The organism is Gymnodinialimonas sp. JB5-7 (assembly GCF_055693405.1).
Genome location: NZ_JBVFUX010000012.1, coordinates 2799975 through 2857645 on the forward strand (window position 1 = coordinate 2799975; position 57671 = coordinate 2857645).

Below are 57671 nucleotides of genomic sequence, written 5' to 3' on the forward strand. Positions count from 1 at the left end.
GCACCTGACCTTCTCTGCCTGCTATCCGTTCTTCGAGCATCCGGGCAACAATCCCGAGTGTGAGGCCTGGACGATGGAGGCCCTTGAAACCCTTCGGAACACGCCGGAAATCGAAACGGTTTTTCTGGCTTACCGGGTCCATTCGCACATGTACGGCGACCATCCCGGCGCTTACCCGGACATCCTGCGGGACAATGCAGCGCGCCCGGCTGAGCAGGTCGCGGCGGATTTAGGCGCGATTGCCGAGGATTTGATCGCTGCAGGCAAGCGCGTTGTGATCGTGGCCTCAGCCCCTGATCTGCCGCGCCATATCGAGGATCTGGTCTTTGTGCAGGGCGCCGTGGGCGATGGCATAACGGGTGCCACGCGCGCCTGGTGGGACCAGCGCCGCGAGGGCGGGTTCGCCGATGCAGTGGCGGCTGGAGCAGAGCTATTCGACACCACGCCCCTGTTTTGTGACGACGTGGACTGTTATGCAGGCCGGGATGGGGTTTCCTTTTATTTTGACGACGATCATCCGTCAGTTGCCGGGGCGCAAATGATCGCAGACGCGATGATGGACGCGATCGCCAGATGACGACGCCCCAATCCAACCTTCCACCGAGCGAGACCCGCTATCTGTCGCGCACCCAATTGGCGCAGACAGCCGGGCAGGGGCTGCTGGCCATCTCCATCGCGCACAACGAAGGGCATATCCTGCCCGGCTATCTTGAGCATTACCGGGACAGAGGGGTGGCGCACTTTATTCTGATCGATGATCATTCCACGGATGCCACGGCCTCTGTCCTGGAAGGGCAGCCGGATGTCACGATCTACAAACCCAAGCCGGGGTCAACGTTCGGCGTCCATAAATCACCCTGGCGGTGCGATGTGCTGGATGCGTTTTGCGATGGCGCATGGGCGATGTTGCCGGATGTGGACGAGCATATCGTCTATCCGTCGATGGAAGAGCGCCCCCTGAGTGATCTGGTCGCGCATATCGAAGCCGAAGGCGCCGAGGTTATGATCGCCATCATGGTTGACATGTTTCGCGAAGCCCCGCTGGGCGAGCAGCCCTATGACGGCGGGAGCCTCATCGAGGCCTATCCCTTGTTCGACGACCCCACCGACCCGGTCGACGGCTACCGTTTGCTGCCCGCGGCGACGCGCTTTCAGCGGAAATACCCCACGCCTCCGATCTGTGCCTATGGCGGGGTCCGCGAACGCATGTTTTACCGCAGCGGTCGCAAACTGGCGCGGTGGCAGCGCACGTTGCTTGAGAAATATGCCCATATCGGCAGGCCGCTGGACCCCAAGGGCTGGGATTGGTGGACGTACCGCATAACGCGGCGTGCTGTGAAACGATGGCTGGGCACAGACCCCTTCCAGATGACCAAGATCGCGCTGGTAAAGTGGCGCACGGGGATGCGTGTGCCCGGCGGGCCGCACGCGCTGACGCAATCGCTGAAACTCAGTGAAACCTCGGCGGCTTACCTTCATTTCAAGTTTGTGGGTGGGGCCGACCGCTTCCAATACAATTCCGATCGGGGCCAACATGCGGCTGGCGGTGCCTACTATCAGCAGATAATGGATGCAGAGCAGGCTTTGAGCGAATTGCCGACGCGCGACAGCACGCGCCGCTATTCATCCTCGCGCGATTTCGAGGATCTTGGCCTGATCCGCCGCGGGACATGGCGATGATATGAAAGGACGAGGGGCATGAAGGCAGTTATCCTTGCCGGGGGTTTGGGAACCCGGCTTAGCGAGGAAACCACCGTCCGACCAAAGCCGCTTGTCGAAGTCGGAGGTCATCCAATCCTTTGGCATATCATGAAGGTTTACGGCCATTACGGCGTGACCGAATTCACGATCTGCTGCGGGTACAAAGGATATATGATCAAGGAATACTTCGCGAACTACGCGCTGCACCGTTCCGACATCACCATTGATCTCCAAAGCGATGCCATCACCGTGCATCGCAAGAATATCGAACCGTGGAAAGTGACGCTGATTGATACCGGGGATCACACCATGACAGGCGGGCGTCTGTTGCGCCTGAAAGAGCACCTGAAAGACGAAGAGGCGTTCCATTTCACCTATGGCGACGGGGTCGCGAATATCGACGTCGGCGCGTTGGAGGCCTTTCACAAGGCCCATGGAGGGGCCGCCACCGTCACGGCCGTGCAGCCGCCAGGGCGCTTTGGATCATTGAGTTTTGCGGAAACACGGGTGACGGGCTTCAAGGAGAAACCGGACGGCGATGGGGGCTGGGTGAACGGCGGCTTCTTCGTGCTCAGCCCGCAAGTGTTCGAGCATATCGACGGCGACAGCTCGGTCTGGGAAGCGGAGCCGCTGGAGGCACTGGCGCGCGGCAATCAGCTCCACGCCTATTTCCATGATGGGTTCTGGAAGCCGATGGATACCCTGCGCGACCGGACCGAATTGCAGCGGCTGTGGGAAACCGACACCGCCCCGTGGCGCGTCTGGAGGTGATCATGCCGTTTTGGCAGGGCAAGCGGGTTTTGATCACCGGCCATACCGGCTTTAAGGGCGCATGGCTGTCCCATGTTCTGCTAAGCCTTGGTGCGGATGTGCATGGGATGGCACTGGCGCCAGAAGACGCGCTGGGCATCTATCAGCAGACCGATCTGGACGCCTTGTTGTCGAGTTCCTCACTCACCGACATTCGGGACCGCGACGCAACAACCCGACGCGTTGCCGATGTCAAACCGGACATTCTGTTTCACCTGGCCGCGCAGGCGCTTGTGCCGGACTCCTACAACGACCCGTCCACCTGCATCGAGACAAACGTCGCAGGCACTGCCCATGTCCTCGACGCAGCGCGGACCTGTGGGGCGGACCGGATCGCCGTTATCAACGTCACGTCCGACAAGTGCTATCTGAACCTGGAAAAGGGCGTGCCCTTTCGTGAGGGTGATCCACTTGGCGGGCATGACCCGTATTCCGCCTCAAAAGCCAGCGCCGACATCATCGGGTCGTCGTTCCGATCCAGTTTTGGTCGAACCTTTCAGTATGACGTCGCAAACGCCCGCGCGGGCAACGTGATCGGTGGCGGCGATTGGGCTGCCCGCAGGCTCGTGCCGGATCTTGTGCGCGCGCATATGCAAAGCGAACAGACGGTCTTGCGTCGTCCCAATGCCGTGCGGCCCTGGCAACATGTCCTGGAACCGGTCTGGGGCTATATCGCGCTGGCCGAAGAGCTTTGGCAAAACCCGTCCGATGCGGCATCGGATTGGAATTTCGGACCCGATGCAGATGATACCCGAACGGTTGAAGGGGTCGCGGGCCTTTTGCTGTCACGGCTGGGAAGTACCCAAGGCGCGCGCGTCGAGGCCGAAAGTTTCGGAGAAGCCGAACATCTCAGCCTTGATGTCTCCAAAGCGAAGGCAAAGCTGAATTGGCGCCCGGTCTGGTCCATCGAGACCGCCCTTGAGGTGACGGCCGACTGGTACGCAGAGGTTTTGCGCGGCGCAGATATGACGGCGGTCACCCAGGCGCAAATCCAGCGATACCTGTCCGCGGCGCAAGCCAAAGGCCTTCGAATTGACCCCTAACATGGCAGGTTATATCAGGCACTAACCTGTCTTGACCTGAATGGTGCCCGCTTGTCCCAGACGCTCAAAGAAATCTCGGATTGCGAGGTCTGCGGAAGCACGGACCTTGTACCTGTGCTCGACCTTGGTGCCCATGCGCTGTGCGACGATCTGGTATCGGTCAATAGCGACCGGACCTGTACGGAATACGCGATCGAGATCCTGTATTGTGAGACCTGTCGGACGGCCCATCAGCGCTTTCAGGTCCCGCCGCGCGAGCTGTTTCCGGAAAACTACCATTACCGCGCCAAGCACACGGCCGACGTTCTGAACGGCATGAAGGCGCTGGTCGAACGTGTGGCGCAGACCGGAACCGAGCTTCAGGGCCGGTGCGTTCTGGACATCGGATGCAACGACGGCAGCCTTCTTGGATTTTTCCGCGACGCCGGCGCGCGCACGTTCGGGATCGAACCGACTGGCGCTGCCAATGATGCCAAAGCCGCTGGTCACGACGTCCTGCAGGCGTATTTTTCGCCCGACAGTGCGCGCAGCTTTGTTGAAAAAAATGGCCAGCCGGACGTCATCACCTTCACGAACGTGTTTGCCCATATCGATGATCTGGGCTCGGTCATCGAGGCGTTGAATGTTCTTCTGGGGCCCGAGACCTTGCTGGTGATCGAGAACCATTACCTTGGCGCCATCGTGGCGCGCGATCAGTTCGACACCTTCTATCACGAACATCCGCGCACCTACTCGCTGGGTTCATTCGAGGTCATTGCAGATCGGTTGGGGCTGGTTCTGTCGCGCGTGGCCTTCCCCGCGCGCTACGGCGGCAATATCCAGGTGCTCATGTCCCGGGTTCTGCCGCAGTCGGACGAGACTGCCGCGGTCATCGCCCAGACCCGCGCGGAAGAGGCGACGTTCGGGCGTGCGCTGGCCGCCATGCAGGAACGGGTGCGCCATTGGAAAGCGCGCAAGTCGGCGCAGCTCGCCAAGCTAGTGGCCACACACGGCCCCCTCCGGGCCAAAGCCTTTCCGGGGCGATCTGCCATCCCGGTCAAACTGCTTGATCTGGACGTGGCGGACCTGGCCTGTGTCTATGAAAGAGACACCTCAATCAAAGTGGACCACTATGTGCCCGGCACCCGGATTCCGATCGTCGCGGACGCTGAGTTTGATGTGACAGACGCCGCTCCCATCCTTAACCTGGCATGGCACATTCGCGATGAAATCCACGCATTCATGCGGCAAAGAGGGTTCTCCGGAGAGATCGTTGACGTCATTCACCCCGACGATTTCGAACCCGGCGCGCCAGACACGCACCCGTGAAGATTGGGATCCTCGGCAGCGGCTTCGGGCTTTATGGCTACGCTCCGGTTGTCGCTGCACTGCCGGGGGTGCATTTGGTCCTCGCTGAAAAGAGCCGAGCGATTTTGCGCGCTCGCGAAGATGTCGCCCATCTGGAAGCCGAAGCACAATGGGTGCCGGACTTCGCAGCGATGCAAGCGGACTGTCAGGGTCTGATCCTGGCGGTGCCGCCGCAGGTGCAGGACGATCTTGTCCAGCAAATCGCCAAAAACACCTTGGTTGAACGGATCTTGCTGGAAAAGCCCATTGCTGCCACGCCGCTCAAGGCAAAGGCGGTCCTGAAGCACCTGGAGAACACGGGGATCCATGTGGGCTTTGGCTACAACTTCCGTCACCTGCGATGGGCACAAGAGCTTCGATCACAGATCGAAAACGCGCCTGACGGTTCGGACTTTCAGATGAGGTGGCTGTTCAACGCCCACCATTTCCAAAACGATCTCGACAATTGGAAAAGAGACCCGGACCAAGGCGGCGGCGCGCTGAGGTTTTATGGGATACACGCAATCGATCTGTTCCGATGGCTTGGGTTTGAGAAGGTCCTTGCCTCAACGCTTGCAGGAAACCCGCCTGACATTGCGGTGGAATGGCAGGCTTCGTTCGAAGACAGCCGGTCGCGGAAAGTGCACCTGCACATAGACACCCGTTCACACGAAACCCTCTTTGAAGTGGCCTCCGCGTCTCAAGACTGGCGGGTCGAGATGGCTGATCCCTATGCGCAGGAACGGCTTCCGGAACGCGGGGATCGGCGCCAAACTGTCCTTGCACATGTAGTGCGCGAGACCTTTGTTGAACCTGCCACCGCCGTGAGCGCCTACGACTATGCCACCATCGCCGCCTGGCAAGCGACTGAGGCGCTGGCCCGACAATCCGAAAAGGGCAAGGAACCGTGAAGCTATCATTGGTCATCCCCACGAAAGACCGGCTCGACACCTTGCGGCATTGTGTGGCCAGCGCGCTGGCAACCCGCAATGACCAGCTTGAGATTGTGGTTTCAGACAATCATTCAGTTGATGGCACGGCCGAGTTCCTGGCCGGGCTGTCCGATCCGCGTCTCAAGATCGTAAAGCCGCCCACACCGATGAGCATGCGTGGGCATTACGATTTCGTGCTGACCCAAACGACGGGCGACTACATTGTCTATATCGGCGATGATGATGCGATCGCCCCGTTCGGGCCGGACGCGCTGTTGGAATTGATCCGCCGCACGGGCGCCGATGCCATCGCGTGGAAGCCCATCGGGTATCTTTGGCCCGGGATGGCGGGCGAGGGGAGCTTTGCCTCCACACTCCTCAAGCCGAAGCACTTTGCGCTGCTGGCCGAACGGGTCGATGCAGACCAGGCTTTTGAGGCCTTTCTGAAGGCCCAACAGCCAAGCTACCTGAACGGCGCCAAGATCTACCACGGGGCCGTGTCGCGCGACGTGGTGAACCGGCTGACCGCGCAGTCCGGCGGAAGCTATTTCGGCGCCATGTCACCAGACGTCTACGCCGCTATCTTCGGGCTCAAATTCACCCAAAACTTCGTGCGAACAACCTGTTCGATCACGGTGAGTGGCAAATCGCGGCATTCGTCGGGTTGGGCCCTGCTGAAGGCCAAGCGGGACAAGGACGTTGCGCAAAAGTTCTTCGATGATGAACTTCAGGCGAAACAACGGGACCCGGAAAACCGCATTGACCTGTCGGTGCGCGCCACCGCGTCGCATGAATTGAATGCGCTGATGATCGGCAATGATGCGCTGTTTGGCGGCGCGCTCGACATCGACTATTCGGCCTGGGTGCAGAAGATCGCGTCTTCGTTCAGCTATTCGGATCAGGCGGAATTTGATCATTCGGTCGCCAAAATCGAAGCGATGGTGACAGCTTTGGGGGCAAGGGCACCGACCCTTCCGGCCTACAAGGCGCCTGGGCCGGCCAAACCGGCAATCGGGGCACGTAAGACAGTGCACAGCTCCGGCCATTGGGAAGTTCACTCGGAGAAGTTCCCGAACATCGATCTGTTTTGCCGCAGCCTCGATATTTCCGTAGGCGACCTGTCGCAGGGCGCGGTGGGCGCGCGATTGTCCTGGCGCAAGCGACGCCGGCTGATTTCGTCTCGAATGGCGGCGCTGTAACGGCGAGGGCTGCGTTTCACGGCCCGCCCTGCGACCGCGTGTCAGTCGCGGGCGTAGACATCCTCGTATCGAACGATGTCGTCCTCGCCGAGATAGCCGCCGGTTTGCACTTCAACCAGGCGCATGGGCAGCTTGCCGGGGTTCTCCAGCCGATGCGTGGCGCCTAGGGGCACGTAGACGGACTGGTTCTCGGACACCAAATGCACCTCGTCATTGATGGTGACCTTTGCCGTCCCCTCAACAACGATCCAATGCTCGGCCCGGTGATGGTGGCTTTGCAACGACAGCGCCGCACCCGGTTTGACGACGATCTGTTTGACCTGAAAGCGCGTGCCGATGGTCAGGCTTTCGAACCATCCCCATGGGCGGTAGTCGATGGGCAGGCGCGTGGCCTGATCTGCGCCCTTGGCAGACAGACGGGCCACGGCATCTTTCGCCTCTTGCGCCCGGTCGCGATGGGCCACCAGCACGGCGTCGGGCATGGCGACCACGACAAGGTTTTCAAGTCCTATGCCTACGACCTCCTGCCGGTCAGAGGTGCCGAACAGAAGCGTGCCCTTGCAATCGACGGCTGTGACCTGCCCGGTTGTGGCGATGCCGTCGCCATCTTTCTCGGCTTCGCGCCACACCGCGTGCCAATCGCCCATATCGCTCCACGCGCCGTCAAAAGGCACAACCACAAGACCCTCAGCCTTCTGCATCACGGCATGATCAATGGAGATATCCGGCAGCTGTTCCCAAGGCGCGGGCGAAAGGCGGCGAAAGCCCAGATCGGGCTTGGACGCGTCCATCGCCTGACGGGTCAGCTCCAGCGTGTCGGGGGCGTGGTGGGCCAATTGGGCCAGGATGGTCTGGGTGGAAAAGAAGAAGATGCCCGCATTCCACAGGTGCGTTCCGCTGGCCAGCATGGCCTTTGCGGTGTCGGCATCGGGCTTCTCCACGAAGGAGCGGAGCGGTTGCGCAGCGGCTTGCGTGTCGTTTGCCATGTCCTCGAACAGTTCCAGCCAGCCATAGCCCGTCTCGGCCCGGTCGGGGCGAATGCCAAAGGTCACGATATGGCCCGCCTCCGCGGCGGGGCGGGCGGCGGCAACGGCCTCGTGAAAGCGATCGACATCCGGGATCAGATGATCACTGGGCGCGACCAGCATCAGCGAGGGCCCGTGACGCGCCTCAATCGAAAGGGCAGCCGCACAGATAGCGGCGGCTGTGTTCTTGGCCGACGGCTCCAGCAGGATCTCGGACGGCGCGATCTCGATCGCGGCGAGTTGCTCCAAGGCGATGAAGCGGAAATCCGATCCTGTCACGATGACAGGTGCGGCAAAGTCTGCACCGTTCAGGCGGGCGGCGGATGTCTGGAACAGGGAGTGCGCGCCCGTCAGCTGGGTGAACTGCTTGGGAAAGGATTGCCGCGACACCGGCCAAAGCCGCGTGCCAGATCCGCCGCACAGAATGACCGGATGCACAGGGTGTGTCATGTTGCGCCTTCTCCCTCTGCCCCGGGCCGCCGTTGCCCCGGGATCGGACATCATGCCCATCCCGCTCGGCCCATCACCAGCTTATCCGGCCTAACCCACGTTGTCGTCACGGATTTTCGCGGTCCTGCCCGGCAATCCATGCATAGGTATGCAAAAATCCTTTGTGGAATTCAAAACTCCGCTTAAGGTTGAGGGTATCGGACTGAGAATCGCCAAACTGGGAGGTATAGCGATGCAAAGACGGACATTCCTAACAACAGTATCAGCAATGGCCATGGCGGCCGGTTTGCCCAGGCTCGCCCACGCGCAAGACCTGCCTTACGGCCTGCTTCCCGACCGCCCGTACGAGGGCACGACCCTGAACATCCTGTCGGTCGTCACCCCGCAATTCGACGGCCTGCGCCTGCGCGATGCCGAATTCACGGAACTGACCGGCATCAACGTGGAATGGACGTTTATCCCGTTCGGCTCCCTGCAGGAGCGTGTGAACGCAGAAGGCATCGCTGCCAATGGCGCTTTCGACGTGGTCAACTACCTCGACAGCTGGGGCCCGCCAAACGCGCACTGGCTGACACGCATCGACGAGCTGATGGAACGCGACGGCATCTCGATGGATCGCTATCCGCCCGCCTTCGCCCGTTCCGCGCAGTTCGAGGGCGAAACCCTCGGCTTCCCGCTCCGCGCCCATGCGCAGCTGATGTTCTACCGCAAGGACCTCATTGAGACGCCGCCCGCCACATGGGATGACGTGATCCGCATCGGGCAGGAACTGTCTGAGACAAACCCAGACATCGCGCCCCTCGCGCTCTACTACAACAACGACGGCAACCGTCAGAACCTGTTCATCTGGATCAACTTCCTCTGGGCTGCGGGCGGACAGATCTTCAACGACGACTACACCGCCGGTTGGACATCGGAAGAGGCGCTCGCCGCGACCGAGGCCTATATCGCGCTGCATACCGAACATGGCGTGACGAACCCCAACAGCCTGGCCTTTGTCGAACAAGACGCGCGCCAGTCGTTCATGCAGGGCAACTCAGCCATGATCCCCGTCTGGTGGTGGGCCTATTCCGGCTTCATCAACCCCGACAGCTCCACGCTGACCGAGGATCAGGTAGGCTTTGTCGGCATGCCGTCTTATCAGGGCACGACCGCGACCTACGCGATCTCCATGCCGTTCTCGATCTCCAGCTATTCGCAGAACCAGGAAGCGGCCTGGGAATTCCTCAAGTGGTTGTCGAACCCCGATATGGACCGTGCGAACGCAATCGAGCGGGAAGTGGGTGGCGAGACGATCATCAACAACGTGGTGACCCATGTGACCTCGCTGACCGATCCGGATGTGAACGCGGCCAATGCCGACATTCAGGCGGCGGCCTACAACAGCCTGCAGAACTCCGACATCATGCCGCAAATCCCGGAATGGCCCGAGGTTGGCGACATCTTATCGGCGGCGATTGCCGAGGCGGCCGCGGGCGGCGACGTGCGCGAGCTGATGATGGCGGCGGCCGAGCAATCGGACCGTGTGCTGCGGCGCGCCGGACGCATCCAGTAATCCTTTCTGGAGGGGTGGGGGCGTCCGCGTCCCCGCCCGCTTTTGCCCATGCGTGATCAAACCCTGAAATACCTGCTGGTTGTGCCAGCGGTCTTGGTGGTTTTTGCCACCGCCGTCTGGCCTCTGATCGAGTCCTTGCGGTTTTCGTTCTATCAGGGGCGCACCGACCGGGGCGATTTCCCGCAGAACTGGCTTGGGTTCGAGAATTACACATGGGCGTTTCTTTATGAGCCCGCGTTCTGGAACTCCGTCTGGGTGACGGGGCTCTACACCGTGGTGACGGTGGTCTTGACGACGCTGTTTGCGCTTGGCCTTGCGATGCTGCTGGCCCCGGGCGGTCGGTTGCGGTCGGGCGTGCAAACCCTGCTGATCCTGCCCTTCGCGATGAGCCCCGCGCTGATCGGCGTGTCCTTCCGCTTCATGTTCAACCCGGAATTCGGCCTGTTTGACGCGTTCTTCGGCGTCGTCTTCCCGCCATTGGCTGACGTGTCGTGGCTCGCCGACCCAGACCTCGCCTTTGCCGTGATCGTCATGGCCGATGTCTGGGGCTGGATCCCGTTCCTGACCCTTGTGCTGATCGGCGGGCTGGCAAGTGTCCCGCAAGACACGATCGAGGCCGCGCAGGTCGACGGCGCCTCCGGCTGGCGCGTCTTCAAGGATGTGACCTTGCCGCAACTCATGCCGGTTCTGGCCGTTGTCATCATCCTCAAGGCGATCTTTTCGCTCAAGACCTTCGACCAGGTTTTCATGCTGACCAACGGCGGGCCCGGCACCGCGACCCAGACGCTCAGCCATTACATCTACATCACCTCCACCCGCTACGGGCAGGTGGGCTATGCGGCTTCCGTCGCCTGGCTGATGGTGATCCCGATGATGGTGCTGACATACTTCTACGCCAAATTCGTGTTCAAGAAGGATTGAGGGCATGACCGAACAATCCACAGTCCCCACAACAGGCGCGAATTCCGAATTCTGGACCGGCAAGCGCAAGCAACGCCTCTGGCGCGCGGTTCAGACCGTGCTGATCCTGATCGCCGCCTTCATCATGCTGATCCCGATCATCTGGATCTTCCTCGCGGCCTTCAAATCCCACGTCGAAGTCTACCAGCTGCGCCTCTTCTTCACGCCGACGTTTGAGAATTTCGGTACGGTGTTCGAAGAACCCTATGATCTGGGTGCGAAGCTGTTCAACTCGACAATCGTGGCCTTTGTCACAGTTGTTTTCGCGATCCCGATTGCGACCATGGCGGCCTATTCGTTCAGCCGCTTCCGCCTGAAGTTTGAAACCACGATCCTCGTCGTCATCCTAGCCACGCAATTCGTCCCGGCGGTGGTTATCATTCTGCCCTTCTTCATCATGTTCCGAGACCTCGGTCTGCTGGACACACGCATCGGGCTGATCATGGTCAACCTCGCCATCGTCATGCCGTTTGCGATCTGGATGATCAAAGGGTTCATCGACGGCATCCCGATGGACACGGAAGAGGCCGCGATGGTCGACGGATCGTCCCGCTTGCAGGTAATCCGCAACATCGTGTTACCCATGGCCGCGCCCGGCCTCGTCACCGCGTCGATCTTCTGTTTCATCCTCGCGTGGAACGAGTTCCTGTTTGCGCTGTTCCTGACGAACCGAGAGGCCACGACACTGCCCATTGGCCTTGCCCTCTTCCGGGGGAGGAGGGGGATCTATGGAACCTGCTCTCCGCCGCCGGGATCATCATCATGCTGCCGATGTTCGTCCTCGCCTTGGCGATCCGGAAATACTTCGTTCAGGGCATGACAATGGGGGCCGTGCGATGATCATTCGATCAACAGCGCGCCTTTGGCGCGACGGGGGCCGTGCGATGAGTTCGGATCATTCGAGCGTCAGACCGTGCACTACAATTGTAGTTACAGAAAAACTACAGATTCACTACAGCTTCACTACAGCGCAAAAGGGCCTGATCCATGGCTGAAATCCGGCTCAACAACCTCACCAAACGCTGGGGTGATTTCGTCGGCGTCGACGACCAGTCGCTGCACATCAAAGATGAGGAATTCCTGGTCCTGCTCGGCCCGTCGGGCTGCGGCAAGACCACCACGATGCGGATGATCGCGGGGCTGGAAGACCCCACGGCGGGCGAGATCTGGATCGGCGACCGAATGGTCAACGATGATCTGCCCAAAGACCGCGACGTGGCCATGGTGTTTCAGAACTACGGCCTTTACCCGCACATGACGATTTTCGACAATATCGCCTATCCCCTGAAGGTCCGCGGCACGCCGAAAGCCGATATCGAGCCACGCGTGAAGAAAGCCGCGGAACAGGTTGAACTAACGGAGTTTTTGCACCGCAAGCCCAAGGCGCTGTCTGGCGGCCAGCGGCAGCGCGTGGCCCTTGCCCGCGCCATCGTGCGGACGCCCAAAGTGTTCCTGATGGATGAGCCGCTGTCGAACCTCGACGCCAAGCTGCGCGTCACAATGCGGGCAGAGCTGAAACACCTTTCCCGCGAATTGCAGATCACCACCGTCTACGTGACCCACGACCAAATCGAGGCCATGACCCTTGCCGATCGCGTCGCCGTCATGAAAAACGGGGTAATTCAACAGCTTGGCACCCCCGACGACATCTACAACGACCCCGCCAATATGTTTGTGGCGGGTTTCATTGGCTCACCTGCGATGAACCTCATCAACGGCTCCGTCCAATCCGGCATGTTCGTCACCACCGGCGGCACGCGCCTTGTCGGCATCGGCGGCCCCGACCGCGAGACGGCGATACTCGGCGTGCGCGCGGACGACATGAGCGTGCACGACGCCGGGCAAGGTGACATTGATGTCAGAATCTATGCCTTTGAGAATACGGGCGAAAGCACGCTCCTGACGGTGCAATGGGGCAAGCAGCGGGTCATCGCACGCGGCGACCGGCACCTGCGCAAGGAGCAGGGGGAAACGGTGGGCATCAAACTCGATCCGGACCACCTGTATCTGTTCGATCCCGACAGCGGCGACCGCATCCGGCTTAGGGGTAAGTGATGGCTAAGGTCCCGGCAGTGGCGAAAGCGGCAAACAGCCTTCTGGTTGTCCCGGCGGAGCTTATGCCCAAGGACCTGAGCGTTTCGCTCCACGACTACACGCGCGGCGGCACCGACCGTTTCCTGGCCGAAGGGCAGGGCGTGGGCCAAGAGATGACGGGGTTCGAGGACCAATACCTTAACATCATCGACTATATCGTCCGCATCACCCACCGGATCTGGGAAGAGAAGGATATCGGCTACATCTACGACACCTACGCCCATAACTGCCGGGTCTGGGATGATGTCGGCCTGCAATACGGACGCGACAAGATCGTCGCCGACACCACCCACACGATCAACGCTTTCCCTGATGTGAAGCTCTACGCCGATGAAATCATCTGGGCGGGCGATGCGGAGCATGGCTTCCACACCTCACACCGCACGGTGATCAAGGGCACCAACACCGGGTTCAGTCGCTGGGGTCCGCCGACGATGCGACCGGTGAACGTCTGGTGCATTGCCAATTGCGTGGCCCGTGAGAACGAGATTTTCGAGGAGCATGTTCAATACAATCTCGGCGCAACGCTCCAGCAGCTTGGCTATGATCTGAAGGCGCTGGCCGCCGCCGCACGCGCCGCTGAGGTGGAGACTGATCCGCTGTTCGCCGCCTCGGGCCGGACCCGCGTCCCGGGGCAGGGCAAGCCGCCCCATGGCGCACCTCGCGGGGATGGGCCGTTCGATGTGGCCGACTTCCTGTGCTCCATGACGCAAGACGTCTGGAACCGCCGCATGCTCTCGCGCCTGACCCGCGCCTATGCGCCCGCGCTGAACTATCAAGGCCCCACGAACCGCAGCTATCGTAGCCTCGCGCAATACCAATCCGCGCTTCTGTCGCTGCTCGCCATGTTCCCAGACCTCAGCTTTGAGCCCGAGGCGCTTTACTACATGCAGGACGGGCAGAGCACGACATGGTCGTCCCTGCGTTGGTCTGCCACTGGCACCCATGGCGGGTTTGGGCCATATGGGGCGCCAACGGGCCGGGAAGTGCGCATTTGGGGCATCACCCAGCACAAGATCGTCGGTGAGACGATCACCGAGGAATGGATGCAGTTCAACGAATTCGACCTCTTGCGCCAATTGGCGCCGGACCCGACCCCATAAGCCAAGGGCAACCTGCCCAAGCCAGACCGCAACCCACATCAGGTGGAGGACGAAATGAAAGACATGAAAGCTGCACAGATGGACGCCAACATTGTCCGCTACGGGGAGCTCAAGCCCTGCAAAACCGCCTTCATCGACGCCCACACGCCGGGCAGCGACCAGAAAGAGAATTTTACGATCATTGGCGGTGGAGTATCCGAGTCTGCCGATCAGCATGTCCACATCACGGACAAAATCGGGTTCAACATCGGGGCGGCGGGCCAGCCGCCGAAATGCCGCAACTCTCTGCACAGCCACCGCACCGCAGAGGTGTTCTTTGTCCTCAAGGGCCGCTGGCGGTTCTTCTGGGGGCGATGGGGCAATGCCGGTGAGGTGACGCTGGAGGAAGGCGATATCTTCAACATTCCCACCGGCATCTTCCGGGGGTTCGAGAATATCGGCGACGATTACGGGATGATCATGGCGATCCTGGGCGGTGACGACGCCGGGGGCGGCGTGATCTGGGCGCCGCAAGTGATCGAGGATGCGGCCGATCATGGGTTGGTCCTGTCCGAGCAAGGGAAGCTCTACGACACCAAGAAGGGCGAGGCCTTGCCCAATGGCGTAAAGCCGATGCCGGTTCTGACGGCGGAAGAGTTGCAGGCCTTCCCGGAACCTACAACGGCAGATGTCGTGCCGAACTATGTGGCGCGGTACTGGGATATGGTCGCGCTTTCTGATCGCACGCCGGCCAAGGTGATCGGCGCGACAGGTATGCTGCGCGACAGGCCGGGATTTGAGGTTGATTTCATCACCCGTGGATCAGCGTCCGAGGCAATGCACAGCCATGACCATGCGTCTGTCCTCATGCCCGTGACGGGCCATTGGCGGGTGACATGGGCAGGCAATGGTGAGTTTGAGGCGGGCGAGACAGTGCTTGCACCGGGCGATACTATGAAGGTGCCCGGCGGTTTGGCGCACTCCGCCGTGCCATCCATGACGGGCGAAGCGGCGCTTTATCATGTGGTCGGCACCGATGATCCGGCAGGAGCGACCTGGAATGGCTGAGATACCTGCCGATCTGCTGGCGCTTCTGCGCCAGGTCGACACGCCCACCGTCTGCAATGCCATCGAAGTCGCACAAGGGCAGCGCGGCTTCAACCGCTTCACGCGGGGCACGATGCAGCATTCCAAACCGGGGGATCCGCCCATCGTCGGCCGCGCTCGGACGGCAAAGATTGCGGGTCTTGCCCCGCCGCAAGAAGCGCCCGACGTGATCCGCGCCCGGCGGATGGAATACTTCCGATCCATGGCAGGCGGCGACGGTCCGACCTGTGCTGTGGTCGAGGATCTCGACTACCCCAATTGCATCGCCGGATGGTGGGGAGAGGTGCACGTCGCCGTGCACAAAGGGCTCGGTCTGGCCGGGGCAGTGACGAATGGAGTGATGCGCGATTTGGATGTGATTGATGAGGGCTTCCCCGTTCTGGCGGGATCGGTGGGTGTCAGCCATGGCTTCGTCCATGTGCGCGAGATCGGGACACCGGTGTCGATCATGGGGCTTCAGGTGGCGCAGGGCGAATTGGTTCATGCGGACCGGCACGGCGCCTTGGTCGTCCCCGAAGAGGTGATCCCGTCCCTGAAAGCGGCCATCGAGACGGTTATCGCCTCTGAGGCCATCGTGCTTGAGCCGGCCCGCGAAGACGGCTTTGACATTGAAAAGTTGGCCGAGGCCTGGGGCAAGTTCGAAGCCGCACGGACCTGACCAACAGCGGGTCATTCTATCTGATCTATTGAGCCGGAATTTCCGGGCGACTCAGCCCGGTTTTTTGGGCCGCGTACTTGCGACCAGCATGCAAGTGTTTGTCGACCTCGCCTTTTCCGGGGTGCGGCATATTGGGCCAGGCGCTCCGCTGCAAATTTGAATGGTAAAGATGTTAGCGCTGACGTCACGTCACGCGATGCGCAAGAACCCGTTGTGCGCAAAGCAAATTCCGGCGCTCGTAAAAATTTTCACAATTTACTTAACTAAAACGGCTGAGTTTTTACACGATGAAAACGAAATGCCACCGTCCCCCTCTCAGTAACCGGGATGGCGTGTGTAGCCTCTGTGCCAAAGGGCATTGCTGTCAAAGCGGCCCATTTGTCCCGATGCGCAGGAGGAAGCATTATGAAGGACACCGTCCAGATTGGATCGACCAAACCAACTCCGCATGTGGATGCCGAGGGCTATGCCAAGATGTATGCGCAGTCGATCGAAAACCCGGATGCGTTCTGGGGGGAGCAGGGCAAGCGGATCGACTGGATCAAGCCCTATACCAAGGTCAAGAACACCAGTTTCGCGCCCGGCAATATCGACATTCGCTGGTACGAGGATGGCACGCTGAACGTCAGCGCCAATTGCATCGACCGCCATCTTGAGACGCGCGGTGATCAGACCGCCATCATCTGGGAGCCGGACAGCCCCGAGGATGAGGCGCTGCACATCACCTACCGTCAGCTGCACACAGAAGTCAGCAAGATGGCGAATGTTTTAAAAGACCTCGGCGTGACGAAGGGTGATCGCGTTGTCCTCTACCTGCCGATGATCCCGGAGGCCGCCTATGCGATGCTGGCCTGCGCGCGGATTGGGGCAATCCATTCCATCGTGTTCGCGGGTTTTTCAGCCGACGCTCTGGGGGCTCGGGTGAACGCCTGTGACGCGAAGGTTGTCATCACGGCAGATGGCGCGCCACGTGGTGGCCGCGTGACCAAGCTGAAGGACAACGTCAATCAGGCGCTGCTGCATGTCGCGGCAGACGTGAAGTGCCTTGTGGTCCAGCGCACGGGCGAACAGGTCGCATGGCGCGATGGCCTGGATTTTTGGCTGCATGAGATGGCGGAAAAGGTCAGTGCTGAGTGCCCGCCGGAGGAAATGGCCGCAGAGGACCCGTTGTTCATCCTCTACACCTCCGGCTCCACCGGTCAGCCCAAGGGTGTGGTGCACACCACGGGCGGCTACATCGTCTACGCCGCCATGACCCACGAATACACGTTCGACTACCATGACGGCGACATCTTCTGGTGCACGGCGGATGTCGGTTGGGTCACGGGTCACAGCTACATCGTTTACGGCCCGCTCGCCAATGGCGGCACCACGATCATGTTCGAAGGCGTGCCGACCTATCCCGACGTCGGCCGTTTCTGGGCCGTGTGCGAAAAGCACAAAGTGAACCAGTTCTACACCGCTCCCACTGCGATCCGCGCCCTGATGGGCAAGGGCAATGAGTGGGTCGAGAAGTATGACCTGAGCGATCTGCGGGTTCTGGGATCAGTCGGGGAGCCGATCAATCCGGAGGCGTGGAACTGGTACAACGACGTTGTGGGCAAGGGAAATGCCCCATCGTTGATACCTTCTGGCAGACCGAAACCGGCGGCCACATGATGACCCCGCTGCCCTTTGCCACCAAGCTTAAGCCTGGTGCAGCACAGCAGCCGTTCTTCGGTGTGCAGCCCGAGGTGCTGGAGCCGACCTCCGGCGAGGTGGTCGAAGGCAATGGCGTAGAAGGCGTGCTTTGCATCGCTGACAGCTGGCCCGGCCAGATGCGCACGGTCTGGGGCGATCACGAGCGGTTCGAGAAGACCTACTTCTCCGACTACAAAGGCTACTATTTCTCGGGCGACGGCTGTCGGCGCGATGAAGATGGCGATTACTGGATCACGGGCCGTGTGGACGATGTGATCAACGTCTCTGGTCACCGGATGGGCACCGCGGAAGTCGAAAGCGCGCTGGTGGCCCATGCCAAGGTCGCTGAGAGCGCCGTGGTCGGTTACCCGCATGACGTCAAAGGGCAGGGCATCTACGCCTATGTCACCCTGATGCAGGGTGAAGAGCCGTCTGATGAGCTGCGGAAAGAGCTTGAGACCTGGGTGCGGTCCGAAATCGGTCCGATTGCAAAGCCCGACTTGATCCAATGGGCGCCGGGCCTGCCCAAGACCCGCTCGGGCAAGATCATGCGCCGCATCCTGCGCAAGATTGCCGAGGATGATTTCGGTGCGCTTGGCGACACATCTACGCTGGCCGAACCGGAAGTGGTCGATGACCTGATCGCCAATCGCATGAACCGGAGGGACGTGTGATGGATGGGGCCGCAACAGCCACCACCACGCCGATCCTGATCCTTCTCGGGCCTCCGGGCGCAGGGAAGGGGACGCAGGCGCGCAAGCTGGAGGAAGGTTTCGGACTGATCCAGCTGTCCACTGGCGATCTTTTGCGTGCCGCTGTCGCGGCCGGGACCGAGGCCGGTAAAGCTGCCGAGGCGGTGATGAAGGCGGGCGGGCTGGTCAGTGATGAAATCGTGCTTGCTATCCTGACCGACCGGCTGGCGCAGGACGATTGCGCCAAGGGCGTGGTGCTGGATGGCTTCCCCGTACGACGGCGCAGGCCGAGGCGCTCGATAAAATGCTTGCCGAACGTGGGCAGGGCATCAGCGCCGTCATCTCGCTGGAGGTGGACGAAGAGGCGATGGTGCGCCGCGTCGCGGGCCGCTTTACCTGCGGCAATTGCGGCGAAGGCTTCCACGAAGCGTTCAAGCCGACCGCCATCGACGGCGTTTGCGATGCCTGCGGGTCGCGCAACATGACCCGCCGGGCCGATGACAACGCGGATACGGCACGCTCCCGCCTGCAGGCCTATGCCGAGCAGACGGCACCGTTGATCACCTATTACGACGCGCGCGGCACGCTCGCCCGGGTCGATGCCATGGGTGAGATCGCGGACATCAGCACACAGATCAGCCGGATCGTCGCATCCGCCTGACGGACATACGCCGCCCCGACAGGGCGGTCACAAAATCTATTCAGAAACGACCTCACACAAATGAAAGAGGAGGACAGTCATGGTCGACAATCCAAATGAGGCTCCAGCCGCGACCGGAGATGACTCGGTCTACTGGAAAACCAATATCCGCATCATCATGGCCTGCCTTGCCATCTGGGCGCTCGTGTCCTTCGGCTTCGGCATCGTGCTGCGCCCCATGCTGTCTGGCATCGGCGTGGGCGGCACGGACCTGGGCTTCTGGTTCGCGCAGCAGGGCTCGATCTTGTGCTTCCTGGCACTGATCTTCTTCTACGCCTGGCGGATGAACAAACTCGACAAGCAATATGGCGTGGATGAGGAGTAATCAGCCATGGACCAGTTTACCCTTAACCTGCTGTTTGTAGGCGCATCTTTCGCGCTCTACATCGGCATCGCGGTCTGGGCCCGGGCGGGTTCGACCTCAGAATTCTACGCCGCCGGGCGCGGCGTTCACCCGGTCACCAACGGCATGGCCACAGCGGCAGACTGGATGTCTGCAGCCTCGTTCATCTCGATGGCGGGCTTGATCGCGTTCACCGGCTACGACAATTCCAGCTTCCTGATGGGTTGGACGGGCGGTTACGTGCTTCTGGCCCTGCTGCTTGCCCCGTACCTGCGCAAGTTCGGCAAGTTCACCGTATCTGAGTTCATCGGCGATCGGTTCTATTCCAAGACTGCGCGCATGGTTGCTGTGATCTGCCTGCTGGTGGCCTCCATCACCTACGTGATCGGTCAGATGCAGGGCGTGGGCATCGCCTTTGGCCGCTTCCTTGAGATTGACGCCTTCTGGGGTCTGCTCATCGGGGCCTGTGTGGTCTTCGCCTACGCCGTGTTTGGCGGCATGAAGGGTGTGACCTACACCCAGGTGGCGCAGTATTGCGTTCTGATCACCGCCTACACGATCCCGGCGGTCTTCATCTCGCTGCAACTGACCGGCAATCCGATCCCGGCACTGGGCCTGTTCGGCAACACGGCTGAGGGTGAGCCGCTTCTGGCCACGCTGAACCAGATCGTCACCGATCTTGGCTTCAACGAATATACCGCCGCCCATGGCTCGACCATCAACATGGTGCTCTTCACCCTGTCGCTGATGATCGGCACCGCGGGTCTGCCCCACGTCATCATGCGCTTCTTCACGGTGCCCAAAGTGTCTGACGCCCGTTGGTCGGCCGGTTGGACGTTGGTGTTCATCGCGCTGCTTTACCTTACGGCTCCTGCCGTGGGTGCCATGGCACGCCTGAATATCTCCGAGATGATGTGGCCAAACGGCACGGGCGGCGATGCTGTCAGCGTTGAGACCATCGAGAACGATCCCGACTATGCCTGGATGGGCACCTGGGCGGCCACCGGCCTTCTGGGGTGGGAAGATCGCAATGGCGACGGCATGATCCAGTACTACAACGACGCGAACCCTGATCTTCAGGACCGCGCCGATGCTGCCGGTTGGGAAGGCAATGAGCTGACCAACTTCAACCGCGACATCCTGGTGCTGGCCAACCCCGAGATTGCCAACCTTCCCGGTTGGGTGATCGGCCTTGTGGCAGCGGGCGGTCTTGCGGCGGCGCTGTCCACGGCGGCGGGTCTGTTGCTGGCGATCTCTTCGGCGGTCTCCCATGACCTTCTAAAGGGGCAGCTGACGCCGAATATGTCTGAGAAGTCCGAGCTGCTTGCAGCGCGGATCTCGATGGCAGCGGCGATTGTGGTGGCGGTCCTATTGGGTCTGAACCCGCCAGGATTTGCGGCGCAAACCGTGGCCTTGGCCTTCGGCTTGGCGGCAGCCTCGATCTTCCCGGCACTGATGATGGGCATCTTCTCCAAGCGCATCAACAACACTGGGGCGGTTGCAGGCATGTTGGCGGGCCTTGTGACGACGCTGGTCTACATCTTCCTGCACAAGGGCTGGCTGTTCATTCCGGACACCAACTCCTTCACGGATGCGGATCCGCTGCTTGGGCCGATCAAGTCGACCTCGTTCGGCGCAATCGGTGCGGCTGTGAACTTCGCGGTGGCGTACATCGTCTCCGGCATGACGAAGGAAACGCCGCAGCACATCAAGGACCTGGTGGAAAGTGTCCGCATCCTCGTGGTGCAGGTGCGGCAAGCGACCACTAAGGCCCAAGGGCATCGCCGTGACCTCTCCCACACGGCGGTGCCTATATTACGACCCGAGCCTGTCCGTCCTCCGGGGCGGGCAGGACCGTATCATCCCGGAGACGCGACATGTCCCTTTCGGCAGAACTGACGCGCTATCTCGCCTCCGTTCATCCCTACGATAGCCTGGCTGAACCCGACCTGTTGGACCTGGCAGCCGTCTGTTCGATCCAGGACATGCGGGCGGGCGAGACGATCTTCGCAACCGGCGATGTCGTTGAATTTCTGTACCTTTTGGTCGCTGGCGAAGTTGAGGTTTTTGACGAGACCGGCGCGACCCTGTCCCTACTGGGGCCCCGCAATTCGTTCGGCGAACGGGCGATCCTGCGCGGCGAGCGGGCCAGTCGGACCGCAACGATCCTGTCAGATGCTAGCATGATCTGCATCCCGGCGGATATGCTGACCCGACTGATCGCAGAGCATAAGGCAATCTCGAAATTCTTTGACCGCACGCGCCGTGCGCAGCCGCATCGGCAAGATCTGACGACAATGGCCGTAGACGCTCTGATGACCCGCGATCCGGTGGTCTGCGGTCTGGATGCGACGATCCGTGAGGCTGCGTCAAAGATGTATGCGCACCGGATATCCTCCGTCTGCATCGTGGAGGCGGAAGCCTTCAAAGGCATCGTCACCCTGCGTGACATGAATGGAAAAGTGATCGTTGAGGGCGCCGACCCAACGGCACCGGTTTCGACGATCATGTCCAAAGCGCCTTTGACACTTGGCCCGGCTGCATTGGTGACGGATGTCCTGCATCTTATGGTTGAACGCGGCATCGGCCATGTTCCCATTGTTGAAGGGGACCGCCTTGTCGGCATCGTCACGCAAACCGACCTGACCCGCGCGCAGGCGATGACGTCGGCTGATCTGGTGGGCCGTGTAGCGAATGCGCAAGACGCGGCGCAGATGGCGCGCGCCACGGCTGAGATCCCGCAGCTTCTGGTGCAACTGATCAGCGCAGGCGCGCGGCACGAGGTGGTGACGCGCCTGATCACCGACATCGCAGATACGGCGACGCGTCGTCTTTTGGCACTGGCCGAGGCCGAACTGGGCCCGCCGCCCGCTCCCTATCTCTGGCTCGCCTGCGGCAGCCAGGGGCGGCAGGAACAAACGGGCGTGTCGGATCAGGACAATTGTTTGATCCTCTCAGACGATGTGACCGAGGTGGATATGCCCTATTTCGAGGCGCTGGCGCGGTTTGTCTGCGAGGGCCTCAACACCATCGGCTATGTCTATTGCCCCGGCGAAATGATGGCCACAAACCCGCGCTGGCGGCAGAAGCTGTCGGTCTGGCGCAACTATTTCGACGGCTGGATCGCCCGGCCCAACCCAGAGGCGCAGATGCTGGCCTCCGTCATGTTCGACCTGCGGCCCATCGGGGGGGATGCCAGCCTGTTCGACGGGCTCCAGGCCGAGACCCTCAAGAAAGCATCGGCCAATTCGATTTTCGTGGCCCATATGGTGGCCAATTCTCTCAAGCATCATCCGCCGCTCGGGCTTTTGCGCGGCTTGGCGACCATACGGGCGGGCGAGCATCGCAACCAGCTTGACCTGAAGCACAATGGCGTCGTGCCGATCACCGATCTGGGCCGTATCTACGCGCTGCAAGGGCAGTTGGCGCCCGTGAACACACGCGCCCGACTTGAGGCCGCAATGGAGGGAAGTTTGGTGTCACCAAGCGGAGGGGCAGACCTATTGGAGGCCTATGACCTGATCGCCACCATGCGGCTCGAAGATCAAGTGAGCCAGATCAAGGCAGGCCTTGCGCCGGATAATTACCTTGATCCTGCGGCATTGTCTGATTTCGAACGCAGTCACCTGCGCGATGCGTTTGTCGTGGTAAAGACCATGCAATCTGCCGCCGGGTCCGGGAAGGGAGCACTCAGCTGATGTTCATCGAATTGATCGCCACCGTCTTTGCTGGCATTGCGTGCGCCGGGATCGCCATGCTGCTGAACCGGGTCACGGGGCGCCGCTTGCCGCGCTGGATCATGCCGGTCGCGGCGGGTTTGGGGATGCTGGCGATGACTGTATCCAACGAATACACCTGGTTTGACCGCACGGCTGACGAACTGCCCGACGGCATCGAGATCGCCATGACGGTGGAAAACCAAAGCTGGTTCCGCCCCTGGACGCGCCTTTACCCATATGTCGAACGCTTCGTCGCGGTTGATACCGGCACCGCCCGCACCAACGCCGCGTTCCCCGATCAGCGCCTTGCGGACCTCTACTTCTTTGGTCGTTGGTCGCCTGTGAACCAGGCCCCGATGCTGTTTGATTGCGCGGGCGCCCGGTCGGCCCTGCTGATCGACGGCGCTGAATTCGATGAAGACGGCGCAGTTGTTGACCCTGCGTGGGAGGGGATGCCCGAAGACGATCCGATCCTCGCATTGGTTTGTGAGACCTAGGATGCTCACCCTGCTGTCCTTACGCCTGCGCATCTTCCTGTTCTTTTGCCTGCTGGCACTGGGCGGGGCGGTGGTTGCAGGGGCGGCGATCTGGTTCGGTGCCAGTCGCGGTGATCCGTTTGTGACAAGCTTGCTGATATTCGTGCTGCTCAACACCGGCCTGATCCTGGGCATCTGGCTGCTGTTTGACGAAAACGTCGCCAAACCCATCCTGAACATGTCTGCGCAACTGCGCCTGCGCGCCCATTCGCAAGCGGGTAGCGGCGTCGATACGCAGGACGGGCGCTACCTGGGTGATCTGGCCCCGGCGGCTGAGGCCCTGTCGGCCCGTGCACTCGCCACGCAGGCCGAGGCGGACGCGCGATTGGCCGCTGAGACCGAGCATCTGGCGCAAGAGCGCGCGCGTCTGACCGCGATCCTAAGTGGCATTCCGATGGCCGTGATCTTGCTGAATGAAGCGGCAGAGATCGTTTTGTACGACAGTCAAGCGGCAGACGTTTTGGCGCGCGTGGCCCCACCGCGCCTTAAGGCCCGGCTCTCAGACTATTTTGAGGGTGCGGCGATTGAAACGGCGATGGAAGCCTTGCGCGACGGATCCCGGCATGTGCCGCTAAGTTTGACAGACACTACAAAGGCACATGTTTTTCATGCCCGGCTGAATGCGCAAACGGATGGCGGCTACACGCTTGTGATTGACCCGCCCGAAGGCGCGTCCCCCCGATCGCAGCGCGCCCGCTTGTCTACGATTTTGACCTGTTGACGATGGAGACGTCCCCAGACCTGGCGGGCTCGCCGCTCGATACGCTCTGTTATGTGGCGTTTGATACTGAAACGACAGGTCTGTCGGTTGAGGCGGATGAGATCATCCAAATCGGGGCCGTCCGCGTTTTGCGCGGGCGCGTGGTGGAGGGTGAGCATATCGACACGTACGTCGATCCCGGTCGATCCATTCCCCGGCTTCCACCAAAATCCACAAGATTACCGACGATGACGTGTCAGGCGCCCCGAGTATCGACCATGCGGGAGGATGCTGTCGCATTTTGCGCAGGACGCTGTGCTGGTGGCCCATAACGCGCCGTTTGACATCGGCTTGCTACGGAAGAGCGCACACAAGATGGGCGTGGACTGGGACCATCCCGTACTGGACACGGTTCTTTTGTCCGCAATCGTCTTTGGCACAAATGCGGAGCATTCGCTGGATGCCCTGTGCGCCCGCCTTGGGATCGAGATCGACGCCGAGCGCAGGCACACCGCGCTGGGCGATGCCGAGGCGACGGCCAAGGCACTGGTCTGCCTTTTGCCCCTCTTGCAGGCACAGGGCATCACCACGTTCGGGCAACTTATCCAGCAAACTCGCAGGCATGGCCGACTTTTGCAGGATCTGAATCGTTAAGAAATTGCCATGACGGCAAATTATTAACGCGGGTTTGATGGCGAATTGGCGGTCCGATAACGCGTGCATGGGATGCTCTGGTTGTCGCCGGACCCCTTTTCTTGCCCGGTGTCGACTGCCTTTGAGATCCTCGTGTTCGCCCATCTGCCAAGCCCTCCGTCAGGGGCGCGGTCGGGTGGGGAGCACAAGCTTTATTTTTGAGAACCAAAACCTTTAAGACCGGCGACCTCCTTGCGAAGTCGCCGGTCTTTTTGTGTGGGAAACGGATGCTGTCGTGAGGGATAGAGAGAGGAGCGGGTGCCCCGGTGGGGCGGGAGAGGGGACAACCGGGGCACCGCGCGCTTGTGATCGGGCTAGCCCGTCACAAGATCGCCAGCATGAGCGATATGAGCACGGTTGTTTTCAACAAACCGCAACAGATGGCCCATGGAATAGGTGCCATCAGCATCGGCACCCAACTGCGGGCAGGGCACGAAATCAGGCGCCGAACAGGGCAGGCTGTCCGGGCTCAGGTGCAGCAGCCGCATCAGGACGGTCGCCACAAGCGTTCCGCCCACAGGGCCCAATTTGCCGCCTTGGGTATTGCCCTCCTGCAGGCAGTAGAACCAAAGCGGCGTCTTGGTGATACCGCGATGCTTGAGGGTATCGGGCGCGGGCAGCTCGGCCACATGCATGCGCCGCGCAATCTGCTGGCCCGAGGCCATCTGCAGCGTGAACCGGTCGCGGATCATGTTGCGCAGGGGCAGCTTGCGCGCCTCGCCCGTCTCAACATCGAAGGTGCCGCCCATCTTGTCGATCACGGTAAAGCCGCTGCCCACGAACGGCAGGATATAGATCGCATCGGCAAGGTTCGTGCCCACTGGCCGTGCCCGCTGCGATGCGGCCGATCCCGGAACATCAAAGAACTGATCGAACTCGATATTGCGATCGCCCGGGCGATGGGTGAATTCGGCCCGTCCCAGTTGGAACAGGTCAAACAGCGGGCCTCCATTGGCCAACCTGTATTGGCTTTGAACGGTCGCATGCCCAAACCGGTATGCCGCGCCCGAGAATTCCATCGGCATGACCGGGCTGTCATCCTTAAACGGATGCGGCAGCGATCCGTGGTCGAACTTGGCCTTGACGCTGTCCAGCACGTCGGCATCGACAAAGGCGGGCAGCAGGCCGTGCAGGATCACCCACTGATAGTGCAGGCGGCAGGCGCGCCGCGCGGTCTGAAAGGCCACCTGTTCGGCGGACATCGCGGCCAGCTCGCTCGCGGGAACATGGGCCAACATCTTGCCCACAAGCTCCGTATCGCCATCAAGAACCTTGGTCATGACGATGTTGTGCAGGCACACAAACGCGCCTTGCAGCTGCGAGATGACCTGGTTCTCATCGTTGCGCGGGTCCCCGATCAGGGCCGTGCCATGCTGGTTGCGCGCCAAATCAAGCGGGTTTGCACTATTGCCGAACAGAAGGAACCCACCATGATCCGGGTGGTAGAGGTGCGGCGAGGCCTCTGGCCCCGCGCCATAGACGCAATCCAGATCCAGCGACGGCGTGCGCACATTGCGGATCGAGCCGATGGATACCAGCCGCCCGATCTCGGACGTGGCATCGAAGGTGACGTCATGGTCCACGAATTGGCCAAAGAAGGTCATCCCGGCCTCGGCTGTGCTTTCAGGCTCCGCGCCAGCAGTATGGCGCATCTCATCGGTCAGGGCGATCAACGCCTGTGTAACGGTCTCCGCGTTGAATGCGTTGCCGTGTGGGTCATTGCCGCTGACCGGATTTTCCGGCCCGATCCGCCCAAAGGTCGGCGCCAAAGGCGGCAGCGGCGCATCGGCGCAATGCTTGGACAGGGTTTCAAAGCGGCTCATGCCATGGTGTTGGGTGGTCATATGTGCCTCCACATCTGAAAGAAATTGGCAGTCAAAGGGTCTTATCTTCCAATGGCTTCAGCCTGCGCGACGCCCGTCAGGGCACCGCAAATCCTGCGCAATCGCTGCGCAAGAAAACGCGACCAGCGTGAAAATTGTTAGAAATGCGTGAAAATCTGCATCGCCGGGACGTGCGTATTGGACTGAGACCTGTCCTGCCCGCACAGTGAAGGCGTGCACCGACGGGGGTATCATGGGTAAAACACGCGGATGGAACGGCTACGGGGATTGGACCCTTGAACTTTCGGGCTTGAATGATCCGGCCTGCCGGACGCTTGACGCCTATTGGGAGCCGATGCTCCTGCGCGTGATGACCGCCAAGGGTGAACCGGCCCTACTATTCTCAATGCGACGACTTCTTTGCGCAGGCCGATGCGCTGGGCCGCAAGGGGGGCTTCTGGCTTCCGCCGATGGAGCTTCAGTTCCAAGATGCCATCAAGTCGCCCCGCGCAACGGTTGAGCTGCTTGCCTATCGGCGTCTTGATCTGCGCGACAAGATCACCGGCAAGGAAAAAGCCTCCTGTTTGAGACACTCGCCGTCGGAACCTGCTCTGCACGCGGAAAACCTGCCGAATTTGACCCGCGTTGAACCGCGCGATCCGTTCCTCCCTCCGAAACTCGTCTTCGGTATCATCGATGACGGGATCGGGGTCTTGCACGGGCGCACCCGCCGCTATCCCACTGCCAGCCGGATTGAGAAGGTGCTCTGGCTGTCAGGTGCGGCTGGGGCTGCGTCCGTGCAAACCATCTCCCAGATCGACGCGGAGCTGTCGCGCCCCATTCAACGGGCCGAGCAAGACGCCTACCGTGACTATGCGCAAGCCGTCTATGCGCCCCAGACCCGCCATTCGCTGGGCCGCGCGCAGACCCACGGGGCCCATATGCTCGATCTTGCCGTCGGCGCCGATGCGGGCGATCCGATGACCAAGGTTCCGATCCTTGGCGTTCAAGTCGCGCCTGAGAGTTTCGACGACACCTCTGGCACGCGTCTGAACTTCGATATTCTCATTGGCCTGCGGTGGCTGATCCTCGAAACCGCGCTTTTGGCGGGGCTGGGCACACCGGTCGATCTGGTTGTGAACATGAGCCTTGGTTATATCGCGGGGCCCAAGAACGGACGCTCGTTCATTGAACAGGCTATCGCGCACCTGATGGATGTCGCCGAACTGGTGCTGCACATGAACGTCCACCTCGTTGTGCCATTTGGGAATGGATATTCCGACAATGTCGTGGCCCGCAGCACGATCGCGGCGGGTGGGTCGCAAGACTTCAACCTGCGCGTCCAGCCGGACGATCGCACGCCATCCTTCCTGGAGATGCGGCTGACGGACCAGAGCCCGGCGCAGGATCACAGCCAGATCGAAGTGGGTGTCACGGCCCCGCGCGGTGGTCTTCAGGCCAGCCAATTCACATTGCTCGCGGGCCAGTTTGCCGACCTGATCGACGATGCAGGCCGCCTGCTTGGACGGCTCTATCACATCCCCGCCCGCACGCTCTTTGCGGGGCAGGTGGAGCCTGCCTACCTTTTGCTGGCGCTTGCGCCCACTGTGCGGTCGCGCGCGGACACAGAGCGGACATGCCCCAGCGGGCAGTGGCAGATCACCTTGCGCAATTGTAGCAAGCAGGACATGGACCTGACCGCGCAAGTCCAGCGCGATGATGACCCGTCCGACCGAAATACGGGCGCAAGGCAGGCCCGGTTGGAGGGGGAAGAGACCCGCGCCTGGGATGCCGTCGGCCGCGATTTCGAAGGCGTCGATGAAGCGGCGGGGCGCGTGACGCGCCGGGGCACCAATTCGGCGCTCTCAACGATCCAACACAGCAGACGCCTGTCTGTTGGCGGTGCATTGGTGCGCCGTGATCCAGCGGTGCCCGCGCATTTGCTGGTAGAGCCTGCGGAATATTACGGCGCCGAAGGGGCCGATTGGTCCGGCCATGCCCCCGACCTCAGCGCAATCAGTGAGGTGGAGCGCAACGCCCCCGGCGTCACGGCGGCGGGGCTGACCTCGGCCGGGAATGCGCGCCTGTCGGGCAGCAGCACGGCATGCGCCACGGCGTCCCGTGATCTGGTCAACCAATTGCTGGGTGTTGCGCATCTGCCGGATGTGCCCCATCCGGTCTCCGATCCCCGTTTGGGCCAGCGCACTTTGCTTGATACGCCCGCCATCCGGCGACGCCCCTGACGCACAGGGGCATCGCCAACGGCCTTTTAGGAAAGCTCAGGCATCTGGCCCAGGGCCTTCTGCCAAAGATACGCACTGACATCGTCGACCGGCGCGTTCAACGGGACGGCGTTTGGCGGCGGCGGTGGGTTTGGGGCGGCATCGCCAAGCAAAACCCGTACACTGTCTTCCGTCAGATCATGGATCGGGTTCGCCGGCCCCGGCAGATCCAGCGTACGAACCGCCGTCTCACCAGCGCCCGAAAGCCAGTTCACCAACGCCTCGCCCAAGTGTCACGCCCAGAACGAGGCCGCACAAGCTGTCATGGGGATAGTGGACGCCCGCGACCGTGCGATTGTCCGAAATCCGCATGGCCGTGCGCATCAGCATCCGGGCGGACCCGTTCACGTCGCGCGTTGCGTCGTTCATGTCGAACCGGCCCACATTGCCTGCCTTGCGATCGACAAGACCCGCCAAAACGGTTGCCAATGCGAAGGACTCCGTCGCGTGGCCCGATGGCCAGGCGCCGTGGGTCGGCGTGTCGATCACCGGCATCACCTTCGAGGACAGAAGGGACGGACGCGGCACGTCGAAGACAAACTTGAACGGGAACTCGATATATCCGCACAACCGGACCACCGCCTCCGTCAGCTCAAAATCCAGTCACTGCGCGACCAGTCCAGCAATAGAACTGCGCCGAAGAAGGAGGTGATATCCTCGGTCTGCATCAGGATCTCGTCAATCCGGTCTGCGCGCAGGTCCGCCGCATCGCGCACCATCGGCAATTGCGTATTGGCGAAATAGGCATTGTCCGGCCGGTTGAGCGTGACCAGCGGATTGGCCGGATCAATCAGCGTGCTGTGAAGTTCGCTGCCCGAAACCGCAAAGCGCGCGAACAGTTGGTCGTCGATCACAACCTCGCGCGGAATGTCCGACAACGCCTCCAGCTTCTCACCGGCAGTGCGGTTGTCGAGCACGTTATTGGGCGTGGTGCCGGGATCAATATCGCCGGTCCAGTAGGGCGCGACCCCTTCGCGGTGGCTCATCAATGCCGAAGACAGCAGGCCATCGACGTCACCCAGAATCCTCACGCCCTGCGCGTCCGGCGCGACCAGCCCGTCCTGCGCGACCGGCCCGTCCTGCGCGCCCGGCTCGTCCAGCCCGACCGGCGCGTCCCGCACGTCCTGCATAGGTTGCCATATCTACCCCCAATCCTGTTTCACTGAAGCGAGTTGCCCGGAGCGGAGGATGATTGCCGTTGCGTCAATGCGTCAACGCTCGGCGGAACTTGCATACTTTTTCACGAAAAATTTGCGATTTATTGCGGTTTCTGGCTCCATGGGGGCGAGTAAAGGGGCTGCTCCGGGAAAGCTGTTGAAAAACCGTGTGAAAATCCGGTTCTTTGGAACGTTTGCTGTGATCGACAGCAACGGCCGCGACCTCACGCCGAAAGGCAAGAAGGCGCGGGGCATTGTTGCTTTGCTGGCCGAGACGACGACCATGCGCCGGGGACGGCGGTGGTTGGAGGCTATGCTTTGGAGTGACCGCGCGCCCAGTCAGGCCAGCGGTTCACTGCGCCAAAGCTTGAGTGAGTTGCGGTCTGCCTTCGGCGATACGGTGGACATTCTGCACTCTGACCGCGGCGATGTGTGGCTCAACGCCGAGGCCGTGGATACCGACATTGACCCAAACAGCCCATTGCGGGAACCGGGGCGCGCCTTTCTGGAAGGCTTCGACGTGCGCGACGAAGCGTTCGAGCAATGGTTATCTGAGGCGCGCAGCCGGTATGACGGCACGGCCCGCGTGCCCGCGGCGCCCGCCGCGGCACGACCGCTGCAAAATGTCGTGACGATCCGCTCGGCTGTCTCGGAAATCGGCTCCGTCACCGAGAACGTGGTTGGGCGTGTCTTGGCCGACACCGTAGCCCGCGGGATTGAACAGAATTTCAGCGCCGCACGATATGTCAGCGCATCTCGCAACGATCCGGATCTGGTGCCAGACCTCGAAATCCGGTGCGACACGGCCAATGACGGCGGGCGCGCCGTGGCCTTCATCCGTGTGGAAGAGGGGCAAGTGGCCGTGTCCTTTTCTCAGAACATCTCACAGTGCCCGGCACGTCGGCGGACCTCCTGCAATCCGACGCGATCCATGGCATCGTGAACGCCGCCTCGGCGCAGGTGCCGGCACGTCTGGCCAGCCATATCGACCTGCACCGGCCAGAAGCGGCGGCCATGGGCTTTTCCAGCCTCGCGCGCCGACAGCTCAAACGCCTGGATGGCGAAGGGCTGGCCGAGGCCAACGAAAACTTCCAACGCGCCTATGAGGTGGACAGCAACGGCGTCTTCCTGGCCTGGCGCGCCTTTGTCCGCATGGCGCAACTGGTCGAGGCGGTGGATGGCGATGCCCAGGGCTGGCGGGATGAGGTCGATCAACTGGCCTCCGATGCGCTTAACCTGTCGGGCGGCAATAGTCTGGCGGTCGCCTTGGTCGCCCTGACGCGTTTCATGCTGGAAGACGATCTGCGCCCGGCGGCGGAACTGGCCAAGACCGCCCTGTCGCAGAACACCAACAGCCTGTTTGCCCGGCAAACCCTTGCCTTGGCGCATTCTGCCGTGGGGGATGCCGAAAAGGCCTATGCCATGTCCTCCAGCTGCCGCACGGCTGCGGCCAATGACGAACTCAGCCATCTGTGGGACCTCTACCATGCGCTGGTTTGCATCGGGGCAGGGCGCCTGGATGAAGCGCGCGCCACATCCCACAGCTCAGCCGCCAAATCGCCGACGTTCATCGCGCCCCGCCGTCAGTTGGTTGCCCTTTGTGCCCATTCCGGTGACTTCGACGATGCCAAGGCGCATTTAACCGCTTTGGAGAAACTGGAAGGCGGGTTCACCATCGACCGCTACCTCAACGATCCTGAATACCCGAACCTGACCTTGCGCAACGCGGGGCTTCTTGATCCCGTCCGCAAGATCAAGGACTGACCTTTGCCGGGTTTCGCGCCGTGACGTTCGAACAAATTCGCACATTTCTTTGGGTCGCGCGCCTGGGCGGCTTTCGCAAGGCCTCTGAACGGCTGCACCTATCCCAACCCGCGGTCTCGACCCGGATCGCCAACCTTGAAGATGAGCTTCAGGTCACGCTGTTCGAGCGTGGGACAGGCAAGTTGATCCTGACCAAGCATGGCCAACAATTGCTGACCTATGCCGAGCAGATGCTGTTCGTTGAAGAAGAGATCAAGCATCGCGTGGGCTCCTCCGCGCAGGTCGAGGGGTTGTTCCGCGTCGGGGCCTCCGAGACCATCGCGCAAGCCTGGTTGCCCGAATTTCTACAAGCCTTTTCAAACAGCTACCCCAGCGTGAACGTTGATCTGACAGTCGACATTTCCGGCGCGTTGCGGGATGGGTTGGTGGAAAGGCGGCTCGATCTTGCCTTTCTGATGGGGCCAATTTCGGAGTTTTCGGTCAAGAACGTGCCCCTGCCGCGCTTTGACCTGCACTGGTATCGCGCGGCCCACCTGGCGGAACCGGATCTGGGCACAACGCCGGTAATTTCCTATTCCAGCCGGACGCGCCCACACCGCGAACTGACCAGCGCCCTGTCGCAGCGGGTCGGCCCCAAAATGCGGGTGTTCACCTCTGCATCGCTCTCGGCCAGCCTGCGCATGATTGCCGCCGGGATTGCGGTTGGGCCTTACCCAAAGGTCTTGGCCGGGCCGTTCATGCAGGCGGGCGAAATCGTGGAGTTCGACCCCGATCTGCCCCTGTCACCGCTGGAATTCACCGCGTCCTATCTGGCCGAGCCGCGATCGGTTCTGGTTGAGGCGTCCGCAGAGATCGCGGCCGAGGTGGCAGCCGCCTGGCACCGCCTTCACCCGGATTGACATCCAAAAATTCGATCACTCTTTATCAAAAATGATAATTTGAACGGATGAAGGTTCCTGTGCAAGCCTTGCGCCCACCAAACAGGGGGATCTGATGGCCATGCCATCCGACACAATCCAGGACAGCGCTTGGGACATTCGGCAGCGCATACGCACGGGCGCCCATGTCGGCCACACTGCGGGCCTTGCGCCGGGAAAGCTGCAATGCAACCTCGCGATCCTGCCAGAACGCTACGCCCTCGATTTCCTGCGCTTTTGTCAACGCAACCCCAAACCCTGTCCCGTCGTGGGCGTCAGCGAAACCGGTGATCCAACTCTGCCGACCCTGGGCCGCGACATCGACATCCGCACTGACGTGCCGAAGTACCGCGTGTTTCGCGACGGCGTTCTGTCGGGCGAGGTCACGGACATCACGGACCTTTGGGCCGACGATCTGGTGACGGTCGCCCTAGGCTGTTCCTTTACCTTCGAGAACGCCTTGATGCGGGCGGGCATTCCGGTGCGCCACATCGAACAGGGGCGCAACGTGCCGATGTTCCGCTCCAACATCGCGCTGCAAAGTGCGGGGCCATTTGGCGGCGAGATGGTCATCACCATGCGACCGATCCCGGAAGACAGGGTGGGGGACGCTCACATGATCTCCGCGCGCTATCCGCAGGCCCATGGCGCGCCGATTGCCACGGGCGATCCGAAGGCGCTTGGCATCGCCTCGCTGGATGCGCCCGATTACGGCGATCCGGTCGAGGTGCGCGCGGGCGAAGTGCCGGTCTACTGGGCGTGCGGGGTGACGCCCCAGAATGTGCTTTTGCAGGCCAAACTGCCGCTTTGCATCACCCATTCCCCCGGCCACATGCTCATTGCGGATGTGGCGGAAGACGCGGAAACGCCAATTTATTCAGATACATGACAGACCCAACAGGAGAAAGATCCATGAAAAAGACCCTAGGCATCCTGGCCGCCACAACTGCGCTTGCAGGCGCGGCACAGGCCGAAGATTTCAACGTTGTGGGCAGCTGGTCGTCCCTGCCGCTCCACAATCAGTATGAGGCGCCGTTCTGGACCGAAGCTCTGCCCGGCGCTGGCGATTTCAACGTCGAGTTGACCACCCACAACCAGATGGGCCTTGGCCTGTCCGAGATTTATCCGCTGCTGGGGCAGGGCGTCTATGACGTCGCCATGACCGTGGCCGACTATGCCGTGGGCGATGCGCCCGAGCTGGAAGGCCTCGACGTGCCGCTTCTCGCGCTGACCGCGGATGAGGCGCGCGCTATGGTCGATGCGGCACGGCCCATGGTCGAAGAGATCTTCCGCAACCGCTTCAACGCCGAAGTCCTCGCCATTGCGCCGTACCCGCCGCAGGTCGTCTTCTGCAATGCCGAGATCAACAGCCTGGCCGACCTCGAAGGGCTGCAAGTCCGCGCCTCGGGCCGGATGACGGCGATCTTCCTTGAGGCGCTCGGGGCTGAGGGCGTGAACGTCTCCTTCTCCGAAGTGCCGGGTGCGCTTCAGAACGGCGTTGTCGATTGCGCAGTCACCGGCGCAGGCTCGGGCTATTCCGCCGGCTGGTGGGAGGTTTCCACGCACCTTCTCCCGATCCCCCTTGGCGGCTGGGACAGCGTCGTGACCGCGATGAACGCTGACCGTTGGGATGGCCTGTCGGCCGAGGTTCAGGCCACGATCGAGGCCGAGATCGCCTCGGGCTTTGAAGACCCCGCCTGGGCCTCCGCACAAGATGCGCTGGTCAATGACATCGCCTGCCTGACCGGCAATGGCGAGTGCCCGGCAGGCGACGCGCGCGACATGGTGCTGGTGGAGGTGTCCGACGCCGACTTCGACCGCGCGCGCGAAGTGCTCGTCAGGCAGGTTCTGCCCGATTGGGCCGAGCGGGCTGGTGGCGACTGGGCTGAGCGCTGGAATGCCTCGGTCGGTGAAGTCGTCGGCGTGACCATCGAGTAATCGCCGCTAATGAGATAGGGTTGCAAGGTTGCAACCCTACCTTACCCAACTGATAAGAAAGCATAATCATGGAATTGGCTTTGATCGACCGCTTGCGCCGGATCAACCGCGCCGTGGCCCTGCTGGTGGGCATTGGCCTGCTGGGGATGGCCGGGTTCGTCGTGCTCGACATCATCCTGCGCCAATTCCATGCCTCTTTCGGCGGGTCGGAGGAGCTGGCGGGCTACGCCATCGCGCTGGCGACAAGCTGGGGCATGGCCTACGCCCTTCTGGAACTGGGCCATATCCGCATCGATCTTCTGCGGTCCCGCACGGGGCCGCAGGCCAAGGCGCTGTTTGACGTCTTCTCGCTCATCACCATGTCCGCCGTTGTCGTCACTGTCGCCATCAAATGCTGGCCCGTGGTGGAACGGGCGCTGACCAACGGCTCCCGCGCCAACACACCGCTCGCCACGCCGCTCGCCTGGGTGCAGGTGCCGTGGTTTGCGGGCTGGGTCTGGTTCGCGCTGATGTCTTGCCTCGTGACACTCTGCGCCATCCTTCTGGTCGCCAAGGGCAGGGGACCGGAGACCGAGCCCTTCGCCGGTGCCTTCGCAGAACAGGACAGCCTGCAATGATCACCTATGTCTCCGCTGGCCTCCTCGCGCTCCTCGCCCTGTCGATCCCCGTCGGCATCGTGCTGTTCCTTCTCGGCTTCGGCGTCGATCAGTTCTTCTCGTCCTTCCCGCTGACGCGCGGCTTGGGAAACATGGTCTGGTCGTCCTCCAACTCGGCCACGCTGATCGCCATCCCCTTCTTCGTTCTGCTCGGCGAAATCCTCGTCCGCTCCGGCGTCGCCACCCGCACCTATGCAGCCCTCGACCGCTGGGTCAGCTGGCTGCCCGGCGGGCTGGTCCACGCAAACGTCGCCACAGCCACGATGTTCTCCGCTACCTCCGGCTCGTCCGTTGCCACGGCGGCGACCGTCGCAACTGTCGCCATGCCGCAGGCCGAGAAACTGGGCTACGACCCCAAGCTCTTCTCCGGCGCCATCGCGGCCGGTGGCACGCTCGGCATCATGATCCCGCCCTCGATCAACCTGATCGTCTACGGCTTCCTGACCCAATCCAGCATCCCGCAACTCTTCCTCGCGGGCCTGATCCCCGGCCTTGCCCTGGCGCTCGCCTTCCTGATCGTCACCGCGATCATCTGCACCATCCGCCCCGACCTCGGCGGACAACGCCGCCTCTTTCCCTTCGCGCAAATGGCCCGCGCGCTGCTGGACCTGATCCCGATCCTGATACTGTTCGGCCTGATCGTAGGCTCCATCTATCGCGGTTGGGCCACCCCGACCGAGGCCGCCGCCGTAGGCGTCGCCGGCGCCCTTCTGATCGCCGCCGCCTTCGGTGGCATTTCGCTGACCATGATGCGCGACAGCCTTCTGGGCACCGTCAAGATCACCTCCATGATCATGCTGATCATCATCGGCGCGTCTTTCCTGAACTTCACGCTTTCGTCCGCCGGGCTCGGCCGCGAGTTGACCGCATTCATGGAAGGCCTCGGCCTCGGCCCGATGGGCTTCATCATGGTCGTCGTCGTCCTCTACATCGTGCTCGGCTTCTTCATCGAAACCCTCTCGCTCATGGTCGTCACGATCCCGATCATCGTGCCCATGGTGCTGGCGCAGGGCTATGACGTCATCTGGTTCGGCATCCTGATGATCGTGCTGATCGAGATGGCCCTGATCACCCCACCCGTTGGCCTGAACCTCTACGTCGTCCAGGGCGCACGGAAGTCCGGCTCACTCAACGAAGTCATGCTCGGCGCGCTCCCATACTGCTTGGTCATGCTGGCCATGGCCTTCGCTTTGATCTGGCTGCCTGACATCGCGCTCTGGCTGCCCGAACGCGCTGGAATAGCGCTCAAACCCCTTGTGAACATTGAACCAATGCGGTCCAAACGGCCCGCAAACGAAGAGGAACCCTCCGATGAGCTGGCAATTCTGGGTCGACCGTGGCGGCACCTTCACCGATATCGTGGCCAAGGACCCCGCGGGCGCGCTGCACACGCACAAGCTGCTGTCTGAGAACCCGGAAGCCTACCGTGATGCCGCCGTCCATGGCGTACGCACGCTGCTGGGTTTGTCCATGACCGATCCGATCCCAGACGGCGCGGTGGATGCCGTGAAAATGGGCACAACCGTCGCCACCAACGCGTTGCTGGAGCGCAAGGGCGAACGCACGCTCCTGCTCATCACCCAAGGTCTCGGTGATCTCTTGCGCATTGGATACCAGAACCGACCGCGCCTGTTCGACCTCAACATCGAGTTGCCGGAACTGCTTTACGAAGACGTGGTGGAAGTCACCGAGCGTTTGGACGCCGAAGGAAATGTCGAGACCCCGCTGGACGCCGACACCGCCCGCGCCGCGCTGCAGACGGCCTACGAAGACGGCTACAGTTCCGTCGCCATCGCGCTGATGCACTCCTACCGCTTCCCCGGCCATGAGACAGACCCTAGGTGACATCGCGCGCGAGGTTGGCTTCACCCAAATCTCGCTCAGCCACGAAGCTTCCCCGCTGATCAAACTGGTGGGCCGGGGCGACACGGCGGTGGTCGACGCCTACCTCTCCCCGATCCTGCGCCGCTACGTGGATCAGGTGGCCTCCGCCCTCGGCGCGGACACCCGCCTGATGTTCATGCAATCCAATGGCGGGCTGACCGACGCGAGCCTGTTCCAGGGCCGCGATGCGATCCTGTCCGGCCCCGCAGGCGGCGTCGTTGGCATGGTCCGCACCGCCGAAGCGCTGGGGCACAGACAAGCTCATCGGTTTCGACATGGGCGGTACCTCCACCGATGTCTGCCATTACGCGGGCGAGTACGAACGCGGTTTCGAGACCGAGGTCGCGGGCGTCCGTATGCGCGCACCGATGATGTCGATCCACACGGTCGCCGCTGGCGGTGGCTCGATCCTCAGTTACCGTGATGGCCGGATGCAGGTTGGCCCCGAATCCGCAGGCGCCAACCCCGGTCCCGCCGCCTATCGCCGTGGCGGCCCGCTTACCGTGACCGATTGCAACGTCCTTCTGGGAAAACTCCAACCTGCCCATTTCCCCGCTGTCTTCGGCCCCAACGGCGATGAGCTTCTGGACGCTGATGTGGTGCGTGAGAAATTCGAGGCGCTGCGCGCCGAGATCGGCACCGACAAATCGGTCGAAGACCTCGCCGAAGGCTTCCTGCGCATCGCCGTGGAAAACATGGCCAACGCGATCAAGAAGATCTCCGTCCAGCGCGGTTATGACGTGACGGGCTACACGATGAACTGCTTCGGCGGGGCAGGGGGCAGCACGCCTGTCTGGTGGCCGACGCCCTTGGAATGGAACGGATTTTTATCCACCCCTTCGCCGGGGTCTTGTCGGCCTTCGGCATGGGGCTCGCCGATATCCGCGCCATGAAGGAACGCCAGATCGGCGCGTCCATCGCCGCAGGACGCAACCGCCGATATGGCCGCGCTCTCCGACCTCGCCCGCGCGGAAGTCGCGGGGCAGGGCATGGCCGACGATCAAATCCAGATCATCGCGACCGCCCATATCCGCCCGCGTGGTGCGCAGCAAACGTTGGAGGTTCCCTTCGGCGACGCGGCCCAGATGACCGCCGATTTCGTCGAGGCCCACAAACAACGCTTCGGGTTCGAACCCGACACCTCCGACCTCCTGCTCGACGTTCTGGTGGCCGAGGCCGTGGGTCAGACCGGCGAAGGTGTTTCCATGCCGGACCCCGACGGCGCGGGCACAGCGCCCTTCGATGTCCGCCTCTACACCTGCGGTGCCTTCCGCGACGTGCCGTTGGTCGACCGCGCCACCCTGAAAATCGGCGCCCATGTCGACGGCCCCGCCATCCTGACCGAACCCACCGGCACCAATATGATAGAAGAAGGCTGGCGCGCGACCTGTGTGGCGGGCGGCAATCTTCTACTGGAACGCATCGTGCCGCTGGAACGGGCCGAGGCCATCGGCACCGCCGTCGATCCGGTCATGTTGGAGGTCTTCAACAACCTCTTCATGTCGATCGCCGAGCAGATGGGCGCCACCCTCCAGAACACCGCCTATTCCGTCAACATCAAGGAAAGGCTCGACTTTTCCTGCGCCATCTTCGACCAGCACGGCGATCTTGTCGCGAACGCACCGCATGTGCCCGTCCACCTGGGCTCCATGTCGGAATCCGTCCGCACCATTCTGCGCCTGAACGAAGGCAAGATCCGCCCCGGCGACGTGTTCATGATGAACAACCCCTTCAACGGCGGCACGCACTTGCCGGACGTCACCGTCATCACGCCGGTCTTTGATGGGGGCGAGATCGTCTACACTGTCGCCTCGCGCGGCCACCACGCCGATATCGGCGGCAAGACCCCCGGCTCCGCCCCGCCAGACAGCCGCGTTATCACCGAGGAAGGGGTGGTCATCGACAACTTCCTGCTGGTCGAAACAGGGCACCTTACGCGATGCCGAAACCCGCGCGCTTCTGGCCTCGGGCGACTATCCGTGCCGAAACATCGAAGAAAACATGGCGGACCTTGCCGCGCAGATCGCAGCCAACGCCACTGGTGTGGCGGAACTGACCAAGATCACGAAGCAATTCGGGCTGGAGACGATCCACGCCTATATGGGCCATGTGCAGGACAATGCCGAAGAAAGCGTGCGTCGCGTCCTCGACGTCCTGAAAGACAGCCAATTCACCTATCCGATGGATGACGGCGCGCAGATCAAGGTCGCCATCACTGTCGACAAGCAAGCCCGCGAGGCGACACTCGATTTCACTGGCACCTCGCCACAATCGGAATTCAACTACAACGCGCCTTTGGCGATCTGCCGCGCAGTCGTCCTCTACGTCTTCCGCACCCTTGTGGGCAGCGACATCCCGATGAACGAGGGGTGCCTGAAACCGCTCAACCTGATCGTGCCCGAAGGCTCCATGATCAACCCGGCCTATCCGGCGGCGGTCATCTCGGGCAATACCGAGGTCAGCCAATCCATCGCCGACACGCTCTATGGTGCCCTAGGTGTGATTGCGGGCAGCCAAGGGACGATGAACAATTTCGTCTACGGCAATTCCACCTACCAGAACTACGAGACCATCTGCGGCGGCACCGGCGCGGGCGACGGCTTCCACGGCACCTCTGCCGTGCATTCCCACATGACCAACACGCGCATGACCGACCCCGAAGTGCTGGAGACGCGATTTCCAGTGACGGTGGAGGAATTCTCGATCCGCACAGGGTCCGGCGGGCAGGGGCGCTGGACCGGCGGGGAAGGGATCACGCGGCGCTTGCGCTTTGATGAGGCGATGACAGTGACCACTTTGACCTCGCATCGCACTGTCCCGCCCCACGGGGCAGCCGGCGGCGGGCCAGGAGGCATTGGCATCAACGCCGTTCAACGCGCGGATGGCCGAACCGAGAAGCTACAGGGCAATGATCAAGCGGAATTGCTGCCCGGCGATGTGTTTATCCTGCAAACCCCGGGCGGCGGCGGCTTTGGCGCACCTTAGTCGTCGAGGCGACGCAGCGCCTTCATGGTCCGAAATTCCTCCTGCTCCGGTTCCGCAGCCAGAAGGGGACGGTTCTCAAGATGTTTCGAATAGGCCCGGCTCTCCAGCCTGGTCAATTCGCGTTTGACGAGCTCCACTTGGAACAGCAGCCGATCCTTGGACGAGCGGAGCTGATCCATCGCCGCTTCCAGCTTGGTCTCGTGATCCTCCGTCAGGATCGACATATCCTCGATCGCCACGGCATTGATCGCGGGCAGCAGCACCCAATCCAGCGCATCTCGGTACACCTGGCTGGTCAATGCCTCCAACGGATAGCTGAACCCATCCTCGGTTTTCAGGGCCCGGTGCGGGTTGCCCGCTACGGCCGCAAAACGCACCAGGGCGCGGTTAGGCTGATCATCGTAGTGCGAATACAGCACCCGCAATTGCTTGAGGGACAGACCAGGCAGCTGAATTTCTTCATCTGGATTGCTGAACACGCCGTCAGATTTGTTGCGCGAGAACTCCTGCAGAACGGCAAAGATGCGGTCACTGATTTCCGGGCAAAAGACCTCTTCCAGCGGACGTTCTCGTGTGAAGGTGATCCGGTGCCGATGCTCCGGCTTTGAAATGACCAGCGCAATGGGCACCCAAGGCGCACCGGGCGATGCGTGGGTCAATGTAATGGACAGCCCGTCAGTATGCTGTGGATCGGACAAGCCAAGCTCCTCCGTCATGGTCGTTGAACCCGATAATTATAATGATCTCCTTAAGAAACCATTAATAGTTGCTTTCCGGCTGCACGGAAAGCATCGCGTACCTGTCTTTTCAGGCATGGCCATGCGGGTTTAATCGCGCTGCGCATCCTCAACGATGGTCGCAACAACGCCCAGAACCTCGTCCACCTGGTTCAGGAATGGCGTCACCGACAGCCGCATATCCAAACCATCGGATTTGAAATTCAGGATCTGCTCTTCGCGCATCCGGAAGACCTCGTTGCAGATGCTGGTCAGCTGCGCGGTGTCGTCAGGCAGGTTGCACTGCGACAGGTGAATACCGGTTTTTGGCAGATCCTTGATATTGAACCGATCAATCGCCGCCTGGGATGCACGACGCACGATAAGGGCTTGATCAATCACAAGAACCGGGAACGGCACAACATCCAGCGTGGCCCCCAATTCGGTAGAAACACGCTGGAGCTCGGCCGAATTGACCTGCAGCTCTTCGTTGACCGTGATCAACTCCTCGTTGGTCGATTGCAGCTCCTCGTTGGAGGTCTCAAGCTCTTCGTTCGTCGCCTGAAGCTCCTCATTGGTGGACTGCATTTCCTCGTTGATGCTCTGCAATTCCTCATTCGAGGTCTGCAATTCCTCCACCGTTTGTTGCAGCGCCTCCCGCGTCTGGCTGATCTCCTGCTCCATCTGGCGGATGTAGGTGCGCTGTTCATCCTCGCTGAGGGTTTCAAGCACGTCGACCTGCGATTCCTTCGTGCGCGTCTCGATCCCAACCAGAACATGATCTTCGCCATGATCAATGCTTGGCAAAGGGTAGCAAACAGCTCGCACTTCGTTGAAGTCTTCGCCATCCATCGCATGCCAGCGCCCGGTCCGGTGCTGCTTGTTTTTCAGCGCCGTGGCGCACAGGCCGGTCATTTCATCGCGCAACGGCTTGCGCAAATTCCGCACCCCGACCCAAAGCAGGGCGTTTTCCGTCATCTGCGTAAAGGGTGAGATGTCGCCAAACACCCGAACCATTTCGCCACTGCGGGTCACGATGAACCCGTTCTTGGCGACAACGCGGGCCAAGGCGTCGAACGTGCCATGGGGCGAGACCTGCGGGTCGGCCACCGTCTCGACACGCGGCAGGTTCGGCGTCGGCGTCCAGCGCCCCAGCGCGGTACTGCCAGTTGTGAACCGGGGCGAGGGCGTTTGACCCATGCGACGCTTGGAGAATATTTTTTCGCCCCCGCTGCGCGTCTCAAACAAGGTATCCATCGATCCGACCGTCTCGGACGTGCCCAGAAACAGAAGGCCTGTGGATTTCAGAGCGTAGTGGATACGGTGCAGAACCCGGTTCTGAAGGGATGTGTTGAAGTAGATCAACACATTGCGAAGGCTGACAAAATCAACGTTCAGGAACGGCGGATCGTGGAAGATGTTGTGCAGCGAAAACAGCGTGATGGCGCGCAGTTCGGGCACAACCTCGATCCGCCCGTCATGGACCTTGAAATAGGTCTCCAGAATGCGCTCGGGGATGTCCGAGGCCGCCGTGATCGGATAGCTCCCGCGCCGTGCAACCTCCAGCGCCCTGTCGTCGATATCGGTTGCGAAAATCTGCACGCGGGCCTTACGCAGCTTTTCCAGGCCGCCCATCGCCTCGGACAGCATGATCGCGATCGAATAGGCCTCTTCACCAGTGGCACAGCCGGCAACCCAAAGCCGCAATTGGCCGACATCCTTGCCGCCCACAAGCCGCTCAAACTCGCCATGCAGTTGTTCGAACTGGTTGTGGTCACGGAAAAACCGCGTGACGGAGATCAGCAGGTCCCGAAACAGCGCGTCGACCTCTTCAGCCGAAGTCCGGCAAAAGGCGACGTAGTCGTCGTAATCCTTGATATCGAGCGCGGCCATGCGCCGGTTGATGCGCCGCGTGACAGTCGTTTCCTTGTAATCGCGGAAATCCACGTTCGTACGTGCCAGCAGGATCTGGAAAATGTCGGACAGCTTGCTTGGCCGCTCGTTCAGGCGGCGCAGCTGCGAAAAATCTCGTGTTTGGGTCAGGATTTTCGTCAAATGCTGCCCGATCTGCTCCGGCGACAGGGTCAGGTCGATGCACCCCGTTTCAGCGGCCGAGGCCGGCATGCCGTCGTATTTTGCCGTCGCCACGTCCTGCGCGATTGTGATGCCACCCGCCTCGCGGATTGCTTGCACGCCATAGCTGCCGTCACTGCCGGTGCCCGACAGCACCACACCCACCGTACGCTCCCCGACTTCTTCCGCGATCGATTTGAACAGCCGGTCCGCAGACGGTTTGGGTGAGGCAGGGTGACCGCTTGGGTCCACCAGCCGCAATTTGCCGTCTTGCAAGACGACATCCGAATTGGGCGGCGTGATGAAAATGGTGTTGGCGATCGGTGCGGTTGTGCCATCCAGTTCCACCACCGGAAGCGGAGTCTCGCGTGAAATGAGCGCGGTCAGAAGGCTCTTGTGCGTGGGCGACATATGTTGGGCCAGCACGTAGACGGCATGCGCATCCGGCGGCAGGTTCTGCACAAGGGACGAGGCCGCCTCCAGCCCCCGGCCGAGGCCGCGATGCCGACGAAATACAGGGGCTCTTCAGGGGGGTCGCTTCAGCTTCAGGCATCAAGGTGGCTCCGAAAGGCGCGCAAATTCAGGCACGTGTGATGGCTGAAAGGCTAGAGGGTCCGGGCCAGCGGAACAACCGCGACGAAGGGGCCAAGACGCAAGGATTTCGGGCTAAACCTCAACAGGGATAGGGTATTTTCGCCACACTCACCGAGGTTCGAACGTCAACGCCCCGGTCAGGCGCTGCGGGCCGAGGGCCTGCATCTCCACAATCAGGGCACCCGCGTCACCCGGCGCGAAGGCCACGCCTTGCCCGTCGGAAGAGGCCAGATCAATCCGAGCGTCAGATGCGCTGCCCGAAACAGACAGCGTGGCGTTTTCCGTACCCGAAAAAACCACCTGTCCCGCCGCGCTCCCACCCGAGATGGCAATCTGCCATTGCCCCTGGAAACGCCCCTGCACGGTCGCGCATCCCAGGGTGCCGGTCCAAGTCGTGGACGCGTCGTCATTGGCCTCCAATGTGCAACGGATGCGCAACTGCGCCCCGTCGGGCGCCGTCAGCCGCGCATTGGTGCCCCATTCGCCGGACAGCCATGCCGGAACTTCCGCAGTGGCGGTCATCGGCGCGGCGGCAATAAGGGTGGCGAGCACAAGTTTTTTCATCTTTTCACCATTCGGATCAGGGACGGCAGAAACCCTAGATCAAAGATCAGCGCCATCCAGAGCGAGAAGATCACAAACGCGCCAAATATCGGCAGACTTGCCGTGGCGCTGAAGATCGTCGCGATAAAGCCGAGCGACATGATCAGCGTCGACGCCACCATCGGCGGCCCGGCATGGGTCAGGGCCTCGGCTAGGCGCGCGTCCCGGTCCCCTTCGGCCAGACGCCAGCGGTTGAGGAAATGGATCGTGTCATCCACCGCAATGCCAAAGGCGACGGTCAGGGCAAAGGCTACACTCATCGTCATGCCTTCGCCGCTCAGAACCATCACCGTCTCAATCGCCATCATCGGCATCGCGCTCACGCCGGTGGCCAGTGCCGCCAGCACAAGCGACCGTTGCGAGATGGCTACCACCAACAGGATCGCGCCAAGCGCGATGTAAAAGCTCATCCGCATGCTGGCGACGGTCTCCGGCACCACTTCATGCGACAGCAGGGATTGCCCCGACAGCATCGTGACATCACCCAACCCGCCCGCCTCCAGCGCGCTGTGGAGCGCCTCAACCTCCGCGCCAAATCTGTCCGGGCCCGTGCCAAGCGGCAAAAGCACGGGCAAGGCGACCGACAAGCCGTCGGCGGCCTGGAACCGTTGCGGCACCTGCGGCACGCCATCGGCAGGCCGGCCCGTGCCGCTGAACGCCGCCTCGGCCACCTGCGCCAGACGCGGGCCGTCCGCCTCCGACAGGCCCGGCACGCCGTCTGTGTCATCAACCACGACAAACAGCGACGCGGACCCAAGCCCCTGATCCTCCATATAGGCCAGATCACGCCCCAACGGGCTGGCATCACGGATATGCTCGGAGATTGAGAATGTGGGCTCAGCCCGGTTCATCGCCGGAAGCAGCGCCAAGGCCACCAATATCGCAAGGCCCGCCGCCACATAGGGCCGCGCCAATCCGGCGCGCGCAGGCGTCAGGGCTATGGTGAAGCCATGCGGCGCGCGTTTTGTCCGCGGCGCCATCAATCGCACCATCAGCGGGAACACGAGACAGACCGCCGCAAACCCACACGCGACCGAGATCGGCCCCCAAAACGCCAAGCCATTCAGCGCATCGGTGCCCACAATCGCAAAACTGCCCAAGGCAAGGGCCGAGGTCAGCGAAGTCATGAACGCCGCAGGCAACACATCCCGCAACGCCCGCTCCAGGCTCATGCCCTTTTCCCGGCTGGCGTAGAACAGATGCAGCGTATCGGCAAAGGCCAACACCATCACCAAAGTCGGCAAGGTTGCCAGCCATGGGTCAAGCGGGCGGCCCGACCAGCCCAATAGGCCCGTAAACCACAACACGCCGCATATGGACGGAACGGCGCAGACCACAATCGCCCGTAGCGAGCGCACGATCCGCCAGCCCACAAGGATGCAGATCAGGACCGCCAGCGGCGTCACGACCGCCTGATCGCGGATCAAACTGTTGGAGATCTGGCGCTCCACCGCCTGTTGCCCCACGGCGCGCACATCCAACGGCGCGGCCCCGTCGATTAACGGCGGCAAGGCCTCGGCCAGGGTGCCCGGCGCCACACCATTTGCTGCAATCACATGCAAAAGGGCCGCGGACCGATCGGCCGACACAAGCGCACCTGCCGCATCCCCTGCCACAAAGAAGGTATCGAACCGCGCGTCCAACGGCGCCTCCGGATCGGCCAGGATCAGCGGTGTTGTCACACCCTCCGCCGGGATCGAAAACAGGCTCACCACCTCGGCCACGCCGTCGGTGAATTGCAGATCAAGGATCAGGTTTTCCAGCGCTTCAAAGGCGGCAGGCTCCGCAAGATCGTCAGCGCGGACCAAAAGCGCCTCGTCCGCCACGCCCAATGCGAACTGATCCCGAAAGACCTCATACGCCCGGTAGCCCGCACTATCGCCTTCCAGCGCGCGGGTCACATCCGCCTCAACATGCAAATCGCGCGCACCGATGACCGCAAGAACGGTTAATATCAGCGCCAGGCCAGCGGCCAGATAGGGGCGCGGCCTGCGCGTTGCGGCCGCTATCGTCTCGCTCATGCCTCTAGCCTGTTGTTTCTTCGTTGCATCACGCGCCGCACCAGTCGCGGCAAGTACGGGCATTCTCCGTTGACGGCAGCTAGGGCGCAATGCCCAATTGACGAGGGAACAGACCATTGGATTGTAATGACAGATTTGACAAACCGCCTTGCCCCTTTGCGTGTGGGCCGCGGCATGGGCTTGCTCCAGCAAGTCGCGGAAGATGAGGTTTTGACGGGGCGCGAGATTACCCTCGCCGGTCGCCAGATGCTCAGCTTCGCCTCTTGTTCTTATCTCGGGCTGGAGATGGAGCCTGCCCTGAAAGACGCCGCCATCGCCGCAACGCAGGCTTACGGCACGCAATTTTCCGCCTCTCGCGCCTTCATTTCGGCCCCTCCCTATGCGGAGGCTGAGGCGCTTCTGGCCCAGATCACGGGCCGGCCAGCGCTTTTGGTGCCCTCAACCTCGCTTGGCCATCAGGCGGCCCTTCCGCTGCTGGTTGGCGCAGAGGATCTTGTGCTGATCGATGTGCAGGCCCATGCCAGCCTGCACGTGGCGGCCAACCTCCTGAAAGCCCAAGGCATTCAGGTCCAGACAGTCGGCCACAGCGCGCCCGACCATGTGGCGCGGAAACTGCGATCCAGCGACGCACCGCGCGTTTGGCTGTTGATCGATGGCATCTATTCCATGATCGGCGACATCGCCCCGTTCGCGGCCTATGACAGGCTGCTGGCCGAGGATCCGCGCCTCAACCTCTATGTCGACGACGCCCATGCTGCTGGCTGGTGTGGGGATCGGGGGCAGGGTCTTGCCCTGCAACACTGGCCCGACCATCCGCGCGTTCTTGTGGCACTTTCGCTCAACAAAAGCTTCGCCTGCGCGGGCGGCTGCCTGGCGCTGGCCAATGAAGATCAGGCCGAAGCGGTGCGCGCCTTTGGCCCCGCGATGACCTTCTCGGGCCCCGTTCAGCCGCCGATGCTGGGGGCGATCCTGGGGCTGCACGCTTGCACCTCGGGGCAGGGTTGGCCGCGCGCCAGGCCGACCTGCGCGCCCGCATTGCCCATTTCAATGCGGGCGCCCATGCCCGCGGCCTGCCTTTGGCCTGCGCGGACGGGACCCCAATGCGCTATATGCGCATTGGCGATATCGCCCGCACTGCGGCCATCGCAACCGCTCTGCAGGATGCCGGATATTTCATGGCTGCCGTCGCGCCTCCAGCGGTCTCGGCCCGTGACGTTGGGGTGCGCATGACGCTGACCAACCATCACAGCATCGCCGATATCGACGCACTGCTGGACGCTTTGTCCATCGCGCTGGAAGGGTCGATCCCGGCTGCGGCGGAGTGAGCCTTCTTCTTACACCTGCCGAGGCCGCGCTCTACCGCACAGGTCCCAACAATATCTCCATCCTGTTTGAGGCCAAAGGCGGGTTTGACCCCGAACGGGCGCTCTTCGGTCTGCACCAGATGGTCGAGGGGACCGAGCGGTTTCACCGCATCCCCCGTGGGCGCATCAGCCCCGTCTTCGGTGCGCGGGTTCCGCTGCATTGGGCCGATCACGTCGCCGTTTTGGAGGCGCCCGACCTCGCAGCGGCGCAGATGATGGCCCTGACGCGGCGTCTGGCGCTGACGACGGACCGGCCTCTGTGGCGCGCGGTCCTTGTGAACCCGGATGGGGCAGGGTGGAGCGGCCTTGCCCTCCACTTCGACCACGCCATCGCCGATGGGACCCGCATTTCACGCCATATCGTGAAACAGGCCCGACCGGGCCCCGATCAGAAGATCCCGCTCTCGGACATAGACCGGTACACCCTCGAACACCTTCAATCGCAAACGGACCTGCGCCTGACCCCGGCGGAACCCGCCTTACTGCGCCTGGACTTTGAGGCGCTGTCGCGCGCCATCCCCGATGCAGCGAGCCATTCGGATGCGCTCCTGCGCCTCGCGCACCGTACCCTTTTGGAAGAGCCCGCCTTTGATGGCCTCCCATCGTCTCGCCGCGACAATGCCCAGGTCGCCCGGATCGAGGCGCTACGCTCAGCCAGCGGCGTGTTGGGCAATCGCGCCCGCATGGTGTCGGTCGATCTCTCCGCGCCTTCGTTGGCCAGCACCGCGCTGTTCGACCGCACGCGCACCCCGATGATCGCCACGGCCCGCATGGACGTGGCGCGCTTCATACCAGCAGCTCTCCTACGTCCCATCGTGCAGCGGGAATTCTCCCAGCTCGGCATCGTGCTGACCGTTGTGCCGGTCGGGCGAAGGCTTCCGCCGCTCTTCGGCCTCGATCTGCGCGCCATCCATCCTGCAGCCCCGGTTCTTGGCCGCCCGCCTTTGGCGGTCACGGCGGTGCGCACAGGGCAGGGGTTTGACATCTGCCTCACGGCGCACGGCATCGACGGGCAGGCCATCCCAGATCTCTCCCAGCGTGTGGCCGACCGGATGCTCGCGGCGGCTCAATAGAGAATTTCGATTGAAATATGCTCTTTTGATTGGCATTAGCGTCGCATGATCAACAAGCTCGAAATGTTCATCGCCGTCGCGCGCGAAGGTCACTTTGGCCGCGCCGCCGAAAGTCTGGGTCTGACACAGCCCACGCTGTCCACCGGCATCAAGCAACTCGAAGAAAGCCTTGGCGTGCAGCTGATTTTTCGCGGCTCCCGCTTCGGGGGCCTGACCCCCGAAGGCCAGCGCGCCCTGGTCTGGGCGCGCCAATTGGTCAGCGACGCCCGCACCTTCCGGCAAGAGATGCGCACAGCGCGCCACGGCCTCAGCGGCATCGTCCGCCTCGCCGTAATCCCCACCGCCCTGACCTGGGCCGCGCGCCTGTCGGCTGAATTTTCCGCCGCCCATCCAAATGTGCGCTTCACGATCCTCAGCCGCACCTCGGCTGAAATCCTCAAGATGCTGGATAACCTCGAAATTGATGCGGGCCTGTCCTACCTCGATAACGAACCACTCGGCCGCGTCACCACCGCGCCGCTCTACCGCGAACGCTACACGCTCGTGACCCACCGCGAAAGCGATCTGGCCATGCAGGACAAGGTCGAATGGGCGGATCTCGCGGGCGAACGCATCTGTCTTCTGACACCCGACATGCAGAACCGCCGCATCATCAATGAGGCGTTCATGGAGGCCGGCGTCACCCCCGAGGCGCAGGTGGAAAGCAACTCGACCGTGGTGCTGGCCGCCCATGTCGAGGCGGGCGGCTGGATCACCGTTCTGCCCCACGACATGGCGCAATTCCTGTGTGCCGGTAAGGCAGACCTCGTCATTCGACCGATTGAGGGCGGCGGGCTGGACCACGCGGTGGGCCTGGTCGCCCCCTTCCGGGAGCCGCACACACCCGTCATCGAGGCGCTACTCAAGACCACCGGCGCGCTCGGTCGCGAGACCCCCTGACTGCGTCGCATTTCGCAGGGCAAATGTCGGATTGTATACATTGGTATTTTCAATCGACTGACGGTTCTACGATATTGATTGCTGAATGATTGGCCTGCATCCTAGGCGTGTATACTCCGGAGCATGCCATGCCACTCACAGCCGCCCCGTCCGAAACCGGTGACGTCAGCGCGATCATCCAGAAAAATATAGGGCTGGAAGGTCCGCTTTTGCCGATCCTGCACGATGTTCAGGCGGTGTTCGGCCATGTGCCCGATGCGGCCCGTGCGCCCATCGCCAACGCGCTCAACATCACCGAGGCCGAGCTGCACGGCGTGATTTCCTTCTATCACGACTTCCGCCGCGAACCGGCGGGCAAGACGGTGCTCAAGATTTGCCGGGCGGAAGCCTGTCAGGCGGTCGGCGCGAATGACCTGTCCGAAAAGGTGCTGAAGCTGCTTGGCCTCGATTGGCACGGCACCTCCGCCGATGGCCGCATCACGGTTGAGCCGGTCTATTGCCTGGGCCTGTGCGCTTGCGGCCCCGCGGCGATGATTGACGGCAAGGTCAAAGGCCGCGTCACGGCAGAAGCGCTGGTTGAGGAGGTCACTCAATGAAAGTCTGGGTCCCCCGCGACGCCGCCGCCAAGGCGCTCGGCGCTGACGCCGTCGCTGCCGCGTTTGAGGCCGCCGGTGCCGAGGTTATCCGCAACGGCTCCCGCGGTATGATCTGGCTTGAGCCGCTGGTTGAGGTTGAATGTGACGGTGTCCGCATCGGATACGGCGCGGCCACGCCCGCCGATGTGCCTGCCATCCTCGATGGTTCCGCCGAAACCCTCGGGCCTGTCGAGGACATCCCGTTCTACGCCAAGCAAAACCGCCTGACCTTCCAGCGCTGCGGCGTGATCGACCCGCTGAACCTGGCGGAATATGAGGCCCATGGCGGCCTCACCGGTCTGCGCCGCGCGGTCGAGATGTCGGATGCCGACATCGTGGCCGAAGTGACCGAGTCCGGCCTGCGGGGCCGGGGCGGCGCGGGCTTCCCCACCGGCATCAAGTGGGAAACCGTCCGCAAGGCCGACGGCCCGCAGAAATACATCGTCTGTAACGCTGATGAAGGCGACAGCGGCACATTCGCCGACCGGATGATCATGGAAGGCGACCCGTTCTGCCTGATCGAAGGGATGGCGATTGCGGGCCTCGGTGTGGGCGCGACGAAGGGTTACATCTACCTCCGCTCGGAATATCCCGATGCGATCGAGGTGATGAATGCTGCCATCGAAATCGCAAAGCAAAACAACGTTCTCGGCAGCGTTCTTAATTCATCACATGAATTCGACATCGAGGTTCGCGTTGGCGCAGGCGCCTATGTCTGCGGCGAAGAAACCTCGCTTCTGAACTCCCTCGAAGGCAAGCGCGGCGTTGTCCGCGCAAAGCCGCCGCTTCCAGCGCTTGAAGGCTTCCTGGGTCGCCCCACAGTGGTCAACAACGTGATCTCGCTTGCCACGGTTCCCGTGATTTTCGAGAAGGGCGCGGCCCACTACGCAAGCTTCGGCCTTGGCCGCTCGAAAGGCACCATGCCGATCCAGATCGCGGGCAACGTCAAACATGGCGGCTTGTTCGAGACCGCCTTTGGCATGCCGCTGGGCGAGTTGGTCAACGACATCGCGGGTGGCACAGCCTCCGGCAAGCCGGTCAAAGCTGTCCAGGTTGGCGGGCCGCTCGGTGCCTATTTCGCGCCCGAGAAGTTCGACACGCCCTTCGCCTATGAACCCTTTGACGGCGCAGGCGGCCTGATCGGTCACGCTGGCGTCGTGATCTTTGATGAGACCGCCGACATGTTGGGCATGGCCCGCTTCGCGATGGAGTTCTGCGTCGTGGAAAGCTGCGGCAAGTGCACGCCCTGCCGCATCGGTGCCGTGCGCGGGGTCGAGACCATCGACCGGATCGGGCAGGGCGATGCCTCCGCGATCCCGCTTTTGGTGGACCTCTGCGAGACCATGAAAGACGGCTCGCTCTGCGCGCTCGGCGGCTTCACGCCATATCCCGTCATGTCCGCCCTCGAACAATTCCCCGAGGAATTCGCCGTCGCGCAAGAGGCGGCGGAGTAATGACCATGGCCCTTCGCAAACACCACGGACAAGAGGAGATGCGCGCCATCAGCGACCGCCCTCTGCCTGCGGTTGATGCGATGCTGGCCGAGTTGCGTCTTCCCAAAGCGCTGGCGTCAATTGCGCGCGGGCAGGGCGGCACGTCGCTCGATCACAGCTGGTTCGCTTTTGGTCGCACTTACCGCGTTTTGCAGGACCTGAAGGCCAACCGCCATGGTGCACTCTCCAAGGGCGACCGCGTCCGCTTCCTCGGGGCCTATGTCTTCCCATATGACAACGGCCTGCGCCTGCATTTTGAGCCTGAGGATCAGCCCGGTGAAGCCTTCTGCCTCGAATTCGAAGGCAATTTCGCGGAAGCGCCCGGCGTTGTCCGCATGATCAACCAAAAGAATGAACGCGATTTCTTTACCCCCAGCGACCGGGGCATGCACAATGCTCGCCGTCTAGAGCTTTTGCGCGCCGAAACCCTCCTCCGCACCACCGCTGCCGACAGCCAGGCGCAAATGGACGATGCGTTTGAGGCTACAAAGCCTGGCTACCAACAACAGCTCGAAGCGCTCTTCGCCAACCAACCCGATCTCGGCAACGCCGTCTATTCTCACGTTCTGGGCGATGAGCGCTCCACCGAGACCCACCTCGATCGCGCCCCTCTACGCTACGGCCACGCCTACCGCGTCACCCGCCCGCTGGCCGCAAACCGCAGCGGCACCCTGACGCAAGACGATACGCTTATCTTCCGAGGGGCGACGCTGCGCTTTGGCGAAGAGCTGACCCTCGATTTCATCCGCGACGATGGCACCCGCTGCGATCTGGTCTTCTACCCGATCGACCCGGCGCGCTGCCCCGAGCTCGCGAACCTGACCGCCTATCTGCACGAGCTGCCCGAAGGCAGTTCCGCCCGCTCCATTCAACTGATCCAAGCCCGCGCGATCCTCGACGATCTGCGCCAGCAACGTGAGGCCGCAACATGAAAGACTTCATCATTCCGTGGGACGACCGCGACATGGGCACCCCCGCCGTCCAAGGCGCGCCTGTCACGCTGACGGTTGACGGGTTCGAGGTCACAGTGCCCGAAGGCACCTCCGTCATGCGCGCGGCGGCCGAAATCGGCATGTCGATCCCCAAGCTCTGCGCCTCCGACAATCTGGAGGCTTTCGGATCCTGCCGCCTCTGCGTCGTGGAAATCGAAGGCCGCCGCGGCACGCCCGCCTCCTGCACCACGCCGGTCGCCGAGGGCATGGTCGTCCGCACGCAAAGCCAGAAGGTCAAGAAGATCCGCAAGGGCGTGATGGAGCTTTACATCTCCGACCACCCCCTCGATTGCTTGACCTGTGCGGCCAATGGCGATTGCGAACTGCAGGACATGGCCGGCGCCGTGGGCTTGCGCGATGTCCGCTACGAGGCGCCCGAAAACGTCCCGCTCGCCAACCATTTCGAGGCGCGCCAAGGCGTCCAGGACAACCCCGAATGGATGCCCAAGGACGACTCGAACCCCTATTTCACCTACGACCCCTCCAAATGCATCGTCTGCAACCGCTGCGTTCGCGCGTGTGAGGAAGTCCAAGGCACCTTCGCGCTGACCATCGAAGGCCGGGGCTTTGACAGCCGCGTCTCCGCCGGTGGCCCAGACAGCGATTTCCTGACCTCCGATTGCGTCTCCTGCGGCGCCTGCGTGCAGGCCTGCCCAACCGCCACGCTCCAGGAAAAATCCGTCATCGAACTGGGCACCCCCGAACGCTCCGTTGTCACGACCTGCGCCTATTGCGGCGTCGGCTGCTCCTTCAAGGCAGAACTCAACGGCGACGAACTCGTCCGCATGACCCCATACAAACACGGCGAGGCCAACCGCGGCCATTCCTGCGTCAAAGGCCGCTTCGCCTGGGGCTATGCAAACCACCAGGACCGCATCCTGAACCCGATGATCCGCGACAGCATCGACCAGCCGTGGAAAGAGGTCAGCTGGGAAGAGGCCATGGACTTCACCGCCAAGCGCCTGAAATCCCTTCAGGAAAAGCACGGCCGCAAGTCCATCGGCGTGATCACGTCCAGCCGCTGCACCAACGAGGAAACCTACCTCGTCCAAAAGCTCGCCCGCGGCGTGTTCATGAACAACAACACCGACACCTGCGCGCGCGTTTGCCATTCGCCCACCGGCTATGGCCTGGGCCAGACCTTCGGCACCTCCGCCGGCACGCAGAATTTCGACAGCGTGGAACACGTGGACGTCGCCGTCATCATCGGCGCCAACCCCACCGACGCGCACCCCGTCTTCGCCAGCCGCCTGAAAAAGCGGGTCCGCGCGGGCGCCAAGCTGATCGTCGTCGATCCCCGCAAAACCGACGTCGTCCGCTCGGCCCATATCGAAGCGGCCCACCATCTGCCGCTCCGTCCGGGCACCAACGTGGCCGTCGTCACGGCTCTGGCCCACGTCATCGTCACCGAGAAAATCTACGACGAGGCCTTCATTCGTGAGCGCTGCGATTGGGATGAATTCCAGGACTACGCCGCCTTCGTCTCCGACCCACGGCACTCCCCGGAAATGACCGAAGTCCTCACCGGGGTCCCCGCGAAAGAGCTGCGCGAAGCCGCGCGCCTCTACGCCACCGGCGGCAACGGCGCGATCTACTACGGCCTCGGCGTCACCGAGCACTCCCAAGGCTCCACCACCGTCATGGGCATCGCCAACCTCGCCATGATGACCGGCAATATCGGGCGCGAAGGCGTGGGCGTGAACCCGCTGCGTGGCCAGAACAACGTGCAAGGCTCCTGCGACATGGGCTCCTTCCCGCACGAACTCCCCGGTTACCGCCACGTGAAAGGCCCCGAGGTGCGCGCGATCTTCGAGAGCAAGTGGAACGTCAAAATCGACCCCGAACCCGGCCTGCGCATCCCCAACATGCTCGACGCCGCCGTCTCCGGCAGCTTCAAGGGCCTCTACTGCCAGGGTGAAGACATCCTGCAATCGGACCCCGACACGCACCACGTCCAGGCGGGCCTTGCCGCCATGGAATGCGTTATCGTCCACGATCTCTTCCTGAACGAGACGGCGAACTACGCCCATGTCTTCCTACCGGGCTCCACCTTCCTCGAGAAGGACGGCACCTTCACCAATGCCGAACGCCGCATCAACCGCGTGCGTGAGGTCATGAAGCCCAAGAACGGATACGCCGATTGGGAAGTCACGCAGCTTCTGGCGAAGGCCATGGGGGCCGATTGGAACTACAGCCATCCGTCAGAAATCATGGAAGAAATCGCCGAAACCACCCCCGGTTTTGCCAACGTCAACTACGATATGCTGGATGCGCGCGGTTCCGTCCAATGGCCTTGCAACGACAATGCCCCTGATGGCTCGCCCATCATGCACATCGACGGTTTCGTGCGCGGCAAGGGCCGCTTCATCAACACCGAATATGTCGCCACCGATGAGCGCACCGGCCCGCGTTTCCCGCTCCTGCTGACGACCGGTCGCATCCTGTCGCAATACAACGTTGGCGCACAGACGCGGCGGACCGAGAACTCGGTCTGGCATTCCGAAGATGTGCTGGAAATCCACCCCCACGACGCCGAGGTGCGCGGCATCAAGGAAGGCGATTGGGTCAAACTCGCCTCCCGCGCGGGCGAAACCGCACTCCGCGCCACGCTCACCGACAAGGTTGTGCCGGGGGTCGTCTATACCACCTTCCACCACCCCGACACGCAGGCCAATGTCATCACCACCGACTTCTCCGACTGGGCCACGAACTGCCCGGAATACAAGGTGACGGCGGTGCAGGTGGGCCTGTCGAACGGTCCAACCGAGTGGCAGCGTGAGTATAACGCGCAAGCCGCCATGTCCCGCCGGATTGAAGCGGCGGAGTGATTGGGGACGGTCATATCCCCAGCCCGGTTAACAGCCGCGTAGCGGCCGGGCAAGCGCCTGCCCGTCCCGGCGGGCTGGCGATTTGGCTGATCTTGGCGCGTTCCATGAACGGAAGATGTACGCGGCAACCATAAAGTGCCCCGAACAAGCGTTGCGTCGCCACCCCACGGACAGGCGCTCGCCCTCTGGTGCATTCCAATGACCCCAACCCGCTCCATCCCCGCCCAGGCCCTCGGACCCAAAGATGCGCGCGACGTCGCCCGCTCTCTCCCCGAGGAAACCCCCGTGGCCGTAACGGTAAACGGCACCACCCAAGCCGTCATGATGTGCTCGCCCGCCGACCTTAAGGACTTCGCCACAGGCTTCGCCTTCACCGAAGGCTTCGCAACCCCCGACCAAATTGAGTCCATCGAGATCATCGAAACGGACGCAGGCATCGAGGCTCGCCTCTGGGTCCCCGACGCCGTCGCCGAAACCCTCGGCGACCGCCGCCGCGCGATGATGGGTCCCGTCGGATGCGGCCTCTGCGGGATCGACTCCCTCGAGCAGGCGCTCCGCGATTTGCCGGTGCTGGGGCAGGGCGGCTCCATCGGCCTGGCGCAAGCCGCCAAAGCCCCCGAAGCGCTCCGCGCCCACCAACCGCTCCACGACCTCACCCACGCCGTCCACGCCGCAGGCCTGCTTTCGCCGGGCGGCAAGATCGTCCTCGCCCGCGAAGACGTGGGTCGCCACAACGCGCTGGACAAACTGATCGGCGCCGCCCTGCGCGACGGTCAAGACCTGAGCGAAGGTGCCATCGTCCTGACCTCCCGTATCTCGGTCGAGATGGTCCAGAAAACCGTCCTCGCCGGGTGCCCGATCCTCATCGCCGTCTCCGCCCCCACGGCCCATGCCGTGCGCCTGGCCGAGGCGGCAATTCTCACCATCGCCGCCTTCGCCCGCGAAGGCCGGCTCGAGACCTTCACCCATCCCACCCGCATCGACCGGAGCCAGACCCATGCCGCATGAAAAACTCGCCCGCATGGCCAACCAGATCGCCACCTTCTTCGCGACCCAACCGGGCGCGGATCAGGCCGAGCGTGTGGCCGCCCATCTGAACGATTTTTGGGGGCCGGAAATGCGCGCCGAATTGAAAGCACATGCGGCGGAAGATGACAGCGACCTCGCGCCGCTGGTGAAGGACGCGATCCCGCTGATCTGAGCCGCGACGCGACCATCCCGTCGCGCATCGTCGCAGCCCGCCAGATGTGATCAGATGGGCGCAACTCTGACCATTTGGTCATGGTTTGAAAGGGCGCGCGCGAACCGCGAAACTCTGACCATTTGGACGCAATTTCCCGGAAAACAGTGATCAGATGGGCGCAAATCCGACCAGATGGTCACATCTCTGACCGTCTTGAGGCTGCGCGCACGGACCGCTAAGGTTCCAATATCCGAATTTCGGTCTCAATATCTGGAACCAAGCAACATGTCCGACACCCGCGCCAATCGCCGCTATCGTTGCTCAGGAATGGTTCGACAATCCCAACAATCCGGGCATGACCGCGCTCTACTTGGAGCGCTACCAGAACCAAGCCTTCACCCAGGGCGAATTGCAGGCGGAAAAGCCGATCATCGGCATCGCACAGACCGGATCGGACCTCGTGCCCTGCAATAAAATCCATGTTTTTCTGATGGATAGGATCAAGGCGGGCATCCGCGACGCGGGTGGCATTCCACTGGAATTCCCCGTGCACCCCATCCAGGAAACCGGCAAACGCCCCACCGCAGCGCTTGACCGCAACCTGCAATATCTAAGCCTCGTCGAGATCCTGCACGGTTACCCCATCGACGGCGTTGTTCTGACTACAGGCTGCGACAAAACCACCCCCGCGATGCTGATGGGGGCTGCCACAGTCGACCTCCCCGCCATCGCTTTGAACGGCGGCC

The 57671-nt window shown here is 62.2% G+C and carries 45 protein-coding genes and 6 pseudogenes (2 of these 51 cut by a window edge); 42 read left to right on the top strand and 9 right to left on the bottom strand.

Annotated features, from left to right (window positions below; genetic code table 11):
* The 7 genes in view from ACZ1HK_RS23165 to ACZ1HK_RS23195 are tightly spaced (at most 51 nt apart) and all read left to right on the top strand, a layout consistent with a single transcriptional unit that may run on beyond the window.
* Positions 1-577, top strand: partial view of an acyltransferase family protein gene (locus tag ACZ1HK_RS23165; RefSeq protein ID WP_472630675.1) — the end only. 1328 nt of this gene lie to the left of the window's left edge; only the last 577 of its 1905 coding nucleotides appear in the window; its start codon lies off the left edge, out of view; the stop codon is at positions 575-577.
* Positions 574-1680, top strand: coding sequence for a glycosyltransferase family 2 protein (locus ACZ1HK_RS23170; protein ID WP_472630676.1), 1107 nt, complete (start codon positions 574-576; stop codon positions 1678-1680). The genes ACZ1HK_RS23165 and ACZ1HK_RS23170 overlap by 4 nt, the downstream gene beginning before the upstream one ends.
* A gap of 18 nt (positions 1681-1698) precedes the next feature.
* Positions 1699-2472 (top strand): glucose-1-phosphate cytidylyltransferase, encoded by a 774-nt coding sequence (rfbF, locus tag ACZ1HK_RS23175; RefSeq protein WP_472630677.1) that lies wholly within the window; start codon positions 1699-1701, stop codon positions 2470-2472.
* Between the two features lie 2 nt (positions 2473-2474).
* Entirely contained in the window at positions 2475-3554 is a 1080-nt protein-coding gene (gene rfbG / locus ACZ1HK_RS23180) for a CDP-glucose 4,6-dehydratase (protein ID WP_472630678.1), read from the top strand.
* 51 nt (positions 3555-3605) lie between these two features.
* Complete coding sequence (locus ACZ1HK_RS23185) at positions 3606-4862, top strand: class I SAM-dependent methyltransferase (RefSeq protein WP_472630679.1); 1257 nt, start codon at positions 3606-3608, stop codon at positions 4860-4862.
* Positions 4859-5791: a Gfo/Idh/MocA family protein gene (locus ACZ1HK_RS23190; protein WP_472630680.1), complete on the top strand. Its 933-nt coding sequence runs from the start codon at positions 4859-4861 to the stop codon at positions 5789-5791. Before ACZ1HK_RS23185 ends, ACZ1HK_RS23190 begins: the two co-directional genes overlap by 4 nt.
* On the top strand, positions 5788-7011 hold the full coding sequence (locus tag ACZ1HK_RS23195) for a glycosyltransferase family 2 protein (protein WP_472630681.1): 1224 nt from the start codon (positions 5788-5790) through the stop codon (positions 7009-7011). The genes ACZ1HK_RS23190 and ACZ1HK_RS23195 overlap by 4 nt, the downstream gene beginning before the upstream one ends.
* Before the next feature lie 41 nt (positions 7012-7052).
* Here ACZ1HK_RS23195 and ACZ1HK_RS23200 read toward each other — a convergent pair whose 3' ends face one another.
* Complete coding sequence (locus ACZ1HK_RS23200) at positions 7053-8486, bottom strand: mannose-1-phosphate guanylyltransferase/mannose-6-phosphate isomerase (RefSeq protein WP_472630682.1); 1434 nt, start codon at positions 8484-8486, stop codon at positions 7053-7055.
* A 274-nt stretch (positions 8487-8760) separates the two neighbouring features.
* On the opposite strand from ACZ1HK_RS23200, the gene ACZ1HK_RS23205 reads away from it, so the two are divergent.
* From ACZ1HK_RS23205 to ACZ1HK_RS23280, 16 genes and pseudogenes are all read left to right on the top strand, one after another.
* Positions 8761-10041, top strand: coding sequence for an ABC transporter substrate-binding protein (locus ACZ1HK_RS23205; protein WP_472630683.1), 1281 nt, complete (start codon positions 8761-8763; stop codon positions 10039-10041).
* Positions 10042-10089: 48 nt separating this feature from the next.
* Positions 10090-10962 carry a carbohydrate ABC transporter permease gene (locus ACZ1HK_RS23210; RefSeq protein WP_472630684.1) on the top strand — a complete coding sequence of 291 codons (873 nt, stop codon included), beginning with the start codon at positions 10090-10092 and terminating at the stop codon, positions 10960-10962.
* 4 nt (positions 10963-10966) lie between these two features.
* Complete coding sequence (locus ACZ1HK_RS23215) at positions 10967-11821, top strand: carbohydrate ABC transporter permease (RefSeq protein ID WP_472630685.1); 855 nt, start codon at positions 10967-10969, stop codon at positions 11819-11821.
* A gap of 167 nt (positions 11822-11988) precedes the next feature.
* Entirely contained in the window at positions 11989-13056 is a 1068-nt protein-coding gene (locus tag ACZ1HK_RS23220) for an ABC transporter ATP-binding protein (protein ID WP_472630686.1), read from the top strand.
* Positions 13056-14198 (top strand): nuclear transport factor 2 family protein, encoded by a 1143-nt coding sequence (locus ACZ1HK_RS23225; RefSeq protein WP_472630687.1) that lies wholly within the window; start codon positions 13056-13058, stop codon positions 14196-14198. Before ACZ1HK_RS23220 ends, ACZ1HK_RS23225 begins: the two co-directional genes overlap by 1 nt.
* A 63-nt stretch (positions 14199-14261) precedes the next feature.
* Complete coding sequence (locus ACZ1HK_RS23230) at positions 14262-15245, top strand: cupin domain-containing protein (RefSeq protein WP_472630922.1); 984 nt, start codon at positions 14262-14264, stop codon at positions 15243-15245.
* Entirely contained in the window at positions 15238-15942 is a 705-nt protein-coding gene (locus ACZ1HK_RS23235; RefSeq protein ID WP_472630688.1) for an RraA family protein, read from the top strand. Before ACZ1HK_RS23230 ends, ACZ1HK_RS23235 begins: the two co-directional genes overlap by 8 nt.
* A gap of 405 nt (positions 15943-16347) precedes the next feature.
* Positions 16348-18296: pseudogene (gene acs / locus ACZ1HK_RS23240) on the top strand (acetate--CoA ligase).
* Positions 18296-18975: pseudogene (locus ACZ1HK_RS23245) on the top strand (adenylate kinase). The pseudogenes acs and ACZ1HK_RS23245 overlap by 1 nt, the downstream one beginning before the upstream one ends.
* A 79-nt stretch (positions 18976-19054) precedes the next feature.
* On the top strand, positions 19055-19339 hold the full coding sequence (locus ACZ1HK_RS23250; protein WP_472630689.1) for a DUF4212 domain-containing protein: 285 nt from the start codon (positions 19055-19057) through the stop codon (positions 19337-19339).
* Positions 19340-19345: 6 nt separating this feature from the next.
* Positions 19346-21126, top strand: a pseudogene (locus ACZ1HK_RS23255) (sodium:solute symporter family protein).
* Positions 21127-21234: 108 nt separating this feature from the next.
* The gene (locus ACZ1HK_RS23260; protein WP_472630690.1) at positions 21235-23055 is read left to right on the top strand and encodes a DUF294 nucleotidyltransferase-like domain-containing protein; all 1821 of its coding nucleotides are present in this window, start codon (positions 21235-21237) and stop codon (positions 23053-23055) included.
* Positions 23055-23573 carry a hypothetical protein gene (locus ACZ1HK_RS23265; protein WP_472630691.1) on the top strand — a complete coding sequence of 173 codons (519 nt, stop codon included), beginning with the start codon at positions 23055-23057 and terminating at the stop codon, positions 23571-23573. Before ACZ1HK_RS23260 ends, ACZ1HK_RS23265 begins: the two co-directional genes overlap by 1 nt.
* Before the next feature lies 1 nt (position 23574).
* Positions 23575-24333 (top strand): hypothetical protein, encoded by a 759-nt coding sequence (locus ACZ1HK_RS23270; RefSeq protein WP_472630692.1) that lies wholly within the window; start codon positions 23575-23577, stop codon positions 24331-24333.
* A gap of 2 nt (positions 24334-24335) precedes the next feature.
* Positions 24336-24644 carry a 3'-5' exonuclease gene (locus tag ACZ1HK_RS23275; RefSeq protein WP_472630693.1) on the top strand — a complete coding sequence of 103 codons (309 nt, stop codon included), beginning with the start codon at positions 24336-24338 and terminating at the stop codon, positions 24642-24644.
* Entirely contained in the window at positions 24601-24966 is a 366-nt protein-coding gene (locus ACZ1HK_RS23280; RefSeq protein WP_472630694.1) for a 3'-5' exonuclease, read from the top strand. Before ACZ1HK_RS23275 ends, ACZ1HK_RS23280 begins: the two co-directional genes overlap by 44 nt.
* A 353-nt stretch (positions 24967-25319) precedes the next feature.
* On the opposite strand, the gene ACZ1HK_RS23285 is transcribed toward ACZ1HK_RS23280, so the two are convergent.
* Entirely contained in the window at positions 25320-26849 is a 1530-nt protein-coding gene (locus ACZ1HK_RS23285) for a peroxidase family protein (protein WP_472630695.1), read from the bottom strand.
* A gap of 362 nt (positions 26850-27211) precedes the next feature.
* On the opposite strand from ACZ1HK_RS23285, the gene ACZ1HK_RS23290 reads away from it, so the two are divergent.
* The gene (locus ACZ1HK_RS23290; RefSeq protein ID WP_472630696.1) at positions 27212-29071 is read left to right on the top strand and encodes a S8/S53 family peptidase; all 1860 of its coding nucleotides are present in this window, start codon (positions 27212-27214) and stop codon (positions 29069-29071) included.
* 26 nt (positions 29072-29097) lie between these two features.
* On the opposite strand, the gene ACZ1HK_RS23295 is transcribed toward ACZ1HK_RS23290, so the two are convergent.
* The 3 genes from ACZ1HK_RS23295 to ACZ1HK_RS23305 are packed head-to-tail and all read right to left on the bottom strand — an operon-like array spanning position 29098 to position 30240.
* The gene (locus ACZ1HK_RS23295) at positions 29098-29325 is read right to left on the bottom strand and encodes a hypothetical protein (protein ID WP_472630697.1); all 228 of its coding nucleotides are present in this window, start codon (positions 29323-29325) and stop codon (positions 29098-29100) included.
* The gene (locus tag ACZ1HK_RS23300) at positions 29300-29680 is read right to left on the bottom strand and encodes a phosphatase PAP2 family protein (protein WP_472630698.1); all 381 of its coding nucleotides are present in this window, start codon (positions 29678-29680) and stop codon (positions 29300-29302) included. Before ACZ1HK_RS23300 ends, ACZ1HK_RS23295 begins: the two co-directional genes overlap by 26 nt.
* Positions 29681-29697: 17 nt before the next feature.
* Positions 29698-30240 (bottom strand): hypothetical protein, encoded by a 543-nt coding sequence (locus ACZ1HK_RS23305; RefSeq protein WP_472630699.1) that lies wholly within the window; start codon positions 30238-30240, stop codon positions 29698-29700.
* Positions 30241-30388: 148 nt separating this feature from the next.
* Here ACZ1HK_RS23305 and ACZ1HK_RS23310 point away from each other — a divergent pair, with 148 nt between their 5' ends.
* The 8 genes and pseudogenes from ACZ1HK_RS23310 (at position 30389) to ACZ1HK_RS23345 (ending at position 40411) form a co-directional block, all read left to right on the top strand.
* Positions 30389-31210, top strand: coding sequence for an AfsR/SARP family transcriptional regulator (locus tag ACZ1HK_RS23310; protein WP_472630700.1), 822 nt, complete (start codon positions 30389-30391; stop codon positions 31208-31210).
* Positions 31156-32031 (top strand): tetratricopeptide repeat protein, encoded by an 876-nt coding sequence (locus ACZ1HK_RS23315; RefSeq protein ID WP_472630701.1) that lies wholly within the window; start codon positions 31156-31158, stop codon positions 32029-32031. The genes ACZ1HK_RS23310 and ACZ1HK_RS23315 overlap by 55 nt, the downstream gene beginning before the upstream one ends.
* Before the next feature lie 20 nt (positions 32032-32051).
* Positions 32052-32930 carry a LysR family transcriptional regulator gene (locus ACZ1HK_RS23320; protein ID WP_472630702.1) on the top strand — a complete coding sequence of 293 codons (879 nt, stop codon included), beginning with the start codon at positions 32052-32054 and terminating at the stop codon, positions 32928-32930.
* A gap of 94 nt (positions 32931-33024) precedes the next feature.
* A complete protein-coding gene (locus ACZ1HK_RS23325) occupies positions 33025-33837 on the top strand; it encodes a putative hydro-lyase (RefSeq protein WP_472630703.1) in 813 nt (270 codons plus the stop codon).
* Positions 33838-33860: 23 nt separating this feature from the next.
* A complete protein-coding gene (locus ACZ1HK_RS23330) occupies positions 33861-34886 on the top strand; it encodes a TRAP transporter substrate-binding protein (protein WP_472630704.1) in 1026 nt (341 codons plus the stop codon).
* Positions 34887-34954: 68 nt separating this feature from the next.
* Positions 34955-35503 (top strand): TRAP transporter small permease subunit, encoded by a 549-nt coding sequence (locus ACZ1HK_RS23335; RefSeq protein ID WP_472630705.1) that lies wholly within the window; start codon positions 34955-34957, stop codon positions 35501-35503.
* A pseudogene (locus ACZ1HK_RS23340) lies at positions 35500-36768 on the top strand (TRAP transporter large permease); the annotation flags it as partial. The gene ACZ1HK_RS23335 and the pseudogene ACZ1HK_RS23340, both read left to right, overlap by 4 nt.
* 85 nt (positions 36769-36853) lie before the next feature.
* Positions 36854-40411, top strand: a pseudogene (locus ACZ1HK_RS23345) (hydantoinase B/oxoprolinase family protein).
* On the opposite strand, the gene ACZ1HK_RS23350 reads toward ACZ1HK_RS23345, so the two are convergent.
* The 4 genes from ACZ1HK_RS23350 to ACZ1HK_RS23365 all read right to left on the bottom strand — a co-directional run bounded on the left by ACZ1HK_RS23350 (position 40408) and on the right by ACZ1HK_RS23365 (position 46418).
* Complete coding sequence (locus ACZ1HK_RS23350; protein WP_472630706.1) at positions 40408-41109, bottom strand: hypothetical protein; 702 nt, start codon at positions 41107-41109, stop codon at positions 40408-40410. The pseudogene ACZ1HK_RS23345 and the gene ACZ1HK_RS23350 sit on opposite strands and share 4 nt — an antisense overlap.
* Positions 41110-41238: 129 nt before the next feature.
* Positions 41239-43662 (bottom strand): CheR family methyltransferase, encoded by a 2424-nt coding sequence (locus ACZ1HK_RS23355; protein ID WP_472630707.1) that lies wholly within the window; start codon positions 43660-43662, stop codon positions 41239-41241.
* 240 nt (positions 43663-43902) lie between these two features.
* Positions 43903-44358 (bottom strand): hypothetical protein, encoded by a 456-nt coding sequence (locus ACZ1HK_RS23360; RefSeq protein WP_472630708.1) that lies wholly within the window; start codon positions 44356-44358, stop codon positions 43903-43905.
* Positions 44355-46418, bottom strand: a complete 2064-nt coding sequence (locus ACZ1HK_RS23365; protein WP_472630709.1) for an efflux RND transporter permease subunit — start codon at positions 46416-46418, stop codon at positions 44355-44357. Before ACZ1HK_RS23365 ends, ACZ1HK_RS23360 begins: the two co-directional genes overlap by 4 nt.
* 126 nt (positions 46419-46544) lie before the next feature.
* On the opposite strand from ACZ1HK_RS23365, the gene ACZ1HK_RS23370 reads away from it, so the two are divergent.
* The 10 genes and pseudogenes from ACZ1HK_RS23370 to ACZ1HK_RS23415 all read left to right on the top strand — a co-directional run.
* Positions 46545-47648, top strand: coding sequence for an aminotransferase class I/II-fold pyridoxal phosphate-dependent enzyme (locus tag ACZ1HK_RS23370; RefSeq protein ID WP_472630710.1), 1104 nt, complete (start codon positions 46545-46547; stop codon positions 47646-47648).
* 91 nt (positions 47649-47739) lie between these two features.
* The gene (locus ACZ1HK_RS23375) at positions 47740-48855 is read left to right on the top strand and encodes a hypothetical protein (RefSeq protein WP_472630711.1); all 1116 of its coding nucleotides are present in this window, start codon (positions 47740-47742) and stop codon (positions 48853-48855) included.
* 45 nt (positions 48856-48900) lie between these two features.
* Positions 48901-49794 (top strand): LysR family transcriptional regulator, encoded by an 894-nt coding sequence (locus ACZ1HK_RS23380; RefSeq protein WP_472630712.1) that lies wholly within the window; start codon positions 48901-48903, stop codon positions 49792-49794.
* A gap of 128 nt (positions 49795-49922) precedes the next feature.
* The gene (locus ACZ1HK_RS23385; RefSeq protein ID WP_472630713.1) at positions 49923-50390 is read left to right on the top strand and encodes a formate dehydrogenase subunit gamma; all 468 of its coding nucleotides are present in this window, start codon (positions 49923-49925) and stop codon (positions 50388-50390) included.
* Positions 50387-51883, top strand: coding sequence for an NADH-ubiquinone oxidoreductase-F iron-sulfur binding region domain-containing protein (locus ACZ1HK_RS23390; RefSeq protein ID WP_472630714.1), 1497 nt, complete (start codon positions 50387-50389; stop codon positions 51881-51883). The genes ACZ1HK_RS23385 and ACZ1HK_RS23390 overlap by 4 nt, the downstream gene beginning before the upstream one ends.
* A complete protein-coding gene (locus ACZ1HK_RS23395; RefSeq protein WP_472630715.1) occupies positions 51883-52854 on the top strand; it encodes a hypothetical protein in 972 nt (323 codons plus the stop codon). The genes ACZ1HK_RS23390 and ACZ1HK_RS23395 overlap by 1 nt, the downstream gene beginning before the upstream one ends.
* Positions 52851-55742 carry a formate dehydrogenase subunit alpha gene (gene fdhF / locus ACZ1HK_RS23400; RefSeq protein ID WP_472630716.1) on the top strand — a complete coding sequence of 964 codons (2892 nt, stop codon included), beginning with the start codon at positions 52851-52853 and terminating at the stop codon, positions 55740-55742. The genes ACZ1HK_RS23395 and fdhF overlap by 4 nt, the downstream gene beginning before the upstream one ends.
* Before the next feature lie 198 nt (positions 55743-55940).
* On the top strand, positions 55941-56750 hold the full coding sequence (fdhD, locus tag ACZ1HK_RS23405; protein WP_472630717.1) for a formate dehydrogenase accessory sulfurtransferase FdhD: 810 nt from the start codon (positions 55941-55943) through the stop codon (positions 56748-56750).
* The gene (locus ACZ1HK_RS23410; RefSeq protein ID WP_472630718.1) at positions 56740-56943 is read left to right on the top strand and encodes a formate dehydrogenase subunit delta; all 204 of its coding nucleotides are present in this window, start codon (positions 56740-56742) and stop codon (positions 56941-56943) included. Before fdhD ends, ACZ1HK_RS23410 begins: the two co-directional genes overlap by 11 nt.
* A gap of 267 nt (positions 56944-57210) precedes the next feature.
* Positions 57211-57671: pseudogene (locus ACZ1HK_RS23415) on the top strand (IlvD/Edd family dehydratase); it runs 1310 nt beyond the window's last position.

Bases quoted from the DNA above. Each gene is read 5' to 3' on its own strand.
- ACZ1HK_RS23170 (WP_472630676.1), top strand. From the start codon at position 574: ATGACGACGCCCCAATCCAACCTTCCACCGAGCGAGACCCGCTATCTG.
- rfbF (WP_472630677.1), top strand. From the start codon at position 1,699: ATGAAGGCAGTTATCCTTGCCGGGGGTTTGGGAACCCGGCTTAGCGAG.
- rfbG (WP_472630678.1), top strand. From the start codon at position 2,475: ATGCCGTTTTGGCAGGGCAAGCGGGTTTTGATCACCGGCCATACCGGC.
- ACZ1HK_RS23200 (WP_472630682.1), bottom strand. From the start codon at position 8,486: ATGACACACCCTGTGCATCCGGTCATTCTGTGCGGCGGATCTGGCACG.
- ACZ1HK_RS23205 (WP_472630683.1), top strand. From the start codon at position 8,761: ATGGCGGCCGGTTTGCCCAGGCTCGCCCACGCGCAAGACCTGCCTTAC.
- ACZ1HK_RS23210 (WP_472630684.1), top strand. From the start codon at position 10,090: ATGCGTGATCAAACCCTGAAATACCTGCTGGTTGTGCCAGCGGTCTTG.
- ACZ1HK_RS23215 (WP_472630685.1), top strand. From the start codon at position 10,967: ATGACCGAACAATCCACAGTCCCCACAACAGGCGCGAATTCCGAATTC.
- ACZ1HK_RS23220 (WP_472630686.1), top strand. From the start codon at position 11,989: ATGGCTGAAATCCGGCTCAACAACCTCACCAAACGCTGGGGTGATTTC.
- ACZ1HK_RS23225 (WP_472630687.1), top strand. From the start codon at position 13,056: ATGGCTAAGGTCCCGGCAGTGGCGAAAGCGGCAAACAGCCTTCTGGTT.
- ACZ1HK_RS23230 (WP_472630922.1), top strand. From the start codon at position 14,262: ATGAAAGCTGCACAGATGGACGCCAACATTGTCCGCTACGGGGAGCTC.
- ACZ1HK_RS23235 (WP_472630688.1), top strand. From the start codon at position 15,238: ATGGCTGAGATACCTGCCGATCTGCTGGCGCTTCTGCGCCAGGTCGAC.
- ACZ1HK_RS23250 (WP_472630689.1), top strand. From the start codon at position 19,055: ATGGTCGACAATCCAAATGAGGCTCCAGCCGCGACCGGAGATGACTCG.
- ACZ1HK_RS23260 (WP_472630690.1), top strand. From the start codon at position 21,235: ATGTCCCTTTCGGCAGAACTGACGCGCTATCTCGCCTCCGTTCATCCC.
- ACZ1HK_RS23265 (WP_472630691.1), top strand. From the start codon at position 23,055: ATGTTCATCGAATTGATCGCCACCGTCTTTGCTGGCATTGCGTGCGCC.
- ACZ1HK_RS23270 (WP_472630692.1), top strand. From the start codon at position 23,575: ATGCTCACCCTGCTGTCCTTACGCCTGCGCATCTTCCTGTTCTTTTGC.
- ACZ1HK_RS23275 (WP_472630693.1), top strand. From the start codon at position 24,336: ATGGAGACGTCCCCAGACCTGGCGGGCTCGCCGCTCGATACGCTCTGT.
- ACZ1HK_RS23280 (WP_472630694.1), top strand. From the start codon at position 24,601: ATGCTGTCGCATTTTGCGCAGGACGCTGTGCTGGTGGCCCATAACGCG.
- ACZ1HK_RS23285 (WP_472630695.1), bottom strand. From the start codon at position 26,849: ATGACCACCCAACACCATGGCATGAGCCGCTTTGAAACCCTGTCCAAG.
- ACZ1HK_RS23305 (WP_472630699.1), bottom strand. From the start codon at position 30,240: ATGCAGGACGTGCGGGACGCGCCGGTCGGGCTGGACGAGCCGGGCGCG.
- ACZ1HK_RS23310 (WP_472630700.1), top strand. From the start codon at position 30,389: ATGGGGGCGAGTAAAGGGGCTGCTCCGGGAAAGCTGTTGAAAAACCGT.
- ACZ1HK_RS23325 (WP_472630703.1), top strand. From the start codon at position 33,025: ATGGCCATGCCATCCGACACAATCCAGGACAGCGCTTGGGACATTCGG.
- ACZ1HK_RS23330 (WP_472630704.1), top strand. From the start codon at position 33,861: ATGAAAAAGACCCTAGGCATCCTGGCCGCCACAACTGCGCTTGCAGGC.
- ACZ1HK_RS23335 (WP_472630705.1), top strand. From the start codon at position 34,955: ATGGAATTGGCTTTGATCGACCGCTTGCGCCGGATCAACCGCGCCGTG.
- ACZ1HK_RS23360 (WP_472630708.1), bottom strand. From the start codon at position 44,358: ATGAAAAAACTTGTGCTCGCCACCCTTATTGCCGCCGCGCCGATGACC.
- ACZ1HK_RS23365 (WP_472630709.1), bottom strand. From the start codon at position 46,418: ATGAGCGAGACGATAGCGGCCGCAACGCGCAGGCCGCGCCCCTATCTG.
- ACZ1HK_RS23370 (WP_472630710.1), top strand. From the start codon at position 46,545: ATGACAGATTTGACAAACCGCCTTGCCCCTTTGCGTGTGGGCCGCGGC.
- ACZ1HK_RS23380 (WP_472630712.1), top strand. From the start codon at position 48,901: ATGATCAACAAGCTCGAAATGTTCATCGCCGTCGCGCGCGAAGGTCAC.
- ACZ1HK_RS23385 (WP_472630713.1), top strand. From the start codon at position 49,923: ATGCCACTCACAGCCGCCCCGTCCGAAACCGGTGACGTCAGCGCGATC.
- ACZ1HK_RS23390 (WP_472630714.1), top strand. From the start codon at position 50,387: ATGAAAGTCTGGGTCCCCCGCGACGCCGCCGCCAAGGCGCTCGGCGCT.
- ACZ1HK_RS23395 (WP_472630715.1), top strand. From the start codon at position 51,883: ATGACCATGGCCCTTCGCAAACACCACGGACAAGAGGAGATGCGCGCC.
- fdhF (WP_472630716.1), top strand. From the start codon at position 52,851: ATGAAAGACTTCATCATTCCGTGGGACGACCGCGACATGGGCACCCCC.
- fdhD (WP_472630717.1), top strand. From the start codon at position 55,941: ATGACCCCAACCCGCTCCATCCCCGCCCAGGCCCTCGGACCCAAAGAT.
- ACZ1HK_RS23410 (WP_472630718.1), top strand. From the start codon at position 56,740: ATGCCGCATGAAAAACTCGCCCGCATGGCCAACCAGATCGCCACCTTC.